Genomic DNA, 56,459 nt, shown 5'->3' with positions numbered 1-56,459 from the left:
GCGCGACAGCGGCGATTGGGAAAAGGTGCAGGAAAACGTCCTGTCCTCGGGCCTGCGCGGTCTGGGCGGAGCGGGCTTCCCGTCGGGCAAGAAATGGGGCTTTGTTCGCATGAACGAAGGCCCGCGCTATCTGGCCGTGAACGGCGATGAGGGCGAACCCGGCACGTTCAAGGACCGTTACTATCTGGAGCGTACACCGCATGTTTTCCTTGAAGGCATGCTGATCGCCGCATGGGCGGTCGAGGCTGAGACCTGCTTTATCTACATGCGTGACGAATACCCGGCCGTGCTGGAAATCCTTCGCCGCGAGATCGCTGCGCTGGAAGAGGCCGGAATTGTTGAACCGGGTTATATCGACCTGCGCCGCGGTGCTGGCGCCTATATCTGCGGCGAGGAATCCGCGATGATCGAGTCGATCGAAGGTAAAAAGGGCCTGCCGCGTCACCGTCCTCCGTTCGTGGCGCAGGTTGGGGTCTTTAACCGTCCGACCTTGGTGCACAACGTCGAGACGCTCTATTGGGTTTCGAAAATTTGCCGCGAGGGACCTGAGTGCCTCAACAGCACCGAAAAGAACGGCCGCAAAGGCCTGCGCAGCTATTCGGTCTCAGGCCGGGTGGCGAAGCCGGGGGTTTACCTTCTGCCCGCTGGCTCGACCATTCTCGACGTGATCGAAGCCGCCGGCGGAATGGCCGAAGGCCAGACCTTCAAGGCGTATCAACCGGGTGGACCATCCTCGGGTCTGCTGCCTGCGTCGATGGATGACATCCCGCTGGATTTCGACACATTGCAGCCACATGGCACCTTCATTGGCTCCGCGGCGGTTGTGGTTCTGTCCGATCAGGACACTGCCCGCGATGCGGCGCTGAATATGCTGCGGTTCTTCGAGGATGAAAGCTGTGGCCAGTGTACGCCTTGCCGAGCTGGCTGCGAAAAGGCGGTGAAGTTGATGCAGGCGGACAAGTGGGATCAGGACCTTCTGGAAGATCTGTGTCAGGTCATGGGCGATGCTTCGATCTGCGGTCTGGGGCAGGCGGCCCCGAACCCGATCCGCCTGGTCATGAAACATTTCGCTGACGAAATCTGAGGGAGACAGAGCCATGCTTGATGCAAGCCCAAACAAGACCGTCACCTTCAACCTGAACGGCGAAGATGTCACCGTGCCCGAAGGCTGGACCATCTGGGAAGCCGCCAAGGGGCAGGGGTTCACCATTCCACACCTGTGCCACAAGCCGCAGCCGGGCTACAAACCCGACGGTAACTGCCGCGCCTGTATGGTTGAGGTGGAAGGCGAACGCACTCTGGTCGCCTCATGCATCCGCCCGGCGGCGGACGGCATGGTGGTCAAGACCGACAGCGACCGTGCCGAGAAATCACGCGCGATGGTGATGGAACTGCTGGTCGCCGATCAACCCGAGCAGCCGCATGACGTATCCAGCCACTTCTGGGACATGGCCAAACTGAATGATGTCAGCGACAGCCGTTTCCCGGCGAAAGAGGCCGAGAAAATCCCTCTGTTGGATGACAGCCACGTCGCGATGCGCGTCAATCTGGATGCCTGCATCAACTGCAACCTGTGTGTCCGCGCCTGCCGCGATGTGCAGGTGAACGATGTGATTGGCATGGCCGGTCGTGGTCATACCGCGCAGGTGGTGTTCGATCAGAACGATCCGATGGGGGCGTCCACGTGTGTGGCCTGTGGCGAATGCGTTCAGGCCTGCCCTACCGGCGCGCTGATGCCTGCCACTGTTCTGGACGACAAGCAGCAGGGCGACAGCAAGGACTACGACTCTGAGACCGAAAGCGTCTGTCCGTTCTGCGGTGTGGGCTGCAAGGTTTCGCTGAAGGTCAAGGACGGCAAGGTGAAATATGTCGAGGGCATCAACGGCCCTGCCAACGAAGGCCGTCTGTGTGTCAAAGGCCGATTTGGCTTTGACTACATCCATCACCCGCATCGTCTGACCAAGCCGTTGATCCGTCGTGAGGATGCGCCAGAAAAGGGCCTGAACGTTGATCCGGGTAACCTGTCGACCCATTTCCGCGAGGCGACATGGGAAGAAGCAATGGATCTGGCGGCCACCAAGCTGAAAGCCCTGCGCGACCAAGACCCGCGCAGCGTAGCAGGCTTCGGTTCGGCCAAATGCACCAACGAAGAAGCGTATCTGTTCCAGAAATTCATCCGTCAGGGGTTCAAGCACAACAACGTCGACCACTGCACCCGTTTGTGCCACGCGTCGTCCGTGGCGGCACTGATCGAGAACGTCGGTTCCGGCGCTGTGACCGCGACCTTCAATGAGGTCGAGAACTCGGATGTGGTTATCATTATCGGGGCCAACCCGATCGAGAACCACCCTGTCGCGGCGACTTACTTTAAGCAGTTCACCAAACGAGGTGGCAAGTTGATCGTGATGGATCCGCGTGGCGTCGGTATGCGCAAGTTTGCGGATGAAATGCTGCAATTCCGCCCGGGGGCCGATGTCTCGATGCTCAACGCGATCATGAACGTGATCGTCGAGGAACAGCTGTACGACAGCCAATACATCCACCGCTGGACCGAGAACTGGGAGGCAGAGAAAGAGCACCTGCGTCAGTTCACGCCCGAGGCGATGGCGCCGATCTGTGGCATCGAGCCGGATCAACTGCGCCGTGTGGCCCGCACCTTTGCGCAGGCCAAGGCCGGTTTGATCTTCTGGGGTATGGGCGTCAGCCAGCACATCCACGGCACTGACAACTCACGCTGCCTGATCAGCCTTGCCCTGATGACCGGCAACGTTGGTAAACCCGGCGCGGGTCTGCACCCGCTGCGCGGTCAGAACAACGTGCAAGGCGCATCCGATGCGGGTCTGATCCCGATGTTCCTGCCGGACTACCAGACCGTGACTGACGATGGAATTCGCGCCAAGTTCAACGACGTCTGGAACTCGGACGATTTCTCGAACGAGAAGGGTCTGACCGTTACCGAGATCATCGATCAGGCCTATGCGGGCAACATCAAGGGCATGTACATCATGGGTGAAAACCCGGCCATGTCCGACCCGGATGTCGGTCACGCGCGTGAAGCATTGGCCAAGCTGGAGCTGATGATCGTGCAGGATATTTTCCTGACCGAGACGGCGAACTATGCAGACATCATACTGCCTGCCTCGGCGCTGTATGAAAAGAACGGCACCGTGTCGAACACCAATCGTCAGGTGCAGCGCGTGCGCCCGGCCGTGACTCCTCCGGGCGAGGCGCGCGAGGATTGGAAGATCACAGTCGAGTTGGCGCAGCGGATCGGGTTGAACTGGGATTACACCGATGTGTCCCAGGTCTTTGACGAGATGAAGTTGACGATGAACTCGCTCAACAACATCACGTGGGAGCGTCTGGAAACCGAGACCATCACCTATCCGTCGCTGTCCGAGACAGACCCGGGTCAGGCGATCGTATTCGGCGATGGTTTCCCGCGTGCGGATGGTCGGGCCCGGTTTACCCCGGCCAGCGTCATCCCGCCGGATGAAGCGCCGGATGAGGAATACCCGATGATCGCCACCACCGGCCGTCAGCTGGAACATTGGCACACCGGGTCGATGACCCGCCGGTCCAACGTTCTGGATGCGGTGGAACCCGAGGCGAACTGTTCGCTGAACCCCCGTACGCTCAAGCTGATGGGGATCGAACCGGGTGATATGGTCCGTCTGACCACCCGTCGTGGTTCGATCGAGATCATGGCGCGGGCCGACCGGGCAATCGCCGAAGACATGGTGTTCATTCCGTTTGCCTATGTCGAGGCGGCGGCAAACATCCTGACCAACTCTGCCATCGACCCCTATGGCAAAATCCCCGAGTTCAAGTTCTCGGCCATTCGCGTCGAAAAGATTGAAGACGCCATCGCAGCGGAGTGAGACAACCACTTACAAGTCAAAAGAAGGCGGCCTAAAGGGTCGCCTTTTTCTTTCCTTGACAGCGTGTTGCCTGCAGCCAAACCTGTCATCACCTTGGTGATGGAGATGCATATGGCCCGCCGTTTTGTCGATCTGTCTGTGCCGTTGGAAACCGGGATCGTATCCGACCCGCCGATCATGCTGCCCGGGATCGAGTATCTGACTCACGATCAGACCGCCGAGCAGGTCATGGCGTTTTTTCCGGGGCTGCAGAAAGACGATCTGCCCGGCGGTGAGGGTTGGGCCATTGAACGGCTGCAAATCGCCACACATAACGGTACCCATCTGGACGCGCCGTATCACCATCACTCGACCATGAACTACGGTGAAAGGGCGATCACGATCGACGAAGTTCCGCTGGAATGGTGCATGAACCCCGGCGTGAAGCTGGATTTCCGCCATTTCGATGACGGCTATGTGGCCACGGCAGCAGATGTCGAGGCCGAACTGAAACGCATCGGACACCATCTTCAGCCGTTGGATATCGTGGTCGTGAATACTTCGGCGGGCACGCAGTACGGGCAAGCTAACTATCTGATGAAAGGCTGCGGTATGGGGCGTGAGGCGACCTTGTACCTGACCGAACGCGGCGTGCGCGTAACCGGCACGGATGCCTGGAGCTGGGACGCACCCTTTCCCCTGACTGCACAGGAATACGCCGAAACCAAGGACGCCTCGATTATCTGGGAGGGACATCGGGCCTCGATGGAGATCGGCTATTGCCATATTGAAAAGCTGACCAACCTCGAAGACTTGCCGCCCACTGGCTTCGAAATCTCGTGCTTTCCGTTCAAGATAAAAGGCGCCTCAGCAGGCTTTGTGCGGGCTGTTGCGATCTTTGAGGAGGTTGGTGATGAATAAACCTCTCAGCGGACATGACGGACCGTATGATGCACCGGTCGAAACCCGCGGGTTCTCGGTTTTGCCTGAATGGGTCGATTACAACGGTCACATGAACGTGGGTTACTATGGCGTGGCCTTCGACATGGCGCTGGAAAAGCTGATGGTCGATCACCTCGGGTTGGGTGAGGTGCAGGTCAAGGCGCTGGGGCAGGGGCCGTATGTCCTGCAATCCCACATGAATTTCCTGCGCGAGGTTCAGCCGGACGAGCCGTTCTATTTTCGCTTTCGTATGCTGGATTCAGACCGGAAACGTGGCCATTATTACGCGCAGATGCTGTCGGAAAAAGATAATGCTGTTTGCGCCACGCAGGAAGCTCTGTTCATGAATGTCAGCCACGCCAGTGGGCGGTCAGAACCTTACCCGGATTGGGCAGCGGCCCGGCTGGCCCGCATGGTACGCGATCACTCCGGGCTCGAGGCCGCGCCGCAGGTCGGGCAGGCGATTGGCATCCGGCGGAAACAGCGCCCTCAATAGTCCCGTTCGAAAAACAACCCCAGACCGGTTTCCCCGCGTCCGTCAACAGTGCCGCGTACGGTGAAATTGTCCGTGACGTCGAGGTTCAGGTTCACCTCGGTGTCGCCCTCGGTGTTGACGGTGAAATCGGTGTAGAGGTTGTCGCTCAGATAGGCTCCAGCCCCCAGACGACCGGCGCCGCCCTCGGTTGCCCCGATATCCACCGTGTCCACGCCAGTCGAGTCTCGTAGCCCCTTGGTCGCGTCACCCCCCGCACCGCTGAGTTGCGCCAGAGACGCCGCCATCTGGGCAATGATAAAGGGTGACAGTTCCGAGAAGCGGTTGCCGAACAACAGCATGGCCAGTGCTTCTTCCGCCGGGCGTTCGGGGTCGGAATAGACGTCAACCTTGGGCGCATCCAGCGGGCCGGCGATTTCGATCGTGGCGGTGCCCTCAGAGGTGCTGGTTGATGAGGCGAACTCGATATACGGTGTCAGGTCCCCCTGCAGGGTTACGATGCCTTTGGTCAGGGCCAGTCTGCGGCCCAGAATGTCGAAATTACCCCGGATCAGTTCGATCTGGCCGGAGGGTACAACCGACGCTGTCGTGCCACCAATGAACAGGTTTCCACCCAGTTCAGCATTCACGCCGCGGCCGCGCACGAAAACTGCCTTGGGTGCCCGCAGGCTGACGTCCAGCGCAATGCGGGAATCGCTTTTGGTTGCACCTTCCTCGACGATCAGCCTTGCCCGTTCGCGGGTGATATAGCCAGCCCGGCTTTCGTTGATGTGTTCGATCTCGGGGATCGGCGCAGCGCCCACGGCCCCTGCCGCGGCGGCGAGGTTGATGTTAGTCTCTTCAAACGTGATCTGCCCGGAAATGGCGCTGTTACCCGCCAGGGCACCGGTCATGGCAATCTCGCCGTTCAGTGTGGTTTCATAGAGCAGCTTGTCGGTCAGCACGAGTTGGTTGAGTTTGGTGACGATGTTGGCATTAAACGGCGGCGTCAGGTCCAGCGGACCCGAGATGGTAAAGTTGCCCCCGGCCCGCATTCCGCCGTTAAACGAAATCGTAGCCCGGCTTTGCGCCAATTCGACTGAGCCGCTAATGCCGGTGACCGTCTGCCCGATATCGGGAATCGCCAGCGACGTCCCCGAGGTGGTGATGGATCCACTGAGTGCGTCCAGCGAGGGTTTGCCTTTTAGGCGCAGATTGTGCCGTGCCGTTCCGTCGATTTTGTTGGGTGAGATAAACAGGTTGGCGACGCCAAGATTAATGCCGCCCTGTGCCTGCAAGTCAGCCTCTCCAGAGGTCTCATCAAAGGTGCCTTTGACTGTGCTGCTGATCTCGGCGGGGCCATTGGCCGAGCCATCGATGGTCCAGACGCCGTTCTTGCGTTTGGCATTGCCGGTTGCAGCGACAGTGCCGGGGAATTCAGGCGCGAAACGTTCGATCTTGTTCAGCTTGGCGTCGAAGTCCAAATCTGCAGTACCATTCGTGTCCACAGTTCCGGTCAGTGCTGCGTAAGAACTGTCCGGCCCGCTCAGCCGCGTGGTGCCCTCAATACCCGATCTTGTTGGGGCGACATTTCCGTCCAAGGTCAGCGGTCCGGACATCGTGGTGAGGATGCGGGACAGATCGTCAAGCTGAGCACTGAAGTCCAGCCCTCCGGCGTCACGGTCCAGCTTGCCTGATGCGCTGGCGGACAAGGCTGTGCCCTGCAGACGGAAAGTGCGGATATCCACCCCTTCCTCACCCTTTTCGGCATCGAGGGTCAGGGTCGTGCGGCCCTGAACCAGTTTGTCGACTATCTCGATGCCGGTCTGAATGTCGTCTGCATTCACGTCGCCCTGAACGTCGAAAACCTTGTTGGCGAGGGCCGCGCTGCCCTGAAGATTTGCCGAGATTGACCCGGCCAGGTCGCGTTTGGCCAGCCCCGAGAACAGCGACAGATCTGACGCATTCACCCGCGCCTTGCCATCCAACGCCAGATTTCCGGTGGGGTCATCGACGGTTGCAGCGACCTGCGCCGTCAGGGCGTTGCCGTTGACCGTGGCCTGTCGGATTTCGATCTGATCTGCCGTGCGCGCGCCATCCCAAGTGATTGTGGTTTTGCCGGACAGCAGAGGATCAATATCGGACATCCCGGTCTTGATGTCCCGACCGGTCACGCTGGCGGTGCCGTCGAATTCCAGCGTCTGCACCGTGCCAATTCCGTCCAGTTTCGCCTGCAGGGCACCGCCCAGTTCGCGTTTTGCCAACCCGGAGAAGACGGACAGATCCGACGCATTCACGCTGGCTTGTCCGTCGATGGTCAGATTGCCGTCGGGCGTCGTGACCTCGCCGCTGGCCTGTGCTTGCGCGGCTTCGCTGTCTAGGTCGAACTCGCGGATGGTGATGCCGTCGCTGCCACGGCTACCATCCAGTGTGATCGTGGTCTCGCCTTTGATGATCGGGTCGATATCGTCGCGCCCGGTGACCAGGTCGCGACCCTCGACCACCACTTTACCGTCAAAGCTACGTTCCAGCGGAGAGCCTTTGCCCGTAACCCGGACCGAAGCAGTTCCACCCAGATCAAGCCGCGCGAGATCCGAAAAACGCGAAAGGTCAGATGCGTCGAGCTTGGCTGACCCATCTACCGTCAACCCGCTGGTCAGCCCGTCGATCAGCGCATCCAGCGCCAAGGTGTAATCGGTTCCCACCAACTCGAAACCCGACAGTTTCAGAGACTGATCGCTGCCGTAGTCGAACTGGCCGTCCAGCGTGATGCGCTCGCCCAAAGCGGTATTCAACGCCTGATCGTTCAGGTCAATTCCGTCAACGATGGCCTGCAGATCACCGAAGACGGTGAACGCATCGCCCTGTTCCAACGTGCCCTGCGCGGTGATCTGGGCGTTGTCAAGTTTCGCCTGCGGCGATTGAAACGCGTCTGCCGTCAGGCTCAGATCCCACAGGTTGCCGTTCTTCTGATCGAACAGGGCAGAAATCTGTGCCGCCTCGATCGAGGTATCCCCGCCCGCAACCGGCAGAACTACGGTTTTCCCATCCGGCGGAGTGATCCGACCCTGCAAGGCTGCAAGCTGCAGACTGCCGCCTTCGGCCAACTGCAGCTCACCTTTCAGGTTCAGCGCCTGGGTGGTCAGTTCCAGATCAGAGACATCCAGCGCGCCTTGGGGTTTGGTCTGTCCGTCCACAAAAAGCCGCGTCCTGGGGCCGAAGAACGGGTCCAGGTCCTCGGCCATGAAGGGGGTCAGGTCGCCACCCAGATCAGCGGTAAAGGCGATGCCGTCCGCCGCGCCGGTATCCGCCGCGCGCAGCTCAACCTGTCCTGTCACCCTTGGCTGCTTGTCACTGCTCAGGGCAATATCGGCAGTGAAATCGGTCAGGGGACCCGCGCCCTTGGCCGTAAATCCGATCGGCGGGCTGTCGGGGATGTTCAGCGCGGTCGAAATCAGGCCGCCCTCGGCCTCGTTCACATCCAGATCCAAATTGATTTCACGCGAGGCGTTCTGGAACCCGGCGGTCAGTTTTATCCTGTCACCGGCGCGGTCCAGTCGGGTGATGTCCAGTTTGGTGTCCAGGGTACCATCGGCCAGCGACAGGTTGCCGGTTACGGACAATGCGGCAGAAACCCCGATCAAAGGTTTGCCCAGCAACAACTCGTCCACCCGAATCTCACCGATTTCGACAGAGACGGGTAATTCGGGCAGTTGAAAGGGTTTGGTCTCGACCGAGGGGGGCGGGGCCTCTTTGGTCGTCGTGCCGGGCGCGCGGGCAATGTCAATTTCCTGCGCTGTCAGAGCATTGACGGAAAACCGCCCCCGGATCAGGGCCAGCCGGTTCCAGTCCAATTCGGCATCCTTGATGGTCAGCCAGACGCCTTCATCGTCCGAGACAGTGATCTCCTGGATCGTTGCGCGTGCGCTAAGGGCGCCTTGCAGTCCTTTGACGGTGACGTTCTGATCGTCGCCCGATAGCGTGTCCTGCAGGAACCGTTCCAGCATACTGCCGCCGCCCTCATCCTCCTGCGCGATCACAGGAGGGGCGGTCACGATCAGCATCGTGGTCACAACAGGATATGCGTAGCGCCGTATCAAAATGCCTGTCCGATCCCGATATAGAATTGCAGACCGTCGCCGGTATCGCCCTGTACCGGCATGGCAAGGTCCAGACGCAGCGGGCCAAACCCGCCCAGATCATAACGGACCCCTAGACCGGCACCCGAGTGGTATTCGGCTCCGCTGCCAATAAAGGATGACGTGTCCACGGTACCGAAATCATAGAACCCGACAAGGGATATTGTGTCTGTGATCTTTCCGCGAACCTCACCGGACAGCCCAAGGAAGGACTTGCCCCCCGCCACGCCACCGTTGACCGGGATGCCAAGGCTTTCAAAGGGTTGCCCGCGTACGGTTCCCGCACCGCCCGAGAAGAACAGGAAATCCGGCGTCACACCGCTTGCCGAGGGGCCGATCACCGATCCCAGCTGAGCACGGCCCGCGAGAACAAGACGCCCTCCGGTGCTCAGGCTGGTATAGGCGCGCCCGTCAAAAAACAGCCGAATTCCATTCTGTGTGCCGGACAGCCCGGCAAAGGGCATGGCCTGTGCATCCAGATAGAACCCGCGTGTGGCGCTGACCTTGCTGTCGCGCTCATCCCATTCCGAGCGGAACGGGATGATGAAGTACCGAAACTTGCGGCCGCTGCCATAGGCATCATCCGCATCCGACCACTGGAAGCCGGCCGAGGCTTCGGCGTAGAGCCGGTCGGAAAATGTGCGCCGCGCACCATAGGCCAACGAAGCGACCGAGACATTATAGTTCTCGGTATTGCGCCGCTCCAGCAGGGCGCTCCAGAAGGTGTTGTCATCCGGACCCAGCCGGTCGGGTTGATCCAGACGCAGGCCGATCCGGCCGTCCAGGTCCTCGGACCCGCCGATGTTGCGCAGTGCGGCTTCGAACCGCAACCGTTCCGCGCGGCGGAACACATTGCGGTGGGTCCAGGTTGCGGTCACGTCAAGACCGGCGTTCGAGGCAAGCTCGACCCCGAAAGTAAGGCGACGTTTGGGCATGTCCTCGAACGTGGCGTCGAAATCCAGCGTGCCGTCAGGGTTGGGGGTTTCGTGCTCCTCGATCGACACGACACTGAACGTTCCGGTGCGACGCAACCGTGTGCCGACTTTCTGGATTTTCGCCGGTGAATAGACCTCTCCCGAGGGGAACCCGGCGATTTTTTCAATCGAACGGTACCGAACATCCGTGTCGCCCTTGATGATCATCTTGCCAAAGGTCAGACGCGGACCAGGTGCAAGGTCGATCTCGGCGTCCAGCCGTTTCTGCGCATGGCGGGCGATGACCTTTTGGCCTTCGACTTCGGCCTTGGCGTGGCCGGTATCGCGCCACCCCTGCACCCCGGCCGAGGCCGCCTGCTGAATGGCGCCGGTCGTGGCCAGTTTGCCGGGGGCGAATTCTTCAGGCAGAACGGTATCCGGCGCGACGGGTTCAACGATGGCGGTGCCGAACGTGAAGGTTGGGCCAGTATTAACCGTGATAACAGCGCGGTTAATTACGTTCGGCACGGTAAGCGAGCTCATGTCCGCGGCTTCCTGCCCGTCAAGCTTGATGCTGACGACCGGACTGAAATAGCCTTCGTCGTACAAAATCTGAACGACGGTGCGGTAATCCGACAAAGCAGCGGACAGGATTTCCAGCGGCGTATCCAGGCCTCTGTTTTCGGCGGTTGCAACCGAGGACGTTTCTTCAATGCGTTCAATCAGCGCCTTCGGGGCTCCGGGTGCTGAGAGCGTCGTTTCAAGCGCGGCCAGTGACGAGGGAAAAGCGGCGGCAGCCATGCCAAGAAGGCAGTAGTTCACAAAGGCCCGTGGCCTGCTTACCCGCATCGAATGGCTCCAACTGCCCCAAGTCGAAATCAATTTCACCGTTTTATGAAACGCAACGGCTCATTGCATTTAGAGCATCAGTTTCTATGCAGGGAAAGTAATTATCGTAAACAAAGCTGAATTTAGGGGCCCTGTTGTGGTCAAGACCCGGCATTTTGGAACCAGCGGATTATTGCGGCGCAATCTTCGGGCCCCAGTTTGGTCACATCGACGAGCGGCATGGCGTGGGTGACACCCGCCTGCAGGTGATTTGTTTGGCATTTCGGGCAATATCGCCTGCGGTTTCCAGCAAGATACCTTTTGGAGCCCACTAAATGCCCTCCGATACCGATATAGCGGCGATGAACAAAATGGCAGTGACGGCCCAGGTCCAAGTCAGGTTCCCTACGCAGACAGGCGCGTGTTGAAGTCATGCCGGATAGTGAAGCCCATCCGGAAACCAGCGCGGCAATGACCCAGCTGTATGCGGTCGCAAACGCTGGCGGGTAGTGGTTCGACAGCATTAGGAACACGACTGGCAGCGTCAGGTAGTTGTTTCGGGGCGAGTGCAGCCTGGCGAACTTTCCGTTTTTCGGGTCCGGTGTGCGACCGCTTTTAAGATCATCCACTACGATGCGTTGAGTCGGCATGATGGTAATGAACATGTTGGCGATCATGATCGTTGCGGTGAACGCCCCCAGATGCAGCATCAATGTGTGGATGGTGAAGATCTGGTTGTGGCCCCAGCCCGTCGCCTCCGGCAGCACCATCAGTATGGTAGGTCGCTCGCCCAGTCCCGATTTGCGGAGAAAGTGGTAGATCCGCCAGTCCACGGTCAGAGAAGCTGCCGAGATCACGATGCCTGGCCACAATGCCAGATCGGCTTTTTAAGCATCGATCAGATACAGCTCACCTCCGACCCAGTAAACCACCATCAAAAGTGTGGTGCTGCTCAGCCAGGTCGCGTAGCTTTCCCGTTTGAACCATGTCAGGTGGTCCGGCACCCTCTCAGGCGCGACCAGGAATTTCTGGACGTAATAGAAGTCACCGCCGTGCACCTGCCGCTCCTCGCCATCCGCCGGTTCGGGGTTTTGCGGTTCAAGCCAAGGTCTAGCGCGATGAAATAGAAGGACGATCCGATCCAGGCGATTGCAGTGAAGACTTGCAGCCAGCGCACCACGCGCAACATCAGCCCGAGCGAACAGGGACGAGCGTTTTTTTCGGGTGCACTTTCGCTGCTGGATGCAGCGGATGCGACCGAGGCACAGGTGTTTCGCCCGACTGAAGCACCATGCGGGTCGTTTTGCTGCGGCACCTCTCGGCGCGCGCCGATTGCTGGTGCCGCATGTACCTGATTTTCAGGAAAATACCCCAAGATCAACATACGCCTGCGACTGACGGACCGATCGGCAGCCCTGACGACCGAGGGGATGGACCTGGCGTTTTTCATTTGCCAGCCGGACTACAGAATCCCGCGTGGCACCGGGTTACGGGCAGCGTCAGGGTATGTCGCAGACGGGTGCAATTCTTTTCCCGGCCACACCTGAATGCCTGAACCTGCAGTTCCCGGGGGCAACAGAGTTTCAATGGCAGTTGGAAGCATCCGAAGGGGCCAAATGGTTCGCGGTGTCGGGTCGGTTCTAATGCGATGACGGAGACGTGCTGACTGAACAGGCTCTGAATATGGTTCTGCTGGTGGCTGAAGAGGGCGGTTTTGACTATGTGGCCGGCACTTATGCCGATGATCTGCCTTGTTGGACACAGACCGGCGGGCGGGATCAATTGATTGTGCCGTACACGCTGGATTGCGACACGGCGTCTATCTTGCAGGCGTTTTAATGGAGGATCGAGCAGGACCGCGATGCAGAAACCGCCGAGGCCTGCCGTCAGGTCGAACGGATCGCGGAATATCGTTTGCGGGACGTATTGCCCTCATGAGTTGCCGGATCGTTGTTGCGCCGCTGATCGCCGAGGCTTTCGCGCCCTTTGCCGATGTTATCGAGACTGCGGGCGAACCAGACAGGATCATTAATCAGGGGCAGTGTGGTTGTTATCATGATCGCTGGGCAGGAATTTCCCGATGGCCGCGCGGGGATCAACTTGTTCAACGCGAACCTGCGAAGCCTACCCTATCGACTGGACATGTTCGCGCAGCACCCCGACGGCAACCAAGTGTTGATTCCGATGACGCAGCACCCGTTTCTGGTCGTTGTCGCTCCGAATGTGGATGGGCGGTTGGGTAAACCTCTGGCATTTGTCATCGCGCCCGGGAAGGCCCGCCCGCTGCGGTATCGCAAGGGTCAGGATTGCGCCATCAGGCGGGCGACGTCGAGCATGCGCGCCGAAAAGCCCCATTCGTTGTCATACCAACCGAAGATGCGCGCCTGATGGTCACCGATCACTCGCGTTTCGGGGCCTGCGATGACCAGTGATTCCGGTCTTGTCCGCAGGTCTGATGACACCAGCGGGTGGTCTGTCCAACCCAGAACGGGAGAATGTGCGACGCATTCGCGTAATTCGGCCTCGAACTCGGCGACGGATATGCCGCGCTGCAGGGTTGCGACCAGATCGACCGCGGACACGCTGGCGGTTGGAACACGCACCGCCGCGCCTGAGATACGGCCTGCGAGGTGGGGCATGACCTCATCGATGAGATGCGTGGCGCTGGTGGTGGTGGGGACCATGGATAGCGCCCCCGCCCGTGACCGGGCGAGATCGCCACGTGGCGCATCCACCATGGGTTGGCTGTTGGTGTAGCAGTGAATCGTCGTCATATGGGCCGAGACGATACCTCCGATCCCGTCCAAAACCTTGACCAGCGGGGCTAACCCGTTGGTTGTGCAGGACGCGTTCGAAACGATCCGGGCGTTGCCCAGGTGATCCTCGTTGGCACCTAGAACGATGGTCACCTCGGTGGCCGGCGAGGGGCCGGAGATCAGCACTTTGCCTGCCCCTGCAGTCAGACCCTGACCGGCCACGTCCGAGGTACGTGCAACACCGGTGCAATCCATAAGGACGTCGACCCCGGTCAGATCCACGCGTGACAGATCCGGGCTGTGGGTGACCGGGATGGAATGGCTGTCGACCACCAAGGCCTCGTCACCGGCCTCGACCGATCCGGAATAAGGGCCAAAGGTGCTGTCGTATTTGAACAGGTAGGCACAAGTTTCGAGCGGCGCGATATCGTTGATCAGCACCAATTCAACATCACTGTCCTGCGGTAAAGCCAGCAGCTGCCGCAGGATCGTGCGGCCGATGCGGCCGAATCCGTTGATCGCAAGTTTCATGCGTAAGCTATGGCAGCGGGTTGCGCTGACCTCAATGCCGTTTCGACTTCAGGTCAGTTGCAGCTGACCTGCGAGAAGAACTGCCCCGAAATATTCTGATACATGCTGGCCCGGAGCGGCTTGCAGCCGGTCGCCGCCTGGATGGCGGCCATGGCTTGAATAGTTCGCAGGCGCGGCGGCGGACCAAACGGGTTCAGGTTGTTGTTGTCTCGGGTTGCGCGATACACGACCGGAGCATCCGAGACTTGCGTAACAGCCCATGTGCGGCTCATGACGAATACCGATTTGGTTTCCTCTTTGGCGGCAACGGGGGTTGCCTCCAGGGCCGTCAGGCCAATTACAGCTGCCAGTGCCAGCATCGATCCGCGCAGTACCATTGAACAATCTCCAGTGCTAAAAACCGGTGTTATTTCACCAGATTCAAGCGCTTCTGTGAACCCCCGCACCGGAAAAAGCTTATTTGGTGTCAGCGTTTAGGCAACGACAGCGGCATATGGCGGTTCACATCTTTGTAGAGCAGACAGCGGAATCGCCCCGGTCCGCCCGCATAGCACGCCTGCGGGCAGAGGGTGTGCAGTCACATGTAATCGTCGGCCTCGACCTCGACCCAATCCTGATTGAGCCGATAGACGGCTTTGCCTTCAAGCACATAGAGGCCATGTTCCATCATGTGTGTTTTGGCATAAGGGATCACGCCACCGTGTTCGAAAATGACGATGATCACATGCGTTTCGTGGCGCAAGTCCTGCGGGTCGGCGAAGCGGGTGGTGGACCAACGTCCTTCGGTGCCGGGCATCTCAACAGGGGGGCACGCGGTGTTCATTGGTGATGATCGGATCGGGGGCGGGCAGGCCGGGTACGGCCTCATTGGCTGTGCGGATCCACTGGAAAAGGGCGGTTGCTTCGGTGCTGTTGTGCAGGGTCCATTCGGAACCGGCTGGAAAATATGCGTATCCGCCTGTGTCCAGTTGGTGCACCTTGCCGCCCAGTGTCAGCGCCACTGCACCTTCGACCACGAACAGCGCGCCCTTTGCCTGTGGGTTTGTTTCGGGGCGATCGATGCCGCCGCCGGGCTGCATTTCCATGATGTATTGCGAGAAGATCTCGGCAAATCCGCTGAGGGGGCGGGGCAGTACGCAGAGCCGGGTCAATTCCTGGAACGGTAAGGCACTGGTGACGATGTCGCGCATCGTGCCTTTGGGGATCACCGCATAGACCTCGGTGAACATGGCGCGGTCGGTCAAAAGTTGGTCCTGACCAGAATGGCCGTCTGTGGGCGCGTAGTAGGGTGGATGTGCCATTGGGTGCCTATACTTGGTGATCGGGGCACTATGCGGGGATTGTATCGCGGGTCCTGGCGACAGATTCGCGATAGATTTGTTCGGAATAACCCGAATGTCGACTTACGGGGACTTGGCCCCGGTTCACTGCCGGTATATTCTTGAATGCAAATCTTTTTCAGCAGAGCGAGGCGATCATGAAAGCCTGGATTTCTTCTACACTGGCGGCGGTTGTTATTCTTGGGGCGGCGGCGGTCGTCCAAGCTAAGCCGATTTCTCGAATAATTGCCGAAATGGGACTGACGCCTGCCGATTTCGAAGTAGTGAACGTCACTGCGGATGCGATGCTTGCAGGCGGGACACCCCGGGTCGGTGAAGAAAGCGCCTGGGTAAATGACGCGTCCGGGTCCAAAGGCACAATCCGTGTCCGCGATGTGCGGGACAACTGCGTTCACCTGCAGCACTTTATTCAGCCCGAGGGATCGGATCAGACCCGAGAGGTCAGGACCCGCCGCTGCCGCGATGCGGGTGGTAACTGGATACTGACACCCTGATCCGGGTTCAGTAGCCGCGCGCCCTGTCAACTTCGTGCAGCAGGGGTTTTCCTGTCGCCAGCCGCTGATAGTTTTCGCCTACATCCGACAGCGCCTCGCCCAGGTGCCACCCTGACACATGCGGTGTGATGGTGACGCCCGGATGCGCCCAGAGCGGGCTGTCCGAGGGAAGCGGTTCTTTCGAGGTCACATCCAGCACCGCGTGGCCGGGTGTGCCGTTGTCCAGCGCGGTGATCAGTGCGGATTCGTCGATCAGATCACCCCGACCGGCATTCAGTAACTGGCTGCCCGGTTTCATCGCGGCCAGCATCCCGGCATCGAACAGTCTGAATGTTTGAGGGGTCGAGGGCAGGATCGCGCAGACATGATCGCACTGGCCCAGCAATTCGGGCAGCGCATCATCGCCATGCAGGCAAGTCACGCCGTCAATCTGTTTCGGAGAGCGGCTCCAGCCCATGACTTGAAACCCGACCGCCCGCAGCATCTTGGCGCTGCGCGCGCCGATATGGCCCAGGCCCAGAACACCTACCACAGTGTCGGGCGAATAAAGCGGCGCCTTGGGCCGCCATTCCGCGCGGCGCTGGGCAGCCTCGTGAAAGCCCATGTGGCGTTGATGGCGCAAAATGTAAGCCACGAACCATTCGGCGATGCCCTGTGCGGGCGCTTCGGGTTTCAGCCGAGCGACGCGCACGTGCTCGGGCAGGTTGGGGTGGCTGACGATGGTCTCGACCCCGGCGCCCAGCTTTTGCACCAGTTGAAGGTTGGGCAGGCGTTTGGGATGGTCGTCGCTCAACCCCACGACGGCGATCATAGTGATGTCGGCAGGATCACCAAGGTTGTCCGACGTCCGCACATCCGCGTCTGGGTGCAGCCGCTGGATATCGCGGGCAATATCGCTGTCGCTGATCCAGTCAGATAACCCGGTTTCGATCAACAACGCCATGTCGCACCTCCCACTGCTTCAAATTGCGCTATGTCCCGTCGCGGAACTGGACATTTTCCCCGCAGCTAAGTCATTCTCTGGCCGAAGGTAAAGCCCGGTTTTAGCGTCGGGTGAACAGAAAAAAACTTGAGGTAGCCCATGAGCGGGACATCAGAGCTAAGCCGACAGGCTTATTTTCATCTGCGCGATGACGGTGCATTTGTGGGCTGTGATCCGGCGCGCGGACCGTGGTCGGCCGATCACTGCCACGCAGGGCCGGTCAGCGGCCTGATCGTGCGGGCAGCGGAAACCGAGGTTGGCCCCGAGAAAATGCTGACCCGTCTGACCGTCGACCTGCTGCGGCCGCAACCGTTGGCGGGGCTGCGGGTGGCGGCGGAAACCACCCGCCACACCAAGACGCTGGCGACCACACGGGTCACGGTGCATGATCTGGATGACAGGCTCTGCGCCACCGCGACGACCATGCATCTGGCGCGACGCGATCTTGGGTCGGTTCCGAATGTGACGATAGCTCCACCCCGGTTGGAAGACGCGGTGACCGGCCCGTTCCCGATCGGCGAGGTCCGCCATGATCTCCCCGGCTTCGCCAATCACTCTGATGTGTTGTATCCGAAAGGCGGCAATCAGGGAGCCGGACCCAAGACGGTCTGGATGCGTGTACCAGCCCTGTTGGAAGACGAGGCTCCGTCGCCGGTTCAGGCGCTGTGCCCGCTGGCGGATTGCGGCAATGGTATCTCGTGGAACGCTCCGACAACCGAGATGGGGTTTATGAATACCGATCTGACAGTTCAGATCCATCGAGAACCCGTTTCGGATTGGTTGGCTTCGGAGTCGTTGTGCCACTGGCAACCTTCGGGGATTGGGATGTCTCAATCGGTGCTCTATGACACCGAAGGGCCAGTGGGAACGGCTCTGCAAACGCTGGTCCTGTTCCCTCCGGCCTGATATTTCGGCCGGTTTCTGCACGTCACCTGTGAAACGCGTTGCCGGGCGTGGATCGAACCCCTATCTTTCGCTCATGCGCTGGATCGTGACCCTTTTGACCTGTTACCTGCCGATTTCGGCAATGGCCCACCCGCATGTCTACATCGACACCGGGCTGGAGTTCATCGTGGACGACTCCGGCCAACTGACGCATGTGCGCGTGACCTGGGCTTATGACGAGCTTTACTCGCTTTACCAACTTGAACAGATGAAGCTGGATCACGACTTCGATGGCGTCTTGACCGAAGGCGAAGAACAGGTCCTGTCGGGCTTCGACGCGCAATGGATTGAAGGGTACAACGGTGATCTGGTTGTTTTTGCCGATGGCGCGCCGGTGGTGTTGTCCGGCCCATTGGAGCCTACCGCCACAACTGAGGACGGGCGTATTGTAACAAGCCATTTGCGTGCGGTTGAAGGCGGCGCGGTGTCTGCATCCTCACTGACGGCGAAAGCCTATGATGAGACATTCTACATCGCTTACGACGTGACACGCCCCGTTACAGTGTCAGGACCTGCATCCTGCCAGATTGATCGGTTCGATCCCGATATTGATGGGCAATTGGCGCAGATGCAGGCATTCTTGCTGACGCTTGACGCCGATTATGATCTTGAGGAAAACGATATCCCGATGGTCGGGGAAAGCTTTGCGTCCGAGATTTTCGTTTCATGTCCAAATACCTGATTGTTCCGGTTGCCATCACCATTGCTTTGCTGCTGTGGTTCTGGGGAAGTGGCGGATTTGACAGCCTTGCCGCCTGGGCTGCGGGTGAGCAGCGCGAGTTTCAGAATCAGATCGCGCGGGCCTTGCGCGCGGTACGAACCGAGCAGCCCGAAGCGGTCGCAACACTCCTAACAGTCTGTTTCGCCTATGGCTTCTTTCACGCCATCGGCCCCGGCCACGGTAAGGTGCTGATCGGAGGCTACGGGCTGGGCCGTCGCGTCGCCTTCTGGCGTCTGTCCGCGATCAGCGTGTTGTCAAGTCTGGGGCAGGCGGTGACGGCTGTTGTGCTGGTTTATGCGGGTGTCCTGATTTTTCAGATGTCACGCGAAAGTCTTGTTGGCACAACCGAGCAAGTGATGGCTCCGATCAGTTATGCCGCTATTGCCGCGATCGGCCTTTGGTTGGTGACCCGCTCCATTCGCAGCTTTGCACGGCGGCATCGAACTGAAACAGCGCATCAGCACCATGATCACCACCATGAACATGATCACGATGATGGCGTCTGTTCCGATTGCGGCCACCGCCACGGCCCGACAGCCGAGGAAGTCGCTCAAGTCGGCAGCCTGCGCGAAGCCATGCTGCTGATCGCAGGCATTGCCGCGCGGCCCTGCACTGGCGCATTGTTCGTGTTGATCCTGACATGGCAAATGGGCATCGCAATGATCGGCATCGCAGGCGCGTTTGCGATGGCTTTAGGCACGGCAACGGTGACAACTCTGGTTGGTTGGACCTCGTTTGGCCTGCGCGGAGGGTTGTTGGCCTCAGTCTCGGCCACACGGTTTGCTTCGGTGTTGGCCCCGACCATTGAACTGGTGGCGGGACTGGCTATCGTGGTGATCGCCAGCGGTCTTTTGATGCGCGCGATCTAGTCGAATACCGGTTCCGGATACTCAACTCTCGCCAGATACAGGCCCTGCGGTGGGCACACAGGCCCACATGCGGCGCGGTCGGTGGCCTCTAAAGCATCGCGCACATTTTCGGGCGTCCACGCACCTGCGCCGACCCGCTCCAGAGTTCCCACGAAGCTGCGCACCTGATTGTGCAGGAATGACCGCGCGCGGACGTGGAAATGCACCTCGGGGCCGGAAAACCCCTGAACCTGTTCGACCCGCAATTCATCCAGCGTTTTGACCGGGCTGGCGGCCTGACAGATGGACGAGCGGAAGGTGGTGAAATCATGCCGACCGATCAACGTATCCGCCCCAGCCTGCATGGAGTCGACGTCCAACTGATGGTTGATCTGCCAGACCTGTCCGGCGTCATGGGTTGCAGGGGCACGGCGCATCAGGATGCGGAACAGATATTGCCGCTCCAGCGCCGAAAACCGTGCGTGCCAGTCATCGTCCACCCGCGTGGCCTTCACGATGGCCACCGGCTGTGGCTTGAGGTGATAGTTCAGCGCCTCGGACAGGCGGAACGGGTCCCAGTCCTTGACCAGATCGCAATGGGCAACCTGACCCAGCGCGTGCACCCCGGCATCGGTGCGACCAGCGGCGGCGATGGTATGCTCTCCGGGTTGAATGCGTGACAACGCTTGTTCGATTGCCCCCTGTACGGACGGCAATTCCTTTTGCCGCTGCCACCCGGCAAACGGTTCCCCCTGGTATTCGACTTTCAAGGCGTATCTGGGCATGGGCCGCTGGTAACCTGACGCGAGAAAAGGGGCAAGGGTGGGAAAGCTCTGGCAAGTGCGACGACCTCTACCTATCTTGAGCGAAACGATAAAAGCGGGGCGACAGTTTGGTCATCTCATCCCTGGCAGACAGTCTTGTGCGCGGTGTCGAATCCGTGGGTGACCGTGTGTCTGAAACTCTGTTTGAACCCGTCATCCGTCTGGGCGTCACCGGGTTGGCCCGGTCAGGCAAGACGGTGTTCATCACCTCTTTGGTTGCGAACCTGCTGGACCGGGGGCGAATGCCCGGTCTGGTGGCGCAACAGGAGGGGCGGATCAATTCCGTCTACCTGCAGCCGCAGCCCGACGATACGGTGCCACGGTTCGACTATGAAAACCATCTGGCCGCCCTGACCGGCCCAAAGCCGCACTGGCCCGACAGCACCCGCGCCGTGTCCGAGCTGCGCCTGTCCTTCAAGGCTCGTCCTTCCGGGTTGTTGTCCGGCCTGCAGGGACCGCGCACCATCCATCTGGATATCGTGGACTATCCCGGAGAATGGCTGCTGGATCTGGCCCTGCTGGACAAGTCCTATGAGGTCTGGTCCGCGGAAACGTTGGACCGTATCGCCGGACGCACTGAAGCCGAGGCGTTTCTTGCGCAGGCTAAGACAACCGATCCGACCTCAGCACACGACGAACCGACGGCGCAGGCATTGTCCAAGGCGTTTGCCGCTTACTTGGCCTACGCGCGCGATGCCGGTTTTTACGATTGCACGCCGGGTCGTTTCTTGTTGCCCGGTGATCTGGAGGGCTCTCCGGTTCTGACCTTTGCGCCTCTGCCGGTAGAGGGGCACGCGCCGCGCCGCAGCCTGCACCGCGAGATGGCGCGGCGGTACGAGGCCTACAAGACGCAAGTCGTAAAGCCGTTCTTCCGGGATCATTTTGCCCGGATCGACCGGCAAGTGGTTCTGGTCGACGCGCTGGGCGCTATTCACAAAGGCCCGCAATCGGTTGAGGATATGCGCCGAGCCATGGCCGACATCCTTGCGGCCTTCCGCCCGGGGCGCAATGCTTGGCTTGCCCAATTGCTGCTGGGCAAACGGGTTGAGCGTATTCTGTTTGCCGCCACCAAAGCTGACCATTTGCACCACACACAACACCCTCGCCTAACACATATTATGGAGGCGCTGACCCGTGACGCCCGCGACCGCGCTAGCTTTGCAGGGGCGGAAACGGCGGCGCTGTCGCTGGCAGCGCTGCGGGCGACGACCGAAGAAATCCGCAATCATAACGGGGCTGACTTGCCATGCGTACGCGGCACCTTGCTGGACGGTAAGCAGGCGGCTTTTTATCCCGGCGAATTGCCCGACGACCCGGCGCATCTGCTGGGTCCGGCCCGCAACGGGGCCGAAAGCTGGCTGGGTGCGGATTTTGAATTCATGGCTTTTGCGCCCGCGCATCTGACCCTGCGCCCCGGCGACGGCCCGCCGCATATCCGGCTGGACCGCGCCGCGCAGTTCCTGATCGGAGATCGTCTATGACCGTGACCCTCCGCCCCGCCCGTACCACGGACGCCGGCAGCATCGGAGAGATCCTGCACGGGTTTTCCCGTGAAAACGACTGGATGCCCGAGCTGCATTCCCGCGCCGAAACGATCGCTTTTTGCGGCTGGATGATTGACCAGGGCTGGGTCACTGTGGCCGAGGCCGAGGGGGGAATCCTTGGATTTTTGGCGCTGAATGGGGATGACATCCACTCGCTGTACCTGACACCGGTGGCGCGCGGGCAGGGAATTGGGCAGTGTTTGCTGCAACATGCCAAATCCGTCCGGGCACAGCTGTCTCTGTATGCGTTTCAGGCCAATCTTGGTGCGCAGCGGTTCTATGAACACAACGGATTTGTCGAGATTTCCCGCAGTGATGGGGCGGACAATGATGAAAACCTGCCGGACATCAAATATATCTGGCGCAGGGAAGGGGCGGCAGATGGCTAGAGGTCCGGTACTGATCGATCTGGATGCGGAAGAGCCCGCGGCTGATGTGGCGCAGGCCCCGCCAGTGCCCGATATTGCCCCACCGCAAGGGCAGGCGATGCAGGCGGCGGCGCGGCTGGCGGCGCGAAAACCCTCGGCCCTGTCGCGGTGGTTCTGGGGGCTGGCGCTGGCGGTGATTGGCGCGGTGGTCTCCGTTGCCGCTTGGGACTTCGTCAACTCGCTGCTGCTGCGAGCACCGATTTTGGGCTGGGTGGTGACAGGCTTGATGGGGGCGCTGGTATTGGTCGCCTTGATTATCGCCCTGCGAGAACTTGCGGCCATCGGGCGGCTGTCCCGGGTGGATGGCATGCGAAGTGCTGCAGATACAGCTCTGGCGGAGGATGATCTGGGGCAGGCCCGCACGGTGACCAACCGCCTGATTGCATTCTACAAAGGGCGCGACGAAACCCGGTGGGGCCGCGACCGTCTGGCCGAACGGATGGGCGAGCAGTTCGATGCCTCGACCCTGCTGACCTTGGCCGAAGACGAATTGCTGGCCCCGCTGGACGCCGCCGCCAGCCGCGAGGTCGAAGCCGCCGCCCGGCAGGTTGCCACGGTGACCGCGCTGGTGCCGCTGGCGTTGGCGGATGTGGTGACGGCGCTTGCAGCCTCATTGCGGATGATCCGCCGGGTGGCCGAGATCTATGGCGGTCGCGCAGGTTTTCTGGGCAGTTGGCGTCTGACGCGGGCGGTTTTTGTGCATCTGGTGGCGACCGGGGCCGTGGCCGTGGGTGACGATCTGCTCGAACCAGTTCTGGGCGGATCGGTACTTAGCAAACTGTCTCGACGATTCGGCGAGGGGCTGGTGAACGGAGCGCTTAGCGCGCGGGTCGGCGTGGCCGCGATGGAGGTCTGTCGTCCGCTGCCGTTTTCCAACCGGCATCAACCGTCGACGCGCGGTATGATCAAACGCGCCCTCAGCGGGTTGTTTTCGAAAACTTGACCTGACTCAAAGTCCACCTGCCCGCTGGCGTGCATAACAATGCCGGAGCCAGCCATGACCGATCACGGACACAGCCAGCAGGAAATTGCCGCGCGGATCAATGCGCCACCCGGTCGGGGCGTGCTGCGCGATGTGGTTTATGGCGGCATCGACGGGTCGGTGACCACCTTTGCCATCGTGGCCGGGGTTGCCGGCGCTGGCCTGTCCCCGTTCATCATCGTTGCCTTGGGGCTGGCCAACGTGCTGGCGGATGGGTTTTCCATGGCTGCCGGGAATTACTCGGGTACAAAGGCCGAGTTGGACAACATCCGCCGCATCCGCGCCATCGAAGAGCGCCATATCGACCTCTACCCCGACGGAGAACGCCGCGAGGTGCGCGAGATTCTGGCGCAGAAGGGCCTGTCAGGCCGCGTTCTGGACGAGGCGACAGATGCGATCACGGCGAACCACGAAAACTGGATCAACCTGATGGTCGAGGGCGAATATGGCCTTGGCAGCGTTGATCCCCATCCGTTCAAGGCGGCGATGGCGACCTTCATCGCGTTCCTCGTTGCCGGCATGGTGCCGCTGCTGCCGTTCCTTCTGGGGTTTGATCAAGCCTTTACGATCTCGGCCTGCATGACCATGGGCGTTTTCTTCGCCATCGGAGCGTTCAAGAGCCGCTGGTCATTGGCGCCCTGGTGGCGATCCGGGTTCGAAACCTTTGTGATTGGTGGGGCGGCGGCGTTGATCGCGTATCTTGTCGGGTCTCTGTTTCACCCGTGACGGCCAAGATTGTCGCAGGGCAGCGTAAACGGCTGGTCAAACTTCGGCCAGCGGTTAGGCTGCTGCAAACAGGTTCAGGTGATCGAGTGCCAATTGCAGCTTGCGAATAAAAACGTTCTGATTTTGGGGGCTTACGGATTTATCGGCGCCGCTGTCTTGCGGTCGCTGCGGGCTGAGGGGGCGGGTGTCTCGGCCTTTGTGCGCAGCAAGAAATCGGGGGCTCAGGTTCTTGGGGAGGTTCCGCAGATACTGGGTGACTTGCGGGCCTGTTTGCGGCCCGATGATTGGGACAAGCACCTGCAGGGAATTGATTGCGTCGTGAACTGCGCGGGCGCATTGCAGGATGGTCCGGCAGATGATCTTGAAGCCGTCCACCACACCGCCATTGCAGCTTTGGGCCGGGCCTGCGCGCAAAGGAATATCGCCGTGGTCCAGATATCGGCCATCGGGGCCGAACCCGATGCTGGCACTGACTTCATGCGCACCAAGGCGGCCGGAGATGCGGCGCTGCAGGACTGCGGTGTTCCGTTGTGGATTCTGAAGCCCGGGTTGGTGATCGGGCAATCGGATTACGGCGGAACGGCGCTGTTAAGAATGCTGGCGGCGGTGCCCTTGGTGCAGCCCATTGCGTACCCCGACACGCCCGTTCAATGCGTCGGGATGCCGGACTTGTGCCGCGCCGTAACACTGGCTGTGGCTCAGGAATTGCCGCAAGGCACGTATGATCTGGTCGAAGACACTCCGTCCCCGTTGTCCAATGTGCTGGCTCAGACCCGCAAATGGATAGGGTTCCCGGTCGCGCGGGCCACAGTGGAGGTGCCGGGGGTGGTGACCAACCTGATCTCGACCTGCGCGGATGGGCTGGGGCAATTGGGGTGGCGCTCGCCCTTGCGCAGTAACGCGATGAGAGTGATGGCCGACGGTGTGATCGGTGACCCAGAGCATTACCGTGCGATCACGGGCCGGTCAGTGGACAGCTTGCCGCAGGTCTATGCAGGCTTGACCTGTTCGCGCGAGCACCGTCTGACTGCGCGGATGTCCCTCCTGATGCCTCTGGTCGTTGCAGTGCTGAGTCTGTTCTGGGTGTTATCCGGTCTAACTGGTTTGATCAGCCTGCCCCAGGCGACGGCCATTCTAACCGATGCCGGTTGGGGTATGGCATTGGCCGTCTCCAGCGTCCTGTTCTGGTCCTTCGTCGATATCGCACTGGGCCTTGCCATCCTGTGGCGCCCATGGGCGGCGCGTGCCTGCCTGGCCCAGGTTGCCGTTGCCCTGATTTACTTACTGGCCGCAAGTTTTGCGGTGCCGGGCCTATGGCTCGACCCGCTCGGCCCGTTGATCAAGATCCTGCCGGCGATGACATTGTCACTCGTCGCTTGGCCCCTGTTGCAGAGCCGCTGATGGACCCGGACCTGTTCCTGCGTTGGTTGCACGTCATCGGAGCTTGTGTCCTGTTGGGCACCGGCGCGGGGATCGCGTTTTTCATGCTGGTCGCACATCGCTCAGGCGACGCCCGGTTTGTCGCGCAGACGGCCGGGATCGTGGTTTTGGCCGACTTGGTGTTCACGACAACAGCCGTAATTGCCCAACCCCTCACCGGGGGGCTGCTGGCATGGCGGCTGGGCTGGCCGCTGACCGAGGGATGGCTACTGGCCTCGCTGTTGCTTTATGCGGTGGCCGGAGTTTTCTGGCTGCCGGTCGTCTGGATACAGGTGCGTATGCGCAGTCTGGCGCAGGCGGCCGCTGACAGTTCCGAGTCCTTGCCGCAGGCCTATCACCGCCTCTTCCGTATCTGGTTTGCCTGTGGGTTTCCGGCTTTTGCGGCGGTGCTAATCATCCTCTGGTTGATGATCGCGCGCCCAACGATAGGGTGAACTTAGCCTGAGGGTTCGCGTGCAATCCACCGTGGTTTCTGACTGTTGCAAGCTGCGTACCTCGGGTAGCCTGACCCTGAAACCACCCGGAGAGCCCATTGGAATCCCTGCTTGTTCTTGTCGGATTGATCGTGCTGGCCATACCGGTGGCCATCATTGTTTTACTTGTTGGCCATACCCGCCTGCGCCGCCGGGTCGAGCAGCTTGAACAACAACTCCTCTCTCTGGGAGGAGACGACCCCGAGACGCGCTCAGTTCCCACCCGGTCAGAGCCGAGAAAACCGACCGAAAAGCCGGACAAGTCGCCAAAGCCCGCCCCGTGGACCAAGGCCCGACCGTCGCAACCGGCTGCTGAACAGATACAACCTGCCGCCGTTGTGTTTCGCGAAGATCGCTTGTCGGCACTTATGGTCTGGTTGCGGGAGAACTGGTTTTACGCGGTGTCCGCCCTGTCGCTGGCGCTGGCAGGGATTTTTCTCGTTCAATACGGCGTCGAAAACGGGCTATTGCCTCCGTCCGCCCGCGTGATGGCCGCGTTGCTTTTTGGCGCGACGCTGATCGGTGTCGGAGAGGTCATCCGCCGTAAATTCGGTGATGATGAAAGCATAGCGACCGCCTATCTGCCCTCGGTCTTTTCCGGCGCCGGACTGGTCACGCTGTTCGGAGGTATTCTGGCCGCGCGGCAGCTTTATGACCTGATCGGCCCCGAGGCCGCGCTGATGGCAATGATCGCCGTCGCGCTGGTGGGGCTGGTGTTGGGCTGGTTTCACGGCCCGTTGCTGGCCGCCGTTGGATTGATTGGTGCGTTCTCGGCCCCCTTCGTGGTTGGTGGCACATCCGAGAATCCAAGTTGGCTGTATGCCTATTTCTTTGTAATTGCTGTTCTGGGTCTGGGGGTCGACACGGTGCGGCGCTGGGCCTGGATCTCGGTTCTGACCTTGTTTGGGGCCTATACCGCCTGTTTGCTGCTGGTGCTGTCTTCGCCCGTGACCGAGGCCGAGTATCTGATATGCGTGGCGGCGTTGGCTGTGATCGCCATCGCGATTCCGGTCAGGCGGGTTTGGCCCGATCATGGCGGTTCGATGATCAGTGAAATCATCTGGCGTAAAAAGGGCGATGCTTGGCCGGAGTTCCCGACCCGGCTGGGGTTTGGCGCAATCGCTGTCAGCGCCGCAATCGTGGCGCTGCATTGGGCTGACAGCACAGGGGAGTTCTGGTTGGGCGTTACTCTGCTGTCGGGCATGACCCTTGGGTTGATGCTGTGGGGGCAGCGGGCCGAGGCGTTGCAGGATGCTACGGTACTGCCTGCTTTTGGCCTCATCTGGTTTGTCCTGATCCATGGCTGGGACAATGGGAACGTTTTACGTCAGTTCGCCGAGACCTACGCCGAAACGCCCGAGGCCGATTTCCCTTGGGTGGTGACCATCCTGACCTTCCTTGGCGCGGTGATTTCCATTTCTGCGGCGTGGCGGTCGATGCAGGCAAAGACATACACGGCAATCTGGGCCGGGGCGGCGGCGGTTTTTGCTCCGGTTCTGGCCATCGCGCTAGAGATTGGCTGGCATCCCGCCCACGTCATCGGCGCGTACCCCTGGGCTCTGCATGCAATTGCGCTGGGCGTGCTGATGGTCGTTTTTGCCGAACGCTTCGCACGCGTGGATGGCGAGAACCGGATACGCCCGGCGCTGGCCACCTTGTCGGCGCTGTCCTGCCTGACCTTTGCCTGCGTCATCGTACTCAGCTCAGCCGCGCTGACTATTGCACTGGTCGTGATGATTGTTGTGGCGGCAGCGCTTGACCGTAAATTCACGCTGCCCCCAATGAGCTGGTTCATCTGGGCGGGCGTGTTCACCGTCACCGTGCGGCTGGTCCTGACCCCGGGCCTTATCTGGGCCAGTTTTGCGCCGGTGGCTGAGATGGTGCTGGTGTATGGCGGTGCTACCGTAGGTTTTGTGATTGGGTGGCTGCTGCTGCGGCCGTTGAATCGCCCAGTGGCGGGCTTGCTGCTGGAAAGCGCGGCCTGGGCAACCGGGGGCATCCTGCTGTCCCTGCTGCTGGAGCGCTGGCTGCAGAGTTTTGGCCAAGGCAACGCCACCAACAGTCACTGGGGTCTGGGCTTGCTGGCGATCATCTGGTTGCTGCTGGCCTTTGCGCAGGTTCAGCGGTTGGAGTTGGGGGGCAAGCTGAACTACGTGCGCTATGCACTGGCTGCGTTCTTTGCCGGTCATGGCCTGTTGCGTCTGGCGCAGGCGATGGTCGAGGCGAACCCGCTGCTCAACACTATCGCGCCGCCGGTTCTGGGTCCTCCAGTGCTGAACACGCTGGCGGTGGCCTATCTGTTGCCCGCGCTGATCATCGGATTCTCGGTTTGGCGCATCCAAGCAACCCCGCTTTGGCTTAGGCGTGCCAGTTGGGGATTGGTCAGCGTTCTGGCCGCCATGTGGCTGGGGCTGGCGATACGCCATGTCTGGCAGGGGTCTGCGGGGATGTATGAAGGCAATGGCGTGACCCAGCCCGAACTTTACACCTATACCATGGCGCTTCTGGCGATTGGCGCAGCGCTGTTCTACCAGTCGCTGGCACGCCGATCTGACGTGATGCGCAAGGCCGGATTGGTGGTGATCGGGTTGGCTGTGGCCAAGGTGTTCCTGATCGACATTGCTGGCCTTGGCGGGTTGATCCGGGTGTTCTCGCTGCTGGCGCTGGGCCTTGCGCTGGCCGGTCTGGCGTGGCTGAACCGATGGGCCATGCTGCGCCATTCGACGCAGAACCCGGAACCTCTGGACCATTGAGGGCGAGCGTCCTATAAGCGCGGCCATGTATGACCGGATGGCCATCATTATTCGAATTATATCCCCGGCGCTCTGACCCATTGAGACGCCGGGCAAAGGTGTTTGAGACTTCGCACCGACCGCTTCGAGCCATAAGACGACCAGATCATCCAAAGGACGCCCCCAATGTGCGCCGACACGATCCAGACACCTGATTACAAAGACACGCTGAACCTGCCCAAAACAGACTTCCCCATGCGCGCCGGCCTGCCCAAACGCGAGCCTGCATGGCTGGAGCGGTGGGAGACCATCGGCGTCTACGACCGCTTGCGTGAAAAAGAAAACCGCACGCCCTTTACCCTGCATGACGGCCCCCCCTACGCCAACGGCCACCTGCATATCGGCCACGCGCTGAACAAGACGATCAAGGACATGATCGTCCGGTCCCATCAGATGATGGGTCATGATGCGCGCTATGTGCCCGGCTGGGATTGCCACGGCCTGCCGATCGAGTGGAAGATCGAGGAACAGTACCGCAAAAAGGGTAAGAACAAGGACGAGGTGAACATCGTCGACTTCCGTCAGGAATGCCGCAAGTTTGCCGAGGGTTGGATCGACATCCAGCGTGAAGAGTTCAAGCGTCTGGGCATCACCGGCAACTGGCCCGATCCCTACATCACCATGGATTACCACGCAGAGGCAGTGATTGCCGACGAGTTCATGAAGTTCCTTATGAACGGTACGCTCTATCAGGGCTCCAAGCCCGTGATGTGGTCGCCCATCGAGAAGACCGCGCTGGCCGAGGCTGAAGTCGAGTATCACGACAAGGAAAGCTTCACCATCTGGGTGAAGTTCAAGGCCGTGAATGCAGGTGATCTGGATGGCGCGTTTGTTGTTATCTGGACAACGACCCCATGGACCATGCCGTCGAACAAGGCTGTCGTGTATGGCAAGGATATCTCGTACGGCCTGTATGAAGTCATTGGCGCACCTGAAGAATGCTGGGCCAATGTGGGCGATAAATTCCTGTTGGCCGACAATCTGGCCGCCGATGTGCTGGGCCGTGCCCGTCTGAACGACGATCAGTGGAAGCGCGTGCGTGACGTGACCACGGATGAGTTGGCAAATGTCCAGCTGACGCACCCGCTGGCCGGGGCCGAGGGTGGCAATGGTGAATGGGACGACATCCGCGACTTCCGCGCCGCCGATTTCGTGACCGATACCGAAGGTACCGGTTTCGTCCATTGTGCGCCGTCGCACGGTATGGAAGAATTTGAACTCTATCGCGATCTGGGGATGCTCGAGCAGGTCATCACCTATAACGTTATGGATGACGGCTCGTTCCGCGCCGATCTGCCGTTCTTTGGCGGCAAATACATCCTGTCCCGCAAAGGCGGCGAAGGTGACGCCAACAAGGCCGTCATCGACAAGCTGGTCGAGGTTGGCGGGCTGCTGGCACGTGGCAAGATCAAGCACAGCTATCCGCATTCGTGGCGTTCGAAAGCTCCGATCATCTATCGTAACACGCCGCAGTGGTTCGCATCGGTTGACCGCAAACTGGACGATGGCATGGGTGAGATGGGCGACACCATCCGCGAACGAGCCCTGAGGTCCATCGACGAGTTGGTGAAGTGGACACCGCAGACCGGTCGCAACCGCCTTTATTCGATGATCGAGGCGCGCCCGGACTGGGTTCTGTCCCGCCAGCGCGCTTGGGGTGTGCCCTTGACGTGCTTCACCAAGAAAGGCGCCTTGCCGACCGACGCGGAGTACCTGCTGCGTAACGAAGACCTCAACGCCCGTATCAAGGCGGCGTTCGAGAAAGACGGCGCGGATATCTGGTACACTGAAGGCTTCAAAGAGAAGATCCTCGACGGCATCGCCAACCCCGACGACTACGATCAGGTGTTCGACGTGTTGGACGTGTGGTTCGATTCCGGTTCAACCCATGCCTTCGTTCTGCGCGACCGTGAGGACGGGACCGAGGACGGCATCGCTGACGTCTACATGGAGGGTACCGACCAGCACCGCGGTTGGTTCCATTCGTCCATGCTGCAGGCCTGTGGCACCAAGGGTCGTGCGCCGTACCGCAATGTGGTGACCCACGGATTCACGCTGGATGCCAAGGGCAACAAGATGTCCAAATCGCTGGGCAACACCATCGTACCGGAAGAGGTCGTCAAGCAATACGGCGCCGACATTCTGCGCCTTTGGGTAGCTCAGACCGACTATACTGCCGACCAGCGGATCGGGCCGGAAATCCTGAAAGGCACCGCTGACAGCTACCGCCGTCTGCGCAACACCATGCGGTTCATGCTGGGCTCGCTGGCCGACTTCACCGAAGCCGATCGCGTCGCGCCCGAGGACATGCCGCGTCTGGAACGCTGGGTGCTCAGCCGTCTGGCCGATCTGGATGAACAGGTCCGCAAAGGTTATGCGTCCTTCGACTTCCAGGGCGTGTTCAGCGCCGTCTTCACCTTTGCCACGGTCGATCTGTCGTCCTTCTACTTCGACGTCCGCAAGGATGCGCTGTATTGCGACGGCGACAGCCTGCGCCGCCGCGCGGCCCGCACTGTGCTGGATATCCTGTTCCACCGCCTGACCACATGGCTGGCGCCGGTTCTGGTTTTCACAATGGAAGAGGTCTGGCTGGAGCGGTTCCCGGGCGATGATAGCTCTGTGCATCTGGTGGACTTCCCGGACACGCCCGCCGACTGGCGCAACGAGGTGATGGAAACCTACATGGCCAAGGTGCGCCGCGTGCGTCGCGCCGTGACCGCTGCGTTGGAGGTTCAACGCCAGGACAAGGTAATCGGTTCCAGCCTTGAGGCCGCGCCGATCGTGCATGTTGAGGATCAGGAAACCCGCGATCTGCTTGCCACCTTCGACGTGGATGACATGTGCATCACCTCGGGACTGACCGTCACCGGCGACCCGGCCCCGGCCGAAGCCTTCCGCGTACCGGAAATCGACGGTGTCGCGGTGGTGTTCGAAAAGGCCGAGGGCGAGAAATGCCAGCGTTGTTGGAAGATCCTGCCCGATGTTGGCCGACACGCCCATGCAGGCGTCTGTGGACGCTGCAACGAGGCACTGAGCTAAGATCAGACCCCCGGCCATCGGCCGGGGGTTTTTCGTTGCAGTGGCGTCAGCGATCTGAAACGCTGCCCTCATGCCGATGATTGCCGTTGACACTCAGTTTGGTTGCCTTGGGGTTGAAGAAACCGACGGAGCCGTCACGCGTCTTGTGTGGGGTGGCCGGAACGAGGGATCCCAAACGCCCTTATTGCAGGAAGCTGCCGCGCAGTTGACGGCTTATGATCAGGGTCAGCTGGAGCGGTTTGATCTGCCCTACCGCGTGTCCGGCTCAAAATTTCAACAGCAGGTCTGTGACCTGATGTTCGCGATCCCCTTGGGTGAGACCCGCACTTATGGTGATATCGCCAAAGAGTTGGGGCAGCCCCCTCAGCCCGTGGGGCAAGCCTGCGGAGCCAACCCGATCCCGGTCATCATCCCCTGTCACCGGGTGCTGGCGGCCAACGGGCTGGGCGGCTTTTCTGGCGACGGAGGGGTTGAGACCAAGGTGGCCTTACTGCGCCATGAACGGGCGGCGGGCCTGCTGATCTGACGGGCGGAATTCTATTGCAATCCGGTTGCTTGAAGCCCAACTTGTATCAGACAGAGAATTCAAAGGACCGCATTGCATGACCGCCCAAACAGACCCGGCCGCCCGCAAGAAGGCCATTATTGACCGACTGATGTCGCTGGAAGAGCAGGAACTGGCAACCGCCCAGGCGCATTACGACGCCTTCCTGAAGGATTCCCAGTTGGATGACCGGGAAGGGCATGACAAGGATGATATAGCTGCCTCGCGCGAGAATGCGGATCTGGCGGCAGCCTTTGATGCACCCGTGCATGCCCATCACGCCAAGATCGACGTGATCGAAAACACCGATTTCAGTGTGACTGACACGGTGCAGCCCGGTGCTGTGGTCAAGTTCAACAACCGTCGCTTTGTCGTTTGCGTTTCAACCACGCGGTTTGATGTGGACGGCAAAACCTATATGGGGATCTCAACCCAAAGCCCGATCTATCTGGCCATGATTGGCCTGCAAGAGGGTGACGTCTTTACCCATAACGGCACTGAGTTCGAGGTTCAGGAGGTCCTGTAACCCGTGCTTTTGCGCTGCGGTATGATCTGCTGTGCAATCCCCGCCGACACCAGATAGAGGCTGGTAATCACCAGACCCCAATGCGCCCAGCTTTCGGGGTGGAAATCGACCCAGGCGGCCCAGCCGGCAAAGAAGGTCCAGGCAAATGCCATGGGCAGCGATACGACGCGCCAGCGTTCGGTGCGGACGGGGTGGATGAATTTCAGTGGCAGGAACATTGCGACGGACAGCAGTGACACCAGCAGCAGGATGACCCAGAAATTGGGCTCGAGCGCGAAGATAACGATCACGAACATGTTCCAGCATCCGGGAAAGCCGGAAAAGGAGTTGTCCTTTGTTTTCATGCGCGTATCGGCGAAATACATGGCGCTTGCAAAGGTGATGACGATGATCGCGAACCAGCCGGTCCATCCGTCCATCAACCCGGATTTGAACAGCGCAAAAGCCGGGATGAACACATAGGTCAGGTAGTCGATGATCAGGTCCAGCAGCACGCCATCAAACTCGGGCGCGTTCTTCTTGACGTGATAGTGCCGGGCCAGGGGGCCGTCGATGCCGTCCACGATGAACGAGACAACCAGCCACAGGTACATCAGGCTCCATTTCTCTTCGACAGCGGCCAGCATGGCCAGCATCGCAAAAACGGCGCCGGTGGCTGTAAAGAGATGGACGCAAAGAGCTTTGAATCTGAGGGTCATGCGGGTGTCATGACCGATGCGTTCACCAGATGCAAACCAAAAGCCGAACTAAGATGAACGGCTGACGCCACGATGCGTGAACATCACGCCTTGGGGTGGGAGCGGTTATAGACCTCCATCAACCGGGCGGTATCGACGGCTGTGTAGGTCTGAGTGGTTGAGAGCGACGCATGACCCAGCAATTCCTGAATGGCGCGCAGGTCGCCCCCGGCGGACAGAAGGTGGGTGGCAAAGCTATGCCGCAAAGCGTGCGGCGTGGCCGTGGCAGGCAGGCCAAGTTGCATTCGCGCCTTGGCCATGACGCCCTGAATTGCCCGCGGGTTCAGCGCCCCGCCCCGCACACCTCGGAACAGGGCCTTGTCCTTGTCCTGCGGATGAGGGCACAGTTGCAGATACCGATCCACTGCCGCGCGGGCCGTGGGCAGGACGGGCACGATCCGCTCTTTGTCGCCTTTGCCGACGATTCGCAGGGTCTCAGGCAGAGGCACGTCGGCGCCGGTAAGGGACAGGGCTTCGGAGATACGCAACCCGCAGCCGTAAAGCAGTGTGACTACGGCCACATCACGGGCCGCGACCCAATCGTTGGTCGACTGTAGTTCGACTGTCTCGATCATGGCGCGGGCGGCGTCTTCGGCCAGCGGGCGGGGCAGCTTCTTGGTGAATTTCGGCGCGCGGGTGGACAGGACGGCTGTGGGCTCAAAACCTTCACGCTCAGACAGCCAGCGGTAAAAGCTTTTGACGGCAGAGAGTTTACGCGCCAGAGACCGTGCGCCCACGCCCGAGGCCCGTTGATCGGCCATCCAGGCGCGCATGTCCGAGACGGTGATCCGCGCGAGTGCCGCCAATCCCTGCCGTTCGCTGTGGTGCAGCGTCATGAAGGACAGGAAATCGGTGACATCACCTCGGTAGGCGGTCCGTGTATTCTCGGACCGCCCGGCCAGTGCCCCCAGACTGTCGAGCCAATGCTGTAGCGCATCGCGGCAGGCTGGGGAGATCAGGCTCACGACAGCCAGTGGCGCATCGAGCGTTCGAACACGCCAGCGAAGAAAGACAGCAGATCGGTGCCCAGTTGCGGAGAGAAGTGGTTGGCGTCTTTGGCGCCCATGACGATCATGCCGGGCAGGCGGCCCTCACCCAAATTCAGCCTCAGACAGGCTTCGGATCGAAGCTGACCTGCCATGGTGCCGAATACCCGGGGGTCGGCTTGTGCAATCGGGCGCAGGACAACTTGCCGTGCCGGTCCGCCGCGGTCCTGACTGAGATAGGCATCGACGGCACCCGGTTCGACCACGGTCAGCACACCGCCCAGCTTTTCGATGGCGGGGTCTTCCTGCCGTACAGTGGTTTCCAGGACCAGAGTGATGTGGTCCACCCGCAGGATATCGGCAATTTCACCGCCGAGCGTGGCCAGAAAATTCTCGAAATCAACGGGTTCCAGCAGGCGGAGGATGGCGCGATGCACCTGATTGGTGCCAGCGAGGTTCTCATACGCCGCCGCAATGACCGAGCGGTGCGTGTCCTCGAGGCGGTCCAGCCGCGCCTCGAGTCGCTGCATGGCGATGCCGCGCAGGTCGATGACATTGTCACCGCGCGCCTCTTCATTGGCGGCCACCAGCGCCTGCATCAGATCCTTGTCGTCCAGCACGGCGTCTGGTTCGGCCAGAATCGCGGCGCGTAGATTGTCCTTGAGTTTGGTGTTGCTGCTCATGTCCCGTCCGGTCTTTTTTTGTTGGCGGGTATATAACACGGAATGCGGCATTTGCCTTGGGAAAAATGCAGGCAAAAGTGGATTTCATATAGGCATGTGTCAGAAAGGCTCCCGCCTGCAAGGCCCTGATCAAAAGATCAGGTTTTGCTGTTGGGCCGGGCGCGGCGCCTGGCGGCGCCACGCGGTCGCGCATGGGCTCAGAGGATTTTCTGACCGGTCTTGGCCCAGTCTGCCAGGAAGGTTTCCAAGCCCTTTTCGGTCAGCGGGTGGTCGGCCAGTTTCTTGATCACGGCGGGTGGGGCGGTGATCACGTCGGCACCGATACGGGCGCTGTCGGTCACGTGATTCACGGTGCGGATCGATGCGGCCAGTATTTCGGTTTCAAATCCGTAGTTGTCATAGACCTGACGGATATCGGCGATCAGTTCCATGCCGTCCATGTTAATGTCATCCAGACGACCGATGAAGGGCGATATAAAAGATGCGCCCGCCTTGGCGGCCAGAATTGCCTGGTTGGTCGAGAAGCAAAGCGTCACGTTGACCATCTGGCCTTCGTCGGTCAGCGTCTTGCAGGCTTTCAGACCGGCCCAGGTCAGCGGAACCTTGACGGCGATATTTGGCGCGATCTTGGCCAGCTTGCGACCTTCGGCGATCATGTCGTCAGCCTCGGTCGCGACCACTTCGGCCGAGACGGGGCCATCGACCAGATCACAGATTTCTTTGGTTACTTCCAGAATGTCGCGGCCCGACTTCAGGATCAGTGACGGGTTGGTGGTCACACCATCTACCATGCCCAGATCGTTCAGTTCGGCGATGGCGTCGATTTCGGCGGTGTCTACGAAGAATTTCATGAGGGCAGTCCTTTGATGGGTTGGCCTTGGTCGCGGATGGCTTTACCTCAAAGAGACCCATGCTGGAACCCCCTGCGAAGGATATGCCGTGAGCGCTAACGGATTTTTCGACCAAGGAGAGCTGGTTGCGGTGCTGACAACGCAACCGCTGGACCGGACGTTGGATTATAAAGCGCCCGAGGGTGGGTGCTTTTTGGGGGCGTATGTCGAAGTGCCTTTGGGACCGCGCAAGGTGCTGGGCGTGGTTTGGGGGCCGGGGCAGGGTGGCTTTGATCTGAGCAAGGCTCGGTCGATAATTCGCGTGCTTGAGGTCGCGCCAATGCGCGAAGAAATGCGGCTGTTTTTGGGTAAGGTTGCCGACTACACGCTGACGCCGATGCCCGCGATGTTGCGGCTGGCGACGCGTGCGCCGGGGTTGGGTGATCCGCCGTCGATGCGCAAGATTTACCGACTGGGAAGTGGTGAACCTGACCGGATGACCGACGCGCGCACCCGCGTGCTTGAGGTGCTGCGCGATTATGGTGGGCTGGCGTTCACTTTGAAGGAACTGGCCGAGCAGGCGGGCGTGACCTCTTCGGTCGTTAAAGGGTTGGTCAGGCAAGGCGCAGTTCGGGAAGAAGACAGTCCAAGAGACTTGCCCTATCCGCATCTGGATCCGGATTTGCCGGGCAAGACGCTGACTGAAGATCAAGCTGCGGCGGTTGCGAAACTGCAGCAAGGTCAGCGATCCGGGGATTATGGAACGACGCTGCTTAAGGGCGTGACGGGTTCGGGCAAAACCGAAGTGTACCTGGAAGCGGTGGCTGAGGCGCTACGCATGGGGCGTCAGGCGCTGGTACTGCTGCCAGAGATCGCTTTGACGGCGGAATTCCTGACGCGGGTCGAGGCGCGGTTTGGTGCGCGCCCGGCTGAGTGGCATTCGGGTGCCACAATGACCGAACGCCGCCGGGTCTGGCGGATGGTCGGGCAAGGGGATGCGCAAATGGTGATTGGTGCACGGTCGGCGCTGTTTCTGCCGTTTCGCAATCTGGGGTTGGTGGTGGTCGATGAAGAACACGACACCTCTTACAAACAGGAAGACGGTGTGCATTACAGTGCCCGCGACATGGCGGTGCTGCGATCGGCAATCTGCGGCGCGCGGGTGATCCTGGCAAGTGCGACGCCCTCGCTGGAAAGCTGGGCCAATGCCGAGGCGGGTAAGTACGAGAGGCTCGACCTGACCTCGCGCTTTGGCGCGGCGGTGCTGCCCGAGATGAAGCCCATCGACATGCGCGCCGAGCAGATGCAGCCGGGGACGTGGATTTCTCCGTCTCTGCGGCAAGCGGTGCGACAGCGGATCGAACGCGGCGAGCAATCGCTGCTGTTCATCAACCGCCGGGGATATGCGCCGGTGACGCTGTGCCGGGCGTGTGGCGAGCAGATTGCTTGCGATCATTGCGATGCGCGGATGGTTGAGCACCGGTTCCTGAAGCGCCTGATGTGCCACCAATGCGGCGAGACCAAGCCAATGCCTGAAGCCTGTCCGTCTTGCGGAGTTGAGGGCAAGCTGGCCCCGGTCGGGCCGGGCATTGAACGGCTGGCGGAAGAGGCCGAGGCTACTTTTCCCGAAGCCAAGATCGCGATGCTCAGCTCCGATTTGTTTGGTTCAGCGCGTGCGCTAAAAGCCAAGATAGAGGAAATTGCCGAGGGTGATGCGGATATCGTCATCGGCACGCAACTGGTCGCCAAGGGGCATAACTTTCCCAAACTGACTCTGGTTGGCGTGATTGATGCCGACCTCAGCCTGCATGGTGCCGATCTGCGCGCCGCCGAGCGGACGTTCCAACTTATGCGGCAGGTCGCGGGCCGCGCGGGACGGGCGGACAAACCGGGGCAAGCGTTGCTGCAGACATTTCAGCCGGAACATCCGGTGATCCGGGCCATTCTGTCAGGCGATGAAGAGGGGTTCTGGAAAGCCGAGGCCGCCGGACGGCAGGCCGCCGGAGTGCCACCTTATGGGCGCATGGCCGGGATCGTGCTGTCGGGCCCAGAGGTCGGGCCGGTTTTTGATATTGGCAACGCCATGGCCCGCAACGACGCACGTCTGCGCGATATTGGCGCACAGGTTTTCGGCCCGGCCCCGGCGCCGATTGCGCGTATTCGGGGGCGTCACCGCGTGCGCCTGTTGGTCAAGGCTCCCAAGGGTGCCCCCATTCAGGACGCCATCGCCCGCTGGATCGCGCCATTGCGCCTTAAAGGTGATATCCGCCTGACCATCGATATCGACCCGCAAAGTTTTTACTGACCTCTGCATCCATGCAGAGTCGATGTGCGCCCACCATCTCGCCAAATCAAGAAAATGGGCGTAGAGGGAGTCCCATGCTGAAACCCATGCCGTTGTCCGAGGCGCAAAGCCTGCCGTTCTGGCGCCGTCCCATTACGCTCTTGTTCGTGATGGCGCTGACCATGCCCATTGCCTTCAACGCGTGGAGCGCCCTGCTGAACAACTTCGTTATTGAAGTCGCTAGTTTCGACGGCGCCGATATCGGGCTGTTGCACACGGTGCGCGAGATTCCGGGCTTTCTGGCCATCGGCGTGATCGCCGTGATCATCTTCGTGCGCGAGCAGGTGCTGGCAATGATCTCGCTCATGATGCTGGGCGTGGCGACGGCGGTGACGGCGTGGTTCCCTAGCCTGGGCGGACTATTGTTCGTGACCTTGTTCAGCTCGATCGGCTTCCACTACTACGAAACGGTGAACCAGTCACTGCAGTTGCAATGGCTGCCTAAAGATCGCGCGCCACAAGTTTTGGGGTGGCTGGTGGCAATGGGCTCGGCGGCGACGGCGGTTGTTTATGGCCTGATTGTGCTGACATGGGACCGGTTCGATTTGTCCTACAACTTCGTGTTCATGGCCGCAGGTGGGGTGACGGCATTGCTGGCGCTGTTCTGTCTGGTGGCCTATCCGCAATTCAACGCGCCCACGCCACAGACCAAGAAGCTGATCCTGCGCAAACGGTACTGGCTGTACTACGCGCTGCAATTCATGGCTGGTGCGCGGCGGCAGATTTTCGTCGTTTTTGCGGGCTTCATGATGGTCGAGAAATTTGGTTTTGAAGTGCACGAGCTGACCAGTCTCTACCTTATCAACCTGGTGATCAACATGGCGGCGGCCCCAATGTTGGGCAAAGCGGTGTCGATGTTCGGTGAACGCCGCACACTGATTTTTGAATACACGGGTCTGGCAATTGTCTTCGCAGCTTATGGCGGTATCTACTGGTTCGGCTGGGGCGTTCTGCTGGCGGCAATCCTTTATGTGATCGACCATGTTCTCTTTGCTCTGGCACTGGCGTTGAAGACCTATTTCCAGAAGATCGCTGACCCGGCCGATATCGCACCGACAGCGGCGGTGGCCTTTACTATCAACCACATCGCGGCCGTCTTCCTGCCCGCACTGCTGGGCCTGCTCTGGGTGGTGTCGCCTGGTGCGGTCTTTGGGTTGGCCGCTGCGATGGCGATGGTATCGCTGGCCCTGTCATTTCTGATCCCGCGCCACCCCGAGCCCGGTAATGAGACCATTCTGTCGAAATACGCTCCGGCTCCGGCCGAATAGGCGCAAATGCTTGACCTTACCGGGCCCACGCCCTAGGCGCTGTCTCGACTGAGACAGGAGGCCCCCATGCCCACATTTACCGCGCTTACCACACTGACCGGCAAGAAAGCCGCCGAAGGTCTGGGCGAAGCGATGGAGCGTCTGGCCCCGGAACCCACCGGCGTCGGCGTGTTCGAGGTCGAGGATGGCTCGGGCCTGTGGGAAGTTGGCGGCTATTTCACCGAAACTCCGGACGAAACTGCACTGGCCGTTCTGGCGGTCGTGTTCGAGGCAAAGCCCTTTGTCGTCTCGGAACTGCCTGAAACCGACTGGGTTGCCCATGTGCGTCGCGAACTGGCTCCGGTCGAAGCTGGCCGGTTTTTTGTTTACGGCAGCCATGACGCAGACAAACTGCCCGAGGGGCGCATCCCGCTGCTGATCGAGGCCGCGATGGCCTTTGGCACTGGCCATCACGGTACCACGCTGGGTTGCCTCAAAGCGCTGGATTATCTGCTGGATGACGGGTTTGCGGCGACCAAAGTGGCCGATATCGGCTGCGGCACCGCGGTTTTAGCGATGGCGGCCGCGCGGGTCTGGAACGGCAACATCATCGCCAGCGACATCGATCAGGTTGCGGTGGATGTGGCCGAGGCGAACCTGAAGGCCAACGGCATGTCCGGGCAGGTGAATTGCGTTGAAGCCGCCGGTTTCGACCACCCTGACCTGCAGTCTCATGCCCCGTACGATCTGATTTTTGCCAATATTCTCAAAGGCCCGCTGGTGGCCTTGTCCCCCGAAATCGCAGCGAATCTGCGGGGTGAGGGATATGCGATCCTGTCGGGAATCCTCAATGAACAGGCCGATGATGTGAACTCGATTTATTCGCAAAACGGGTTCAATCTGGTCAGAAGTGACGAAATTGGTGAATGGACGACGCTAATTATGCGCAATAAGGGCCGAAATTAGGCCATTTCCGGAACTTCAATAGATTTTTGCCTCTTTTTTGTCGCAATCTGTAATTACCGTCATGACGTGGTTACGGGGGCGGTTTTTGGAGGCTGCCATGACGGGAAAACAACTAGAATTCGATCAGCGTGTTCATCGCTTGAACAAAAAACACGCCAAGCTGAGCCGAGGCTATCGCGCGACGATGCGAAAGGATGGCCTTGTGGTCATGAAACCGCAGCGGGTTAAGTCCGCGGTTCCGGTAAAGGCGCTTTTTGGGTGCCTTCTGGGCCTATTTGCGTTCAAGGTCTTTCTGCTGGCAAGCTTGGGCGCTTCGGCCTATCAGTTTCGTGTCGACAGCCTGGCGCAGGGAACATCTGTTGAACAGGCTGGTGCATGGGTGATGCAGATTGATCCGGTATCCGAGTTTCTTGCGGCCCAGATCAGCGGTTTCCTTCACTAAACCGATCAGCTTTGACGAGAAACGCCACGCATCGTGAAATGCGCGGCGTTCTTTTTTGTGCCCCAGAGGAGAATGGGGCGAGTGAGTGGTGCTCGTCTCTTAGCGACGACCTTCTGCGACGAAGTCAATATCACCGCGGCACATACCGATATCTTCCAGTTCACGATCCGTCAGACCGCTCAGCACGTTGCGTGTTACGCGGGCGTCGTTCCATTCAACAACGGCGTTCACGACCGATGCGAAAGTTACGCCGATACGGCCGACGAGGCCGAATGAGCCAGTGGTGGTGCGAGTGGTGTCGAGTGCAGCCATATCCTGTTTCCTTCTGGTTAGAGTTTAAACTTTTGATCTTCCGATCTGAGCGGCATTTAGTCTTGTCTATGTGGCCGCACAAGTGCGGAAATTGCATGTGTCCTATGCGTTTTTTGCAAGGGTGTTGAATCCTTAAAAACCGTTAATTTATAGGCCATTAGGTGTTCATAAAACGTGTCGAATTCAGACTTTCTGCGGTCGTAAACAGGCCGTTTTGTCGCCCCTGAGACAGGTGTGTCGTTTTCAGGCGCAGGGTCAATTCGCTTGGAATATGTTCACGCTTCGTGCTAATCCGAAAGAAAGATTACAAAAACCCGAGCAGGCTGAGGCGAAATATGCGAATTCTGGGCATTGATCCGGGGCTCAGGACCCTGGGATGGGGCGTCATCGAATCGCATGGCAGCCGCCTTAGCCATGTGGCCAACGGCTTGTGCAAGTCAGATGGGGACGATTTGGGTGAACGGTTGTTGTCGCTGCACAATCAGATCGTCGAGGTTATCGCCGAATATCAGCCCAATCAGGCCGCCATTGAACAAACCTTCGTCAACAAGGACGGGGCCGGAACGCTGAAACTGGGTCAGGCGCGCGGCGTGGCGCTGTTGACATTGGCACAGGCGGGTTTGCCCGTGGGGGAATATGCACCCAACCGGGTCAAGAAAACGGTCGTGGGTGTTGGTCACGCCGAGAAAGAGCAGATCCTTCACATGGTCAAACTGCAATTGCCGGGCTGTCAGCCCAAAGGGGCGGATGCGGCGGATGCTCTGGCGATTGCCATCTGTCACTCGTATTACGGCACAGCGCCCCGGGCGCGGATGAAAGAGGTGCGGGCATGATTGGAAAACTGACAGGGCGGCTGGATTATCGGGCAGCTGATCACGTGCTGATCGACGTCCGCGGGGTCGGTTACATCGTGTATTGCTCGGACCAGACCATGGCGGCGCTGCCGGGTGTGGGTGAGGCAGTCTCGATCTACACCGACATGGTTGTGCGCGAAGACTTGATGCAGCTTTATGGATTCCTGTCGCTGGTCGAGAAGGAATGGCATCGCCTGTTGTGCTCGGTTCAGGGGGTTGGTGCCAAGGTCTCACTGGCCATTCTGTCGGCGCTGGGGCCGGACGGGGTCAGCCGGGCGATTGCTTTGGGCGACTGGGGTGCGGTGAAGGCGGCCAAGGGGGTCGGTCCGAAGACGGCGCAGCGGATCGTGCTGGACCTCAAGGATAAGGCGCCGGGCGTGATGGCCATGGGCGGAACTGTGACCGAGGCGATGGACGGACCTGCCCTTGAGGTTCTGGAAGCGGCGGAACCTGCACCGGCGCCCAATCGGGCAGCGAGGCCGACTTCGGGGTCTGCGGCAGCTTCGGCAGGTGCACTGTCGGCCTTGTCCAATTTGGGGTATGGACCATCTGACGCCGCCTCTGCCGTGGCCGAAGCGGCGGCCAGTCTGCCGGATGCCGGTGAGGCAGATCTGATCCGCGCGGCGCTGAAATTGCTTGCACCGAAAGGGTGACTGAATGGTAGACGCCGATCCCACCCTGCGCCCGGACCCGCTGCCCGAGGACAATGACCGCGCCTTACGCCCGCAAGGGCTGGATGAGTTCATCGGCCAGGCCGAAGCGCGAGCGAATCTGCGCGTGTTCATCCAATCCGCCCGGCAAAGGGGTGAGGCGATGGACCATACACTGTTCCATGGTCCTCCGGGTCTGGGTAAGACGACGCTGGCGCAAATCATGGCGCGTGAGTTGGGGGTGAATTTCCGCATGACCTCGGGCCCCGTGCTGGCGAAGGCGGGTGATCTGGCGGCAATCCTGACCAACCTGGAATCGCGGGATGTTCTGTTCATCGACGAGATTCATCGCCTGAACCCTGCGGTCGAAGAGGTTCTGTATCCGGCGATGGAGGATTTCGAGCTGGATCTGGTGATCGGCGAAGGCCCTGCTGCACGCACGGTTCGGATCGAGCTGCAACCCTTCACGCTGGTCGGAGCGACCACACGGATGGGTCTGCTGACCACGCCGCTGCGCGATCGGTTTGGCATTCCGACACGGCTGCAATTTTATACAGTCGATGAGCTGCACGAGATCGTCACCCGTAACGCGCGCAAGCTGAGTGCGCCTGCGGATCATGATGGTGCACGGGAGATTGCGCGCCGCTCGCGCGGGACGCCACGGATTGCAGGGCGGCTGCTGAGGAGGGTCGTCGATTTCGCCATTGTAGAAGGCGATGGTCGGATTACCCGCGAACTGGCCGACGGGGCTTTGACGCGGTTGGGCGTGGACATTCTGGGTTTGGACGGAGCGGACCGGCGGTATTTGAAATTGATCGCCGAGAACTATGCGGGTGGACCGGTGGGGATTGAGACCTTGTCGGCTGCGCTGTCGGAAAGCCGGGATTCGCTGGAAGAGGTGATTGAGCCCTATCTGTTGCAGCAGGGGCTGATCCAACGCACGCCGCGTGGCCGGATGCTGGCGCAAAAGGCTTGGACGCATCTGGGGATGGCCGCGCCACGGGGGCAAAGCGATCTGTTTGGTTGAAGACCGACGTCAGAGATTTTATGCCTTCGGCGAGAATATTTTCGAAAAGATGAAGGATTGGGCGTGACCCCTGAAGACATCCAGGCTTTGTTCACCCGCGAAAGTGGTGAGTTTCTTTTCGCGCGTTGGGGGCGGCCTATCGTGCCCATCGTCTTTGGTGTTCAGGACGAAACTCTGTCCACCGTCAAGGGCGCCTTCGAAGCCGTTGTGGCGTTGGCCGGGCACAAGATGGCCGAGACCGACGCGGAACTTGGCGCCAATTGCATGGTCTTTTTCTTCCGCGACTGGCAGGAGTTGCTGGAGGTTCCCGATCTTGATCGACTAATCCCAGATCTGGCGCCTCTGGTGGATCGGTTGGTCGCTGCGGATGCCAACCAGTACCGCATCTTTCGGTTTGAAGAAGACGGCGCAATCCGCGCAGCCTTCGTTTTCCTGAGAATGGACAAGGAGCTTTCAAAGGTACCGGCTGAGGCGCTGGCACTCAGTCAGGTGGTGCAGACGGTTTTGCTTTGGTCGGATACCGCGTTTCGGTCTCAATCGCCGCTGGCGGTGGCCAGTGGCGCAACCGTCCTGCGCCCCGACATCGCCGAACTGATCCGGGCGGCCTATGATCCGGTTCTGCCGGGGGCGGCACAGGACGCGTCTCATGCGTTGCGGCTGTTTGCCCGGATGAAACCGTTGCAATAGCGTCAGGCGGGCGGTTTGTTCGCCTGATGAAACGCTCCGATCAGGGCATTCCCCGTCTCGAAGAAAGCGTCCGCCCCGATCAGATCGGTGATCCTGTAGCGGTCGAGTTCCTTTCGGACATTGGGTTCGACCAGCAAAAAAACCAACCGGATGTCCCTGGATGTCAGCAGGTAGTGGATGCTGCGCAGCGTATAGCCTGCTGTAAAGTCGATATCATCCACAGCAGAGGCTTCGATGCAGAACCAGCGCAACGGCGGGTCGCTTTGATCCACGATTGCCGCGACCTCGTCCGAAAGGCGCTGGGTGTTGGCGTAGTACAGGCTGTGGGAAAAGCGATAGATCACAAGACCCGGTTCAAATTGGTTAGGTGTGGTGATGGGTTTCGACCGCCAGCCGCCTTCGTCGCTTTTGACGATCACAGCATTCTTGGGGCGGTAGCCGCGGCGCGTGTGGTCGATCAGCGACAGGACCATCGCAAAGATGATCCCTTGCTCAACGCCAACCAGAACCACCACGGCGGCGGTGGCAATTGCGATCCAGAACTCGGACCGGGCCTGTTGGTATATGGCGGCAAGGCCTTTGATGTCGATCAGTTTGAGGCCAATCAGGAACACCACAGCCGACAGTGCCGCGTTCGGCAGGAACGCAAGCGGGCCGGTCAGAAACAGGATCACCACCAGCACAATCGCAACCGTCGTCAGTTGCGCGATCTGGCTGCGGCCTCCGGCGCTCGCCACCATCTCGGTTTTGGTGGGGCTGCCATTTACCACGAAGGTCCCGGTGAAGGCTGCGCCCAGATTGGCCAGCCCCAGCCCGACAAGATCGGTGTTCTCGCTGAACTTGTCTTCGTATCGTGCAGCATAGGCACGCGAGGTCGCCGCACTTTGCGCCAGTATCACCACAAAAATCGACAGCGCGGTGGGCGTCAGTTGCTTGAACAGGGCCCAACTCCAATCCACATCCGGGATCGACAAGGCGGGGAGGCCGCCGGGCACCGTGCCCAGTACGCCAATGCCGGATGCGTTGAATTGAAAGGTCCAACTGCACAGAATGACGCCCAATATGGCGAACAATGGCCCCGGAACTTTGGACGATAGCCGTCTGCATCCAAGGACAACCGCCAGCACGGCCACGGATACGGCAACCGTTGGCCAATGCGTCCGGCCGTAGTGTTGCGCGACGTCCCTGAGCTTGGCAATCGTACCGTGGCCGGTACCTTCGATCCCCAGCATTCCGGGAATTTCGCCGGTGGCCACCTGTATGCCCACGCCTGTCAAAAAACCGACCAGTACCGTGCGTGACAGGAAATCCGCCAGAAACCCAAGGCCGACAAGCCGCGCTGCGATCAACAGCAGCGCTGCCATCAACGCCAACAGCGAAGCCAGCGCGAGGTATTCCGACGATCCGGAGACCGCCATGCCCGCCAGCGCCGACGCTGTGATCGCCGCGGTGGCTGAATCCGCCCCTACCACAAGATGGCGAGACGACCCGAACAGTGCGAACAGAGCCATCGGGATCAGGATCGTATACAACCCCGTTACCACAGGGGTTCCCGCGATCTTGGTGTAGCCCATGACCTCGGGGATCGCGAGGCAGGCGAAGGTCAGTCCGGCCAGAACTTCGGTCGGCAAGGCAGAGTGGTTGAGCGGCAGGATGCCCTGCAGGATGGGAAGCGGAAATCTGCCCTCTTTTTCGTGGGGTTCTGCCATTCAATCACCTGTTACATTCACATCCCAATTTTGGCAGGTTAGTCGGCATGGGGCGGGATTTCGATACCGAGGACCGTGTAAGCTGAAATTTGTAGTCTCGCGGGGATTGCACGGCCGCTGATGCACGTGCATCTGTTGAAGGTGCGGCTCGCCCCGAGCCGGACGATTAAAGCTGATAAATTGACCGGATGTGTGACCATGGCCGAAGGCACCGAAGCGCAAGACACGCATATCTACCAAGTCCGAGTTTACTATGAAGACACCGACATGGGCGGAGTGGTCTATCACGCAAACTATCTGAAATACATCGAACGTGCCCGGTCAGACTATGTGCGTCGATTAGGCAACGACCAGAATGCCATGCGCGACGGCGGCGTTGTCTGGGTCATTCGGCGGATCGAGGCGGACTATCTGGCAACGGCTAAGTTCGAGGATGAACTGACCATCGAAACCCGCTTCCTCTCCCGCTCAGGTGTGCGACTGACTATGGGGCAGCTGATAAAGCGGGGCGATACCGAGATTTTTCGCGCCACGGTCACCGCAGTTTGCATGAATGCGCAGGGCAAACCGGTGCGACTTCCGGCAGAGATTCGCGCATTATTGTAACAAATTGCGGCGTGGGGGTGGTTCTGTTGGCTTTTCAGGACCATCTGAGTTAGCGTTTGGCAAAACAAGGCCAAACCAACGGCCATCAGGCAAAAAAGAGCAGGTTCATGGAAGCTGAAACGCTGGCGCTGGCGCAGGAGATCGATTTCTCCATGTGGGGGCTGTATGCCCGCGCGACATTTATCGTCAAACTGGTGATGCTGATGCTGGTTGGCGCATCGATCTGGTCATGGGCGATTATAATTCAGAAACTGATCAACTACCGCGCGGCCCGTCGTGAGGCACAGGGATTTGATGAGAATTTTTGGTCCGGAAACCCTCTGGACGAGCTGTTCGAACAGATTGGTACCCAGCCCGATGGCAGTTCTGAAAAAATCTTTGCCGCCGGCATGATCGAATGGCGGCGGTCTCATCGCACCGATGGCGGGCTAATTGCAGGGGCCACGGCGCGGATCGACCGTTCGATGGACGTGGCAATCGCGAAAGAGGCCGAGACGCTGCAAAAAGGCTTGCCCATCTTGGCCACGGTCGGTTCCACCGCGCCTTTTATCGGCCTGTTCGGCACCGTCTGGGGCATCATGAACGCCTTTATCGAGATTGCCGAACAACAAAATACGAACCTTGCCGTTGTGGCCCCCGGTATTGCCGAGGCCCTGCTGGCTACCGGTCTGGGCCTGCTGGCCGCGATCCCGGCGGTGATTTTCTACAATAAGCTCAGCGCGGATAGCGACCGGATCGTGAACGGCTACGAAGCCTTTGCCGACGAGTTCGCCACCATCCTGTCGCGACAGCTGGACAGCTGACATGGGTGCGGCGGTTCAGCAAAACGGCGGCGGGAATGGGCGCAGACGCGGGCGGCGTCGCGGGCGCGCTCAACCCATGGCCGAGATCAACGTAACGCCATTTGTGGACGTCATGCTGGTGTTGTTGATCATCTTCATGGTGGCGGCCCCGCTGTTGACCGTCGGGGTGCCGGTCGATTTGCCGAAAACGGCGGCCAGCGCCTTGCCCGGTGACAACGAAGAACCCCTGACCGTAACGCTGACTGCGGATGGCCGGGTGCAGATTCAGACCACGGATGTTGTGCGTGGGGAACTGATTGGCAAGCTGAGCGCCATCGCGTCCGAGCGCAGCAGTGACCGCGTGTTCCTGCGGGCCGACGGAGCGATCCCTTATGCCCAAGTGATGCAGGTCATGGGCGCGCTGAACGCAGGTGGGTTTTCCAATGTGGGCCTGGTGACAGACACCGGCGGGCCGACACTGGAAGAAGGTGGAGAGTGAGGCCGCGCGGTGGATACCGGCACCAAGATCTCGGCAATCGCCCACGTCGTTTTGATTGGATGGGCCTTTTTCGGCGGTACGTTCCGGTCCGAACCCCTGCCTATGGCGGTGCAGGAGGTGTCGGTGGTCACGGGTGAGCAATTCGCAGCGATGACCGCGCAGCGTGACGTTCCCGAGGTGCCGACCCCGACCGCCTTGCAACAGCCCGAAACCCCCGAGGAAGAACTGACCCCGCCGACCCCGGTGGAAGAGGAACTGACCCCTCCCGAGGTTGTGACACCCCCGGAACCAGAGCCCGAACTGGTGCCCGATCCGGTAGAAACCCCGCCCGAACCCGAAGTGGTCGAGGAACCCCCGACACTGGAACAGCCCGAACCTGTAACTGAAGTGTTGCCGGTGCCTCCGGGCCCCGAGGCGCAGCCGAGCCCAGCCGACAAGGTGGCCCCGGAACCCATCGCGCCGCCGCCGCCCGAGGCGCAGCCGGATGAGGTGGAAACACCCGCCGTGTCGCTGGATGAAGGTGCCGAAACCCAAGAGGAACAGCAGGATCAGACCGCCCCGGAAGAGGCGACCGATGAAATCGTAACCGAGGCCGAAGAGACCAAGGACAACGCCCCGCGCACCTCTCCGCGGCCGCGGGTGCGGCCAAACCGGCCTGCACCTCCGGCCCAGCCCGAAGTTGCCGAGGAACAGGACCCGACCCCGCCCGAGCCAGCGCAGAGCGACACCGCAATTGATGATGCCCTGGCCGAGGCGTTGGGGCAGGGCAGCGAACCCTCTGGCCCGCCGTTGACCAGCGGTGAAAAAGACGCCATGCGTCTGGCCGTGTCGCAGTGTTGGAACGTGGGGTCTTTGTCCACAGATGCACTGCAAACAGTTGTGGTTGTAGGCTTTTCACTCACACCTGACGGCAAGGTCATGGGGAACAGCCTGCGTATGATCGACAGCTCTGGGGGCACTGCAACGTCTGCAAAACAGGCCTATGAGGCTGCCCGGCGGGCAATATTGCGCTGTGGGGCCAGAGGGTATGACTTACCTGCTGACAAATATGCTCAGTGGAAGGATATTGAGATTACATTCAATCCCGAGAGGATGCGGATCAAATGATGAGACTTCTGACCAGCCTGTTGCTGGGCCTGATGATTATGGCAGCACCGGTACACGCCCAGGACGGACCACTGCGTTTGGAACTGGATCAGGGGATCATTGAACCGTTACCCTTCGCCGTGCCGAACTTTGTGCCCGACGGGCCAGCGGCGACGCAATATGCCAACGATATCTCTCGGGTCGTTGCTGCTGATCTGACCGGCACCGGCTTGTTCCGCGAAATCTCGCCCGAAGCCTTCATCAGTCGGGTCAGCAGTTTCGAGGCCCCGGTCCAGTTCGCCGACTGGAAAGCCATCAATGCCGAGGCGCTGGTGACGGGTGCTGTGAACGTCTCGGGCAACCGCCTGACGGTGCGCTTCCGGGTGTGGGACGTGTTCTCGGGGCAGGAGTTGGGCAATGGTCTGCAATTTGCGGGCACCACCGATGGCTGGCGACGCATGGCGCATAAGGTGGCTGATCAGGTCTATAACCGGATCACCGGCGAGGGCGGTTATTTCGACAGCCGTGTGGCGTTTGTATCAGAGAGCGGCCCCAAGAATCAGCGCCTGAAACGGTTGGCGATCATGGATTACGACGGTGCGAATGTGCAGTACCTGACCGACAGCGCGGCAATCGTTCTGGCCCCGCGCTTTTCTCCCACGGGCGATCGGTTGCTTTATACCAGCTATGAAAGCGGCCAGCCGCGTATCTACGTGCTGGATGTGGACCGCGTTCGCCGGACCGAGTTGAAAACACAGGACGGCACGATGAGCTTTTCACCCCGGTTCTCTCCGGATGGTCGCTCAATCGTGTATTCGCTGATCCAGGGGGGCAACACCGATCTGTGGAAGATGGACATAGCCTCGGGCCAGAGCGTGCGCCTGACCAACACGCCAGCGATTGAAACCGCTCCCAGCTATTCACCGGATGGCTCTCAGATCGTGTTCGAAAGCGACCGGTCCGGGACGCCGCAGCTGTATATCATGCCTGCAAATGGCGGCGAGGCGACCCGTATCAGTTTCGGGCAGGGCCGCTATGGCACGCCGGTCTGGTCGCCGCGGGGTGATCTGATCGCCTTTACCAAGCAGAACAAGGGCCGGTTCCATATCGGCGTCATGCGCACCGATGGCAGTGAAGAGCGTCTGTTGACATCCTCTTTCCTTGACGAAGGTCCGACTTGGTCACCCAACGGTCGTGTCATCATGTTCACCCGCGAAACGCAGGGGGCCAGCGGCCGGGCGTCGCTGTATTCGGTGGATATCTCGGGCCGTAACCTGCGCCCGGTGCGCACCCCGGATGGCGGCAGCGATCCTTCCTGGGGACCATTGCAGAATTGATCGGGGCAGGGGCTTGGAAAAGTTCACAAAAAACCTGCACTGTGCTACAGAGACGGCAATAAACCGATAAAACAACGAGGCACTTGAAATGAACGTATTGGGCAAAATCCTGGCCTTGGGCACGCTAAGCGTGGTGGCCGCTTGTACTAACAATGACCCGTCGGCATTGGGCGGTGGTATTGGCAATGGCGCAAATGGCGCAATCGCGCCGGGTTCGCCCAGCGATCCGCGTTCGCCGGCCTATTTCCAGCAAACCATCGGTGACCGGGTGTTGTTCGCGGTGGATCAGTCGACTTTGACGCCGCAGGCACAACAAACCCTGCAAGGACAGGCCGATTGGCTGATGGCGAACCCGGATTATATGGCCAAAATCGAAGGCCATGCGGATGAGCAAGGCACACGCGAATACAACCTCGCCTTGGGCGCACGCCGGGCCAACGCTGCCCGTGAATACCTGATCTCGCGCGGAGTGGCGGGCAACCGTCTGACCACCGTCAGCTATGGCAAGGAACGCCCGATCGAGATTTGCAGCACCGAGGATTGTTATTCCAAGAACCGCCGCGCGGTGACAGTGCTGACCGGTTCAACCTTGGGGTAAGACGATGAGAGTTGCAGGATGGGTTCTGGCTGCGGTTGTTGCAACCGCCGGAATGGCACAGGCACAGGATCAGCAGACCCTGGCGGATATCCGTCAGGAATTGACGGTTCTACATGTGGAAATTCAGCGCCTGAAGCGTGAGTTTTCAACGACAGGCTCTCCGGCCCCGAATCTGTCCGGCAGTTCCGTTTTGGAACGCGTGGATGCCATTGAGGCCGAGCTTCAGCGCCTGACGCGCCAGACCGAACAGCTGAACCAGCGGGTGCAGAACATCGTGACCGATGGCACCAACCGGATCGGTGACCTTGAATTCCGTCTGGTTGAACTGGAAGGTGGCGATCTGAGTACGTTGGGTGAAACCTCAACCCTTGGCGGAGATGCGCAGATCACCGCAGCGGCACCTGCTTTGCCGGTCGCCCCTGCTGTCACCGAGCAAGGAGAGCTTGCTGTTGGTGAACAGGCAGATTTCGATGCAGCTGCGCAGGCTTTGGCCGAGGGCAATTTTCAAGCCGCCGCAGATCAGTTCGCACAGTTCAACACATCTTATCCTGGTAGCCCCCTTGCGCCCGAAGCCAATCTAAAACTCGGGCAGGCATTGGAAGGTCTGGGCGACACGCGTGAGGCCGCGCGGGCGTTTCTGGCCAGCTTTACCGGTGATTCCGAGGGTGCATTCGCGCCCGAGGCCCTGTTCGAACTGGGGGCTGCACTGGGCCGTCTGGGTCAAACTGATCAGGCCTGTATCACCCTGTCCGAGGTTGGCGTTCGCTTTCCGGCCTCGACCACCGTATCCGCCGCCACGCAGGAAATGGCGTCGCTGGGCTGTTCTTGACCGATCAGGCCGATACTCTTCGATCCGAACTTCGCGCGCGGCTGCCTGACCGGTTGCCGCCGCGTTTAGGTGTCGCCGTTTCAGGCGGTGGGGATTCGATTGCTTTACTGCACCTGATGAATGAAATCGGGCAAACCGAACCAATCCGGTTGTTTGCCGCAACGGTGAATCACGGTTTGCGCCCCGAAGCCGCCGCCGAGGCCGATCAAGTTGCCAAACTGGCCGCGCGTCTGAGCATCCCTCACGAAACGCTGCTGTGGCAGAGGTGGGATGGAGCGGGAAATCTGCAGGATCAGGCGCGACAGGCGCGATACCGGTTGTTGACCGACTGGGCACGGCGCAATGACATCCCGGCAATCGCTCTGGGCCATACCGCAGATGATCAGGCCGAGACTGTGCTGATGCGGTTGGGCCGGGCGGCTGGGGTCAGCGGACTCTCAGGGATGCCGTACGCGCGGGATCACAACGGCGTCACGCTGCTGCGTCCGATGCTGGGGATCACACGCCAAAGCCTGCGGGATTACTTGTCCGCGCTTGATGAGGGTTGGATAGAAGACCCCTCGAATCACGACCAGAAATTCGACAGGATCAAAGCACGCGAGGCGCTGACGGTGCTTGGTGCACTTGGGATTTCGGCTCAATCCTTGGCCCGGGTCGCCGAAAATCTTGCACAAGCGCGTGAGGCGTTGGCGCGCTATACGCAGGAATCTGCGCGCAGAATTGCAACAGTCGATGGCGGAGATGTCTGTATCGACTGCAACGGTTTCGGACTGCTTCCAACGGAAATCCAAAGGCGGCTTGTCGTCGGCATCATCGCCTGGATTGCGGGGCAGGGATATCCGCCGCGTCAGGCAGCGGTTGATCAGGCCATCGCCGCTGTTGGTGAAGGACAAACGCTGACCCTCGCGGGATGTCTGCTGATCTCGCATCAGGATAAAGCGTGGTTTTGCAGGGAGCTAAACGCGGTGGCGACAGCAACGGCCGCACCGCAAGAGGTCTGGGATAACCGCTGGATCTTGTCCGGACCCCGAACGCCGGGCACCGAGGTCCGCGCACTGGGAGAGGTAGGTTTGCCGCAGGTGCCCGAGTGGCGCGCCTTGGGCAAACCCCGCCGGGCGCTGTTGTCCTCGCCCGCTGTCTGGAGCGGGGAAACACTGCTGGCGGCGCCTCTGGTCGATTATTCAAACGGTTGGACCGCTGAATTCGCCGTGTATAGGCCCGAGTTTTATTCTTCGCTTTTATCGCATTGAACATGCTTGAATCATCTCTATTTTATAGGACAACCCGGCAGGTCCCCATCTGCCGAAACCTTTTGGGAGATTTTCCTTGGGCAACGCTCGTAACATCGCCTTCTGGGTCGTTCTGTTTCTGCTGATCCTTGCACTGTTCAATTTCTTCAGCGGTCAGGGCGGAACGCTTCAGAGCAATGAAAAAACCTATTCCGATTTCGTCACCGCGGTTGAAGGCGGCGAAGTCAAGAATGTGACGCTGGATGGTGAGCAGATTCGCTATACCACCCAAAGCGGCGCGACCTATGTCACCATCAAGCCCGGCGATGCCGAGGTCACCCAACTGCTGATCAAGGAGAATATTCCTGTTCAGGCGGTGAAACAGCAGCAATCCGGATTTCAGTCCTTCCTGATCACATTGTTGCCCTTTCTGCTGCTGATTGGTGTCTGGATCTATTTCATGAACCGAATGCAGGGTGGCGGCAAAGGCGGCGCGATGGGCTTTGGCAAGTCCAAGGCCAAGATGCTGACCGAAAAGCATGGCCGCGTGACCTTTGACGACGTCGCAGGCATTGATGAGGCCAAGGAAGAACTGGAAGAGATCGTGGAATTCCTGCGCAATCCGCAGAAATTCTCGCGCCTCGGGGGCAAGATTCCCAAAGGAGCGCTGCTGGTTGGTCCTCCTGGTACTGGTAAGACGCTGCTGGCCCGCGCGATTGCTGGCGAAGCAGGCGTGCCGTTCTTCACCATCTCGGGTTCGGACTTTGTTGAGATGTTCGTGGGTGTCGGCGCAAGCCGTGTCCGCGACATGTTCGAGCAAGCCAAGAAAAACGCGCCCTGCATCGTGTTCATCGACGAAATCGACGCCGTGGGTCGCCATCGTGGCGCCGGTTACGGCGGCGGGAATGACGAACGCGAACAGACCCTCAACCAGTTGCTGGTCGAGATGGACGGGTTCGAGGCCAATGAAGGTGTGATCATTCTGGCGGCAACTAACCGTAAGGACGTTCTGGACCCCGCGCTGCTGCGTCCGGGCCGGTTTGACCGAAACGTGACCGTCGGCAACCCCGACATAAAAGGCCGTGAGAAGATCCTGGGCGTGCATGCCCGCAAGACCCCACTGGGCCCCGATGTCGATCTGCGCATTATCGCGCGGGGGACGCCGGGCTTCTCGGGCGCTGATCTGGCCAACCTCGTGAACGAGGCCGCTCTGATGGCCGCGCGTGTGGGTCGTCGCTTTGTCACCATGGAGGACTTTGAGAACGCCAAGGACAAGGTGATGATGGGGGCCGAGCGTCGTTCGATGGTGCTGACCCAGGATCAGAAGGAAAAGACCGCATATCACGAATCCGGCCATGCCGTCGTTGGCATGACGCTGCCGTTGTGCGATCCGGTCTATAAGGCAACGATCATTCCCCGTGGCGGCGCGCTTGGCATGGTTGTCAGCCTGCCCGAGATGGATCAGCTGAACTATCACCGCGACGAGTGCGAGCAGAAGCTTGCTATGACGATGGCGGGTAAGGCTGCTGAGGTCATCAAATACGGTGAAGATCACGTCTCGAACGGCCCTGCCGGAGACATCATGCAGGCCAGCCAATTGGCGCGCGCCATGGTGATGCGCTGGGGCATGTCCGACAAGGTTGGCAATATCGATTATGCCGAGGCGCATGAGGGATATTCGGGCAACACCGCCGGGTTCTCGGTATCGGCGCATACCAAAGAGCTGATCGAAGAAGAGGTGAAGCGCCTGATCCAGCAGGGTTACGAACGGGCCCACCAAATTCTGACCGACAAGAACGAAGAATGGGAGCGTCTGGCCCAAGGTCTGTTGGAATATGAGACCCTGACCGGGGATGAGATCAAGCGGGTCATGAACGGTGAATCTCCCGGCGAAGGCGACGACGAAGGCGACAAGCCGGATGAGGGCAGCGCGCCGAGCGTGACGGCGATCCCGAAGACCAAAGTCAAGAAGACTCCGCCAGATGGCGGGATGGAGCCGGAACCCTCGGCATAAACATACCAGACCCGGGCCTTGTCCCGGGTCTTTTTTCTTTCCAAACAGGATCGACTGCCGTCTACTGCCGGGCGAAAGAACCGTCTGGGAAAGGGGCGAAAATGCCAGTGATGCGCGAGACTGAATACAAGGGCGAGGTGATCTGGCTGGGCCATGTCCCCGCAGGCGATTCGATCCGCGCACAAGCTGTCGATGCACTGAAACTCGGTTTTGCCGGGGATCGTGGCGCACGGCATGAAGGCGAGAACCGGGCCTCATGTGTGCGGGTGAAAAACCTCTACCCGCAGGGCACGGAAATCCGCAATGTGCGGCAACTGTCGGTGCTGTCCGCGGAAGAGATCGAAGCGACCGCGCATGAGATGGCGCTGGACCAACTGGATCCGTCCTTTCTGGGTGCCAGCATCGTGTTGCGCGGTATCCCGGACTTTACCCACATTCCACCCTCTTCACGGTTGCAGGTCGCAGCAGGCGTCACCATCACCGTTGATATGGAGAACCGCCCCTGTGTCCTCCCCGGGCGTGAGATCGAGACGGATCTTCCCGGGTTTGGGGCAGCATTCAAACCGGCCGCAAAAGGGCGGCGCGGAGTTACCGCGTGGGTCGAACGGCCGGGCGAATTGAAGTTAGGTGACCAGATGACCCTGTTCGTACCGGATCAGAGGGGGTGGGCACCATAAGGGTCACTCGTTTCCGATCAGAGGCCCGCGAAATGACGCTACGCCGTTTCGCGGCACAATTATGTCGGAATCCATAGCCATCTGTTTGGTACACAACGGTATGGGTTGCGCAGCGCCGACGCATTGCGCCGGTTTTGCACGGCATTCAATCAGGGACCCTGCCCAATGAGCTACAAATCCGACATCGAAATCGCCCGCGAAGCGAACAAGAAGCCGATTCAGGAAATCGGTGCCAAGA

Annotated in this window: 53 protein-coding genes and 3 pseudogenes (1 of these 56 running past the window's edge); 41 read left to right on the top strand and 15 right to left on the bottom strand. The window is 60.2% G+C overall.

Annotated elements, in window-relative coordinates; genetic code table 11:
- The 4 genes from AC2FEE_RS13745 to AC2FEE_RS13730 all read left to right on the top strand — a co-directional run.
- On the top strand, positions 1-1,084 hold the 3' portion of the coding sequence (locus tag AC2FEE_RS13745) for an NAD(P)H-dependent oxidoreductase subunit E (protein ID WP_496865889.1). The gene continues 620 nt to the left of window position 1, outside the view; the window shows 1,084 of its 1,704 coding nt (coding positions 621-1,704); its start codon lies beyond the left edge, outside the window; its stop codon occupies positions 1,082-1,084.
- Positions 1,085-1,097: 13 nt separating this feature from the next.
- The gene (gene fdhF, locus AC2FEE_RS13740; protein WP_496865888.1) at positions 1,098-3,881 is read left to right on the top strand and encodes a formate dehydrogenase subunit alpha; all 2,784 of its coding nucleotides are present in this window, start codon (positions 1,098-1,100) and stop codon (positions 3,879-3,881) included.
- Between the two features lie 111 nt (positions 3,882-3,992).
- Positions 3,993-4,781, top strand: coding sequence for a cyclase family protein (locus AC2FEE_RS13735; protein WP_496865887.1), 789 nt, complete (start codon positions 3,993-3,995; stop codon positions 4,779-4,781).
- Positions 4,774-5,298: a thioesterase family protein gene (locus AC2FEE_RS13730; protein ID WP_496865886.1), complete on the top strand. Its 525-nt coding sequence runs from the start codon at positions 4,774-4,776 to the stop codon at positions 5,296-5,298. The genes AC2FEE_RS13735 and AC2FEE_RS13730 overlap by 8 nt, the downstream gene beginning before the upstream one ends.
- On the opposite strand, the gene AC2FEE_RS13725 is transcribed toward AC2FEE_RS13730, so the two are convergent.
- The 3 genes and pseudogenes from AC2FEE_RS13725 to AC2FEE_RS13715 all read right to left on the bottom strand — a co-directional run bounded on the left by AC2FEE_RS13725 (position 5,292) and on the right by AC2FEE_RS13715 (position 12,344).
- Positions 5,292-9,338, bottom strand: a complete 4,047-nt coding sequence (locus AC2FEE_RS13725; RefSeq protein WP_496865885.1) for a translocation/assembly module TamB domain-containing protein — start codon at positions 9,336-9,338, stop codon at positions 5,292-5,294. The genes AC2FEE_RS13730 and AC2FEE_RS13725 overlap by 7 nt on opposite strands.
- Positions 9,339-9,370: 32 nt before the next feature.
- Complete coding sequence (locus tag AC2FEE_RS13720) at positions 9,371-11,176, bottom strand: autotransporter assembly complex protein TamA (protein ID WP_496865884.1); 1,806 nt, start codon at positions 11,174-11,176, stop codon at positions 9,371-9,373.
- Between the two features lie 140 nt (positions 11,177-11,316).
- Positions 11,317-12,344, bottom strand: a pseudogene (locus AC2FEE_RS13715) (urate hydroxylase PuuD).
- Between AC2FEE_RS13715 and AC2FEE_RS13710 the strand changes: the two are divergent.
- From AC2FEE_RS13710 to AC2FEE_RS13700, 3 genes are all read left to right on the top strand, one after another.
- The gene (locus tag AC2FEE_RS13710; protein WP_496865979.1) at positions 12,310-12,510 is read left to right on the top strand and encodes a hypothetical protein; all 201 of its coding nucleotides are present in this window, start codon (positions 12,310-12,312) and stop codon (positions 12,508-12,510) included. The pseudogene AC2FEE_RS13715 and the gene AC2FEE_RS13710 sit on opposite strands and share 35 nt — an antisense overlap.
- A gap of 121 nt (positions 12,511-12,631) precedes the next feature.
- The gene (locus AC2FEE_RS13705; protein ID WP_496865883.1) at positions 12,632-12,799 is read left to right on the top strand and encodes a hypothetical protein; all 168 of its coding nucleotides are present in this window, start codon (positions 12,632-12,634) and stop codon (positions 12,797-12,799) included.
- A gap of 15 nt (positions 12,800-12,814) precedes the next feature.
- Positions 12,815-12,994 carry a hypothetical protein gene (locus AC2FEE_RS13700; protein WP_496865978.1) on the top strand — a complete coding sequence of 60 codons (180 nt, stop codon included), beginning with the start codon at positions 12,815-12,817 and terminating at the stop codon, positions 12,992-12,994.
- Positions 12,995-13,041: 47 nt separating this feature from the next.
- Here AC2FEE_RS13700 and AC2FEE_RS13695 read toward each other — a convergent pair whose 3' ends face one another.
- Entirely contained in the window at positions 13,042-13,212 is a 171-nt protein-coding gene (locus AC2FEE_RS13695) for a hypothetical protein (RefSeq protein WP_496865977.1), read from the bottom strand.
- Between AC2FEE_RS13695 and AC2FEE_RS13690 the strand changes: the two genes are divergently transcribed.
- Both AC2FEE_RS13690 and AC2FEE_RS13685 read left to right on the top strand, forming a co-directional pair.
- Entirely contained in the window at positions 13,153-13,398 is a 246-nt protein-coding gene (locus tag AC2FEE_RS13690) for a hypothetical protein (protein WP_496865972.1), read from the top strand. The two genes, AC2FEE_RS13695 and AC2FEE_RS13690, sit on opposite strands and share 60 nt — an antisense overlap.
- Positions 13,289-13,543, top strand: a pseudogene (locus AC2FEE_RS13685) (ureidoglycolate lyase); the annotation flags it as partial. The gene AC2FEE_RS13690 and the pseudogene AC2FEE_RS13685, both read left to right, overlap by 110 nt.
- Here AC2FEE_RS13685 and AC2FEE_RS13680 read toward each other — a convergent pair.
- The 3 genes and pseudogenes from AC2FEE_RS13680 to AC2FEE_RS13670 all read right to left on the bottom strand — a co-directional run bounded on the left by AC2FEE_RS13680 (position 13,456) and on the right by AC2FEE_RS13670 (position 15,743).
- Entirely contained in the window at positions 13,456-14,442 is a 987-nt protein-coding gene (locus AC2FEE_RS13680; protein WP_496865882.1) for a type I glyceraldehyde-3-phosphate dehydrogenase, read from the bottom strand. The pseudogene AC2FEE_RS13685 and the gene AC2FEE_RS13680 sit on opposite strands and share 88 nt — an antisense overlap.
- 53 nt (positions 14,443-14,495) lie before the next feature.
- Positions 14,496-14,819, bottom strand: coding sequence for a hypothetical protein (locus AC2FEE_RS13675; RefSeq protein WP_496865881.1), 324 nt, complete (start codon positions 14,817-14,819; stop codon positions 14,496-14,498).
- Between the two features lie 89 nt (positions 14,820-14,908).
- A pseudogene (locus tag AC2FEE_RS13670) lies at positions 14,909-15,743 on the bottom strand (bifunctional allantoicase/(S)-ureidoglycine aminohydrolase).
- 176 nt (positions 15,744-15,919) lie between these two features.
- Between AC2FEE_RS13670 and AC2FEE_RS13665 the strand changes: the two are divergent.
- Positions 15,920-16,276: a hypothetical protein gene (locus AC2FEE_RS13665; protein WP_496865880.1), complete on the top strand. Its 357-nt coding sequence runs from the start codon at positions 15,920-15,922 to the stop codon at positions 16,274-16,276.
- Between the two features lie 7 nt (positions 16,277-16,283).
- On the opposite strand, the gene AC2FEE_RS13660 is transcribed toward AC2FEE_RS13665, so the two are convergent.
- Positions 16,284-17,219 carry a 2-hydroxyacid dehydrogenase gene (locus AC2FEE_RS13660; RefSeq protein ID WP_496865879.1) on the bottom strand — a complete coding sequence of 312 codons (936 nt, stop codon included), beginning with the start codon at positions 17,217-17,219 and terminating at the stop codon, positions 16,284-16,286.
- Positions 17,220-17,357: 138 nt separating this feature from the next.
- Between AC2FEE_RS13660 and AC2FEE_RS13655 the strand changes: the two genes are divergently transcribed.
- Genes AC2FEE_RS13655 through AC2FEE_RS13645 form a run of 3 tightly spaced genes read left to right on the top strand, consistent with a single transcriptional unit; the run spans position 17,358 to position 19,793 of the window.
- The gene (locus tag AC2FEE_RS13655) at positions 17,358-18,164 is read left to right on the top strand and encodes a thioesterase family protein (RefSeq protein WP_496865878.1); all 807 of its coding nucleotides are present in this window, start codon (positions 17,358-17,360) and stop codon (positions 18,162-18,164) included.
- A gap of 28 nt (positions 18,165-18,192) precedes the next feature.
- Positions 18,193-18,885, top strand: a complete 693-nt coding sequence (locus AC2FEE_RS13650) for a DUF1007 family protein (RefSeq protein WP_496865877.1) — start codon at positions 18,193-18,195, stop codon at positions 18,883-18,885.
- Complete coding sequence (locus AC2FEE_RS13645) at positions 18,870-19,793, top strand: nickel/cobalt transporter (protein WP_496865876.1); 924 nt, start codon at positions 18,870-18,872, stop codon at positions 19,791-19,793. Before AC2FEE_RS13650 ends, AC2FEE_RS13645 begins: the two co-directional genes overlap by 16 nt.
- On the opposite strand, the gene truA is transcribed toward AC2FEE_RS13645, so the two are convergent.
- Positions 19,790-20,557, bottom strand: a complete 768-nt coding sequence (gene truA / locus AC2FEE_RS13640; protein WP_496865875.1) for a tRNA pseudouridine(38-40) synthase TruA — start codon at positions 20,555-20,557, stop codon at positions 19,790-19,792. The two genes, AC2FEE_RS13645 and truA, sit on opposite strands and share 4 nt — an antisense overlap.
- 107 nt (positions 20,558-20,664) lie before the next feature.
- Between truA and AC2FEE_RS13635 the strand changes: the two genes are divergently transcribed.
- From AC2FEE_RS13635 to AC2FEE_RS13590, 10 genes are all read left to right on the top strand, one after another.
- Positions 20,665-22,077, top strand: coding sequence for a YcjX family GTP-binding protein (locus AC2FEE_RS13635; RefSeq protein WP_496865874.1), 1,413 nt, complete (start codon positions 20,665-20,667; stop codon positions 22,075-22,077).
- Positions 22,074-22,529: a GNAT family N-acetyltransferase gene (locus AC2FEE_RS13630; protein ID WP_496865873.1), complete on the top strand. Its 456-nt coding sequence runs from the start codon at positions 22,074-22,076 to the stop codon at positions 22,527-22,529. The genes AC2FEE_RS13635 and AC2FEE_RS13630 overlap by 4 nt, the downstream gene beginning before the upstream one ends.
- A complete protein-coding gene (locus AC2FEE_RS13625; protein ID WP_496865872.1) occupies positions 22,522-23,511 on the top strand; it encodes a YcjF family protein in 990 nt (329 codons plus the stop codon). The genes AC2FEE_RS13630 and AC2FEE_RS13625 overlap by 8 nt, the downstream gene beginning before the upstream one ends.
- 54 nt (positions 23,512-23,565) lie before the next feature.
- Positions 23,566-24,276, top strand: coding sequence for a VIT1/CCC1 transporter family protein (locus tag AC2FEE_RS13620; protein ID WP_496865871.1), 711 nt, complete (start codon positions 23,566-23,568; stop codon positions 24,274-24,276).
- 9 nt (positions 24,277-24,285) lie between these two features.
- Entirely contained in the window at positions 24,286-25,677 is a 1,392-nt protein-coding gene (locus AC2FEE_RS13615; RefSeq protein ID WP_496865870.1) for an SDR family oxidoreductase, read from the top strand.
- On the top strand, positions 25,677-26,150 hold the full coding sequence (locus AC2FEE_RS13610) for a DUF2269 family protein (RefSeq protein ID WP_496865971.1): 474 nt from the start codon (positions 25,677-25,679) through the stop codon (positions 26,148-26,150). Before AC2FEE_RS13615 ends, AC2FEE_RS13610 begins: the two co-directional genes overlap by 1 nt.
- A gap of 98 nt (positions 26,151-26,248) precedes the next feature.
- A complete protein-coding gene (locus tag AC2FEE_RS13605) occupies positions 26,249-28,942 on the top strand; it encodes a DUF2339 domain-containing protein (RefSeq protein ID WP_496865869.1) in 2,694 nt (897 codons plus the stop codon).
- Positions 28,943-29,107: 165 nt separating this feature from the next.
- On the top strand, positions 29,108-32,020 hold the full coding sequence (ileS, locus tag AC2FEE_RS13600) for an isoleucine--tRNA ligase (protein ID WP_496865868.1): 2,913 nt from the start codon (positions 29,108-29,110) through the stop codon (positions 32,018-32,020).
- Between the two features lie 70 nt (positions 32,021-32,090).
- Entirely contained in the window at positions 32,091-32,546 is a 456-nt protein-coding gene (locus AC2FEE_RS13595) for a methylated-DNA--[protein]-cysteine S-methyltransferase (RefSeq protein ID WP_496865867.1), read from the top strand.
- 76 nt (positions 32,547-32,622) lie between these two features.
- Positions 32,623-33,090 (top strand): hypothetical protein, encoded by a 468-nt coding sequence (locus AC2FEE_RS13590; RefSeq protein WP_496865866.1) that lies wholly within the window; start codon positions 32,623-32,625, stop codon positions 33,088-33,090.
- On the opposite strand, the gene AC2FEE_RS13585 is transcribed toward AC2FEE_RS13590, so the two are convergent.
- The 4 genes from AC2FEE_RS13585 to fsa all read right to left on the bottom strand — a co-directional run bounded on the left by AC2FEE_RS13585 (position 33,075) and on the right by fsa (position 36,347).
- Positions 33,075-33,788 (bottom strand): CDP-alcohol phosphatidyltransferase family protein, encoded by a 714-nt coding sequence (locus tag AC2FEE_RS13585; protein ID WP_496865865.1) that lies wholly within the window; start codon positions 33,786-33,788, stop codon positions 33,075-33,077. The genes AC2FEE_RS13590 and AC2FEE_RS13585 overlap by 16 nt on opposite strands.
- Before the next feature lie 83 nt (positions 33,789-33,871).
- On the bottom strand, positions 33,872-34,792 hold the full coding sequence (locus tag AC2FEE_RS13580) for a tyrosine recombinase XerC (protein ID WP_496865864.1): 921 nt from the start codon (positions 34,790-34,792) through the stop codon (positions 33,872-33,874).
- Positions 34,789-35,496, bottom strand: coding sequence for a DUF484 family protein (locus AC2FEE_RS13575; protein WP_496865863.1), 708 nt, complete (start codon positions 35,494-35,496; stop codon positions 34,789-34,791). Before AC2FEE_RS13575 ends, AC2FEE_RS13580 begins: the two co-directional genes overlap by 4 nt.
- A gap of 197 nt (positions 35,497-35,693) precedes the next feature.
- Positions 35,694-36,347 (bottom strand): fructose-6-phosphate aldolase, encoded by a 654-nt coding sequence (gene fsa / locus AC2FEE_RS13570; RefSeq protein WP_496865862.1) that lies wholly within the window; start codon positions 36,345-36,347, stop codon positions 35,694-35,696.
- Between the two features lie 88 nt (positions 36,348-36,435).
- Here fsa and AC2FEE_RS13565 point away from each other — a divergent pair, with 88 nt between their 5' ends.
- The 4 genes from AC2FEE_RS13565 (at position 36,436) to AC2FEE_RS13550 (ending at position 41,325) form a co-directional block, all read left to right on the top strand.
- Complete coding sequence (locus AC2FEE_RS13565; RefSeq protein ID WP_496865861.1) at positions 36,436-38,631, top strand: primosomal protein N'; 2,196 nt, start codon at positions 36,436-36,438, stop codon at positions 38,629-38,631.
- A gap of 74 nt (positions 38,632-38,705) precedes the next feature.
- Positions 38,706-39,938: an MFS transporter gene (locus AC2FEE_RS13560; RefSeq protein WP_496865860.1), complete on the top strand. Its 1,233-nt coding sequence runs from the start codon at positions 38,706-38,708 to the stop codon at positions 39,936-39,938.
- A gap of 66 nt (positions 39,939-40,004) precedes the next feature.
- The gene (locus AC2FEE_RS13555; RefSeq protein WP_496865859.1) at positions 40,005-40,883 is read left to right on the top strand and encodes a 50S ribosomal protein L11 methyltransferase; all 879 of its coding nucleotides are present in this window, start codon (positions 40,005-40,007) and stop codon (positions 40,881-40,883) included.
- 97 nt (positions 40,884-40,980) lie between these two features.
- Complete coding sequence (locus tag AC2FEE_RS13550; RefSeq protein ID WP_480593626.1) at positions 40,981-41,325, top strand: hypothetical protein; 345 nt, start codon at positions 40,981-40,983, stop codon at positions 41,323-41,325.
- A 99-nt stretch (positions 41,326-41,424) separates the two neighbouring features.
- Here the strand turns inward: AC2FEE_RS13550 and AC2FEE_RS13545 are convergent, their stop codons facing one another.
- Positions 41,425-41,637 (bottom strand): DUF1127 domain-containing protein, encoded by a 213-nt coding sequence (locus AC2FEE_RS13545; RefSeq protein ID WP_496865858.1) that lies wholly within the window; start codon positions 41,635-41,637, stop codon positions 41,425-41,427.
- Between the two features lie 335 nt (positions 41,638-41,972).
- Here AC2FEE_RS13545 and ruvC point away from each other — a divergent pair, with 335 nt between their 5' ends.
- The 4 genes from ruvC (at position 41,973) to AC2FEE_RS13525 (ending at position 44,855) form a co-directional block, all read left to right on the top strand.
- The gene (gene ruvC / locus AC2FEE_RS13540; RefSeq protein WP_496865857.1) at positions 41,973-42,470 is read left to right on the top strand and encodes a crossover junction endodeoxyribonuclease RuvC; all 498 of its coding nucleotides are present in this window, start codon (positions 41,973-41,975) and stop codon (positions 42,468-42,470) included.
- Entirely contained in the window at positions 42,467-43,144 is a 678-nt protein-coding gene (gene ruvA / locus AC2FEE_RS13535) for a Holliday junction branch migration protein RuvA (protein ID WP_496865856.1), read from the top strand. The genes ruvC and ruvA overlap by 4 nt, the downstream gene beginning before the upstream one ends.
- 4 nt (positions 43,145-43,148) lie before the next feature.
- The gene (ruvB, locus tag AC2FEE_RS13530; protein ID WP_496865855.1) at positions 43,149-44,168 is read left to right on the top strand and encodes a Holliday junction branch migration DNA helicase RuvB; all 1,020 of its coding nucleotides are present in this window, start codon (positions 43,149-43,151) and stop codon (positions 44,166-44,168) included.
- Between the two features lie 63 nt (positions 44,169-44,231).
- Entirely contained in the window at positions 44,232-44,855 is a 624-nt protein-coding gene (locus tag AC2FEE_RS13525; protein WP_496865854.1) for a hypothetical protein, read from the top strand.
- A gap of 2 nt (positions 44,856-44,857) precedes the next feature.
- Here the strand turns inward: AC2FEE_RS13525 and AC2FEE_RS13520 are convergent, their stop codons facing one another.
- The gene (locus AC2FEE_RS13520) at positions 44,858-46,564 is read right to left on the bottom strand and encodes a SulP family inorganic anion transporter (protein WP_496865853.1); all 1,707 of its coding nucleotides are present in this window, start codon (positions 46,562-46,564) and stop codon (positions 44,858-44,860) included.
- Between the two features lie 198 nt (positions 46,565-46,762).
- Between AC2FEE_RS13520 and ybgC the strand changes: the two genes are divergently transcribed.
- From ybgC to AC2FEE_RS13470, 10 genes are all read left to right on the top strand, one after another.
- Positions 46,763-47,170, top strand: coding sequence for a tol-pal system-associated acyl-CoA thioesterase (gene ybgC, locus AC2FEE_RS13515; protein ID WP_496865852.1), 408 nt, complete (start codon positions 46,763-46,765; stop codon positions 47,168-47,170).
- Positions 47,171-47,277: 107 nt separating this feature from the next.
- Positions 47,278-47,973, top strand: coding sequence for a protein TolQ (tolQ, locus tag AC2FEE_RS13510; protein WP_496865851.1), 696 nt, complete (start codon positions 47,278-47,280; stop codon positions 47,971-47,973).
- A 1-nt stretch (position 47,974) separates the two neighbouring features.
- A complete protein-coding gene (tolR, locus tag AC2FEE_RS13505; protein WP_496865850.1) occupies positions 47,975-48,451 on the top strand; it encodes a protein TolR in 477 nt (158 codons plus the stop codon).
- 9 nt (positions 48,452-48,460) lie between these two features.
- Positions 48,461-49,558, top strand: coding sequence for a cell envelope integrity protein TolA (gene tolA / locus AC2FEE_RS13500; RefSeq protein ID WP_496865849.1), 1,098 nt, complete (start codon positions 48,461-48,463; stop codon positions 49,556-49,558).
- Positions 49,555-50,874 carry a Tol-Pal system beta propeller repeat protein TolB gene (gene tolB, locus AC2FEE_RS13495; RefSeq protein ID WP_496865848.1) on the top strand — a complete coding sequence of 440 codons (1,320 nt, stop codon included), beginning with the start codon at positions 49,555-49,557 and terminating at the stop codon, positions 50,872-50,874. Before tolA ends, tolB begins: the two co-directional genes overlap by 4 nt.
- A gap of 88 nt (positions 50,875-50,962) precedes the next feature.
- Positions 50,963-51,472: a peptidoglycan-associated lipoprotein Pal gene (pal, locus tag AC2FEE_RS13490; RefSeq protein WP_496865847.1), complete on the top strand. Its 510-nt coding sequence runs from the start codon at positions 50,963-50,965 to the stop codon at positions 51,470-51,472.
- A gap of 4 nt (positions 51,473-51,476) precedes the next feature.
- The gene (gene ybgF, locus AC2FEE_RS13485) at positions 51,477-52,301 is read left to right on the top strand and encodes a tol-pal system protein YbgF (RefSeq protein ID WP_496865846.1); all 825 of its coding nucleotides are present in this window, start codon (positions 51,477-51,479) and stop codon (positions 52,299-52,301) included.
- Positions 52,298-53,551, top strand: coding sequence for a tRNA lysidine(34) synthetase TilS (gene tilS, locus AC2FEE_RS13480; protein ID WP_496865845.1), 1,254 nt, complete (start codon positions 52,298-52,300; stop codon positions 53,549-53,551). Before ybgF ends, tilS begins: the two co-directional genes overlap by 4 nt.
- Before the next feature lie 76 nt (positions 53,552-53,627).
- A complete protein-coding gene (gene ftsH, locus AC2FEE_RS13475) occupies positions 53,628-55,544 on the top strand; it encodes an ATP-dependent zinc metalloprotease FtsH (protein WP_496865844.1) in 1,917 nt (638 codons plus the stop codon).
- 101 nt (positions 55,545-55,645) lie between these two features.
- Positions 55,646-56,221: an MOSC domain-containing protein gene (locus tag AC2FEE_RS13470; protein ID WP_496865843.1), complete on the top strand. Its 576-nt coding sequence runs from the start codon at positions 55,646-55,648 to the stop codon at positions 56,219-56,221.
- Positions 56,222-56,459 lie beyond the last annotated feature (238 nt).

It is taken from the genome of Ruegeria sp. YTSC199, assembly GCF_059609725.1.
The sequence above is the reverse complement of the archived record's forward strand: the minus strand, read 5'-3'. Positions and strand labels throughout refer to the sequence as shown.

What these genes read in the sequence shown, in the direction of transcription:
- fdhF (WP_496865888.1), top strand. Translation starts at nt 1,098, where the DNA reads ATGCTTGATGCAAGCCCAAACAAGACCGTCACCTTCAACCTGAACGGC.
- AC2FEE_RS13735 (WP_496865887.1), top strand. Translation starts at nt 3,993, where the DNA reads ATGGCCCGCCGTTTTGTCGATCTGTCTGTGCCGTTGGAAACCGGGATC.
- AC2FEE_RS13730 (WP_496865886.1), top strand. Translation starts at nt 4,774, where the DNA reads ATGAATAAACCTCTCAGCGGACATGACGGACCGTATGATGCACCGGTC.
- AC2FEE_RS13725 (WP_496865885.1), bottom strand. Translation starts at nt 9,338, where the DNA reads ATGCTGATCGTGACCGCCCCTCCTGTGATCGCGCAGGAGGATGAGGGC.
- AC2FEE_RS13720 (WP_496865884.1), bottom strand. Translation starts at nt 11,176, where the DNA reads ATGCGGGTAAGCAGGCCACGGGCCTTTGTGAACTACTGCCTTCTTGGC.
- AC2FEE_RS13695 (WP_496865977.1), bottom strand. Translation starts at nt 13,212, where the DNA reads ATGATAACAACCACACTGCCCCTGATTAATGATCCTGTCTGGTTCGCC.
- AC2FEE_RS13680 (WP_496865882.1), bottom strand. Translation starts at nt 14,442, where the DNA reads ATGAAACTTGCGATCAACGGATTCGGCCGCATCGGCCGCACGATCCTG.
- AC2FEE_RS13675 (WP_496865881.1), bottom strand. Translation starts at nt 14,819, where the DNA reads ATGGTACTGCGCGGATCGATGCTGGCACTGGCAGCTGTAATTGGCCTG.
- AC2FEE_RS13665 (WP_496865880.1), top strand. Translation starts at nt 15,920, where the DNA reads ATGAAAGCCTGGATTTCTTCTACACTGGCGGCGGTTGTTATTCTTGGG.
- AC2FEE_RS13660 (WP_496865879.1), bottom strand. Translation starts at nt 17,219, where the DNA reads ATGGCGTTGTTGATCGAAACCGGGTTATCTGACTGGATCAGCGACAGC.
- AC2FEE_RS13655 (WP_496865878.1), top strand. Translation starts at nt 17,358, where the DNA reads ATGAGCGGGACATCAGAGCTAAGCCGACAGGCTTATTTTCATCTGCGC.
- AC2FEE_RS13645 (WP_496865876.1), top strand. Translation starts at nt 18,870, where the DNA reads ATGTCCAAATACCTGATTGTTCCGGTTGCCATCACCATTGCTTTGCTG.
- truA (WP_496865875.1), bottom strand. Translation starts at nt 20,557, where the DNA reads ATGCCCAGATACGCCTTGAAAGTCGAATACCAGGGGGAACCGTTTGCC.
- AC2FEE_RS13630 (WP_496865873.1), top strand. Translation starts at nt 22,074, where the DNA reads ATGACCGTGACCCTCCGCCCCGCCCGTACCACGGACGCCGGCAGCATC.
- AC2FEE_RS13625 (WP_496865872.1), top strand. Translation starts at nt 22,522, where the DNA reads ATGGCTAGAGGTCCGGTACTGATCGATCTGGATGCGGAAGAGCCCGCG.
- AC2FEE_RS13620 (WP_496865871.1), top strand. Translation starts at nt 23,566, where the DNA reads ATGACCGATCACGGACACAGCCAGCAGGAAATTGCCGCGCGGATCAAT.
- AC2FEE_RS13610 (WP_496865971.1), top strand. Translation starts at nt 25,677, where the DNA reads ATGGACCCGGACCTGTTCCTGCGTTGGTTGCACGTCATCGGAGCTTGT.
- ileS (WP_496865868.1), top strand. Translation starts at nt 29,108, where the DNA reads ATGTGCGCCGACACGATCCAGACACCTGATTACAAAGACACGCTGAAC.
- AC2FEE_RS13595 (WP_496865867.1), top strand. Translation starts at nt 32,091, where the DNA reads ATGCCGATGATTGCCGTTGACACTCAGTTTGGTTGCCTTGGGGTTGAA.
- AC2FEE_RS13590 (WP_496865866.1), top strand. Translation starts at nt 32,623, where the DNA reads ATGACCGCCCAAACAGACCCGGCCGCCCGCAAGAAGGCCATTATTGAC.
- AC2FEE_RS13585 (WP_496865865.1), bottom strand. Translation starts at nt 33,788, where the DNA reads ATGACCCTCAGATTCAAAGCTCTTTGCGTCCATCTCTTTACAGCCACC.
- AC2FEE_RS13575 (WP_496865863.1), bottom strand. Translation starts at nt 35,496, where the DNA reads ATGAGCAGCAACACCAAACTCAAGGACAATCTACGCGCCGCGATTCTG.
- fsa (WP_496865862.1), bottom strand. Translation starts at nt 36,347, where the DNA reads ATGAAATTCTTCGTAGACACCGCCGAAATCGACGCCATCGCCGAACTG.
- AC2FEE_RS13560 (WP_496865860.1), top strand. Translation starts at nt 38,706, where the DNA reads ATGCTGAAACCCATGCCGTTGTCCGAGGCGCAAAGCCTGCCGTTCTGG.
- AC2FEE_RS13555 (WP_496865859.1), top strand. Translation starts at nt 40,005, where the DNA reads ATGCCCACATTTACCGCGCTTACCACACTGACCGGCAAGAAAGCCGCC.
- AC2FEE_RS13550 (WP_480593626.1), top strand. Translation starts at nt 40,981, where the DNA reads ATGACGGGAAAACAACTAGAATTCGATCAGCGTGTTCATCGCTTGAAC.
- AC2FEE_RS13545 (WP_496865858.1), bottom strand. Translation starts at nt 41,637, where the DNA reads ATGGCTGCACTCGACACCACTCGCACCACCACTGGCTCATTCGGCCTC.
- ruvC (WP_496865857.1), top strand. Translation starts at nt 41,973, where the DNA reads ATGCGAATTCTGGGCATTGATCCGGGGCTCAGGACCCTGGGATGGGGC.
- ruvA (WP_496865856.1), top strand. Translation starts at nt 42,467, where the DNA reads ATGATTGGAAAACTGACAGGGCGGCTGGATTATCGGGCAGCTGATCAC.
- ruvB (WP_496865855.1), top strand. Translation starts at nt 43,149, where the DNA reads ATGGTAGACGCCGATCCCACCCTGCGCCCGGACCCGCTGCCCGAGGAC.
- AC2FEE_RS13520 (WP_496865853.1), bottom strand. Translation starts at nt 46,564, where the DNA reads ATGGCAGAACCCCACGAAAAAGAGGGCAGATTTCCGCTTCCCATCCTG.
- ybgC (WP_496865852.1), top strand. Translation starts at nt 46,763, where the DNA reads ATGGCCGAAGGCACCGAAGCGCAAGACACGCATATCTACCAAGTCCGA.
- tolQ (WP_496865851.1), top strand. Translation starts at nt 47,278, where the DNA reads ATGGAAGCTGAAACGCTGGCGCTGGCGCAGGAGATCGATTTCTCCATG.
- tolR (WP_496865850.1), top strand. Translation starts at nt 47,975, where the DNA reads ATGGGTGCGGCGGTTCAGCAAAACGGCGGCGGGAATGGGCGCAGACGC.
- tolB (WP_496865848.1), top strand. Translation starts at nt 49,555, where the DNA reads ATGATGAGACTTCTGACCAGCCTGTTGCTGGGCCTGATGATTATGGCA.
- pal (WP_496865847.1), top strand. Translation starts at nt 50,963, where the DNA reads ATGAACGTATTGGGCAAAATCCTGGCCTTGGGCACGCTAAGCGTGGTG.
- ybgF (WP_496865846.1), top strand. Translation starts at nt 51,477, where the DNA reads ATGAGAGTTGCAGGATGGGTTCTGGCTGCGGTTGTTGCAACCGCCGGA.
- AC2FEE_RS13470 (WP_496865843.1), top strand. Translation starts at nt 55,646, where the DNA reads ATGCCAGTGATGCGCGAGACTGAATACAAGGGCGAGGTGATCTGGCTG.